83 protein-coding genes, 1 tRNA gene and 1 riboswitch are annotated in these 54,026 nt (G+C 38.4%); of the genes, 7 read left to right on the plus strand and 77 right to left on the minus strand.

From position 1 onward, the window contains the following. Positions 1-126: 126 nt before the first annotated feature. The 29 genes from V4T18_RS11925 to V4T18_RS12060 all read right to left on the minus strand — a co-directional run bounded on the left by V4T18_RS11925 (position 127) and on the right by V4T18_RS12060 (position 16,900). A complete protein-coding gene (locus tag V4T18_RS11925) occupies positions 127-336 on the minus strand; it encodes a DUF4177 domain-containing protein (protein WP_332649642.1) in 210 nt (69 codons plus the stop codon). Between the two features lie 154 nt (positions 337-490). Continuing rightward, positions 491-781, minus strand: coding sequence for a hemoblobin-interacting domain-containing protein (locus V4T18_RS18355; protein WP_442916940.1), 291 nt, complete (start codon positions 779-781; stop codon positions 491-493). Positions 782-976: 195 nt separating this feature from the next. Then, positions 977-1,141: a hypothetical protein gene (locus V4T18_RS11930; protein WP_332649643.1), complete on the minus strand. Its 165-nt coding sequence runs from the start codon at positions 1,139-1,141 to the stop codon at positions 977-979. Next, complete coding sequence (locus V4T18_RS11935) at positions 1,138-1,278, minus strand: hypothetical protein (RefSeq protein ID WP_332649644.1); 141 nt, start codon at positions 1,276-1,278, stop codon at positions 1,138-1,140. The genes V4T18_RS11930 and V4T18_RS11935 overlap by 4 nt, the downstream gene beginning before the upstream one ends. Then, positions 1,271-1,828: a hypothetical protein gene (locus V4T18_RS11940; RefSeq protein ID WP_332649646.1), complete on the minus strand. Its 558-nt coding sequence runs from the start codon at positions 1,826-1,828 to the stop codon at positions 1,271-1,273. The genes V4T18_RS11935 and V4T18_RS11940 overlap by 8 nt, the downstream gene beginning before the upstream one ends. A 2-nt stretch (positions 1,829-1,830) precedes the next feature. After that, positions 1,831-2,211 (minus strand): hypothetical protein, encoded by a 381-nt coding sequence (locus tag V4T18_RS11945; protein WP_332649648.1) that lies wholly within the window; start codon positions 2,209-2,211, stop codon positions 1,831-1,833. 18 nt (positions 2,212-2,229) lie between these two features. Beyond that, the gene (locus V4T18_RS11950) at positions 2,230-2,865 is read right to left on the minus strand and encodes a hypothetical protein (protein ID WP_332649649.1); all 636 of its coding nucleotides are present in this window, start codon (positions 2,863-2,865) and stop codon (positions 2,230-2,232) included. Beyond that, entirely contained in the window at positions 2,858-4,036 is a 1,179-nt protein-coding gene (locus tag V4T18_RS11955; RefSeq protein WP_332649650.1) for a baseplate J/gp47 family protein, read from the minus strand. The genes V4T18_RS11950 and V4T18_RS11955 overlap by 8 nt, the downstream gene beginning before the upstream one ends. Then, positions 4,023-4,382: a hypothetical protein gene (locus V4T18_RS11960; RefSeq protein WP_332649651.1), complete on the minus strand. Its 360-nt coding sequence runs from the start codon at positions 4,380-4,382 to the stop codon at positions 4,023-4,025. The genes V4T18_RS11955 and V4T18_RS11960 overlap by 14 nt, the downstream gene beginning before the upstream one ends. Next, positions 4,379-4,753: a Gp138 family membrane-puncturing spike protein gene (locus V4T18_RS11965; RefSeq protein WP_332649653.1), complete on the minus strand. Its 375-nt coding sequence runs from the start codon at positions 4,751-4,753 to the stop codon at positions 4,379-4,381. The genes V4T18_RS11960 and V4T18_RS11965 overlap by 4 nt, the downstream gene beginning before the upstream one ends. Further along, entirely contained in the window at positions 4,750-5,568 is an 819-nt protein-coding gene (locus V4T18_RS11970) for a phage protein (RefSeq protein WP_332649655.1), read from the minus strand. Before V4T18_RS11970 ends, V4T18_RS11965 begins: the two co-directional genes overlap by 4 nt. Further along, the gene (locus V4T18_RS11975; protein ID WP_332649657.1) at positions 5,561-5,878 is read right to left on the minus strand and encodes a phage baseplate plug family protein; all 318 of its coding nucleotides are present in this window, start codon (positions 5,876-5,878) and stop codon (positions 5,561-5,563) included. Before V4T18_RS11975 ends, V4T18_RS11970 begins: the two co-directional genes overlap by 8 nt. Before the next feature lie 3 nt (positions 5,879-5,881). Continuing rightward, positions 5,882-6,481 (minus strand): LysM peptidoglycan-binding domain-containing protein, encoded by a 600-nt coding sequence (locus V4T18_RS11980; protein ID WP_332649659.1) that lies wholly within the window; start codon positions 6,479-6,481, stop codon positions 5,882-5,884. A 1-nt stretch (position 6,482) separates the two neighbouring features. Beyond that, positions 6,483-8,501, minus strand: coding sequence for a hypothetical protein (locus tag V4T18_RS11985; protein WP_332649661.1), 2,019 nt, complete (start codon positions 8,499-8,501; stop codon positions 6,483-6,485). A gap of 180 nt (positions 8,502-8,681) precedes the next feature. Beyond that, positions 8,682-9,020, minus strand: coding sequence for a hypothetical protein (locus tag V4T18_RS11990; RefSeq protein WP_332649663.1), 339 nt, complete (start codon positions 9,018-9,020; stop codon positions 8,682-8,684). A 40-nt stretch (positions 9,021-9,060) separates the two neighbouring features. Then, entirely contained in the window at positions 9,061-9,465 is a 405-nt protein-coding gene (locus V4T18_RS11995) for a phage structural protein (RefSeq protein ID WP_332649664.1), read from the minus strand. Between the two features lie 13 nt (positions 9,466-9,478). Further along, positions 9,479-10,483, minus strand: a complete 1,005-nt coding sequence (locus V4T18_RS12000) for a DUF3383 family protein (protein WP_332649666.1) — start codon at positions 10,481-10,483, stop codon at positions 9,479-9,481. Continuing rightward, entirely contained in the window at positions 10,484-10,963 is a 480-nt protein-coding gene (locus V4T18_RS12005) for a phage neck terminator protein (RefSeq protein ID WP_332649668.1), read from the minus strand. Further along, the gene (locus tag V4T18_RS12010) at positions 10,956-11,327 is read right to left on the minus strand and encodes a hypothetical protein (RefSeq protein ID WP_332649670.1); all 372 of its coding nucleotides are present in this window, start codon (positions 11,325-11,327) and stop codon (positions 10,956-10,958) included. The genes V4T18_RS12005 and V4T18_RS12010 overlap by 8 nt, the downstream gene beginning before the upstream one ends. Then, positions 11,327-11,812 (minus strand): hypothetical protein, encoded by a 486-nt coding sequence (locus tag V4T18_RS12015; protein ID WP_332649672.1) that lies wholly within the window; start codon positions 11,810-11,812, stop codon positions 11,327-11,329. Before V4T18_RS12015 ends, V4T18_RS12010 begins: the two co-directional genes overlap by 1 nt. Then, positions 11,800-12,147, minus strand: coding sequence for a DUF4054 domain-containing protein (locus V4T18_RS12020; protein ID WP_332649675.1), 348 nt, complete (start codon positions 12,145-12,147; stop codon positions 11,800-11,802). Before V4T18_RS12020 ends, V4T18_RS12015 begins: the two co-directional genes overlap by 13 nt. 15 nt (positions 12,148-12,162) lie before the next feature. Continuing rightward, entirely contained in the window at positions 12,163-12,468 is a 306-nt protein-coding gene (locus V4T18_RS12025) for a hypothetical protein (RefSeq protein WP_332649677.1), read from the minus strand. Between the two features lie 13 nt (positions 12,469-12,481). Continuing rightward, positions 12,482-13,384, minus strand: a complete 903-nt coding sequence (locus tag V4T18_RS12030) for a DUF2184 domain-containing protein (protein ID WP_332649679.1) — start codon at positions 13,382-13,384, stop codon at positions 12,482-12,484. Between the two features lie 18 nt (positions 13,385-13,402). Beyond that, complete coding sequence (locus V4T18_RS12035; RefSeq protein WP_332649681.1) at positions 13,403-13,855, minus strand: structural cement protein Gp24; 453 nt, start codon at positions 13,853-13,855, stop codon at positions 13,403-13,405. A 13-nt stretch (positions 13,856-13,868) separates the two neighbouring features. Continuing rightward, positions 13,869-14,951, minus strand: a complete 1,083-nt coding sequence (locus V4T18_RS12040; RefSeq protein ID WP_332649682.1) for a DUF2213 domain-containing protein — start codon at positions 14,949-14,951, stop codon at positions 13,869-13,871. A gap of 54 nt (positions 14,952-15,005) precedes the next feature. After that, positions 15,006-15,350 (minus strand): hypothetical protein, encoded by a 345-nt coding sequence (locus tag V4T18_RS12045; protein ID WP_332649684.1) that lies wholly within the window; start codon positions 15,348-15,350, stop codon positions 15,006-15,008. Positions 15,351-15,479: 129 nt separating this feature from the next. Beyond that, entirely contained in the window at positions 15,480-15,737 is a 258-nt protein-coding gene (locus V4T18_RS12050) for a hypothetical protein (protein WP_332649686.1), read from the minus strand. A gap of 177 nt (positions 15,738-15,914) precedes the next feature. After that, a complete protein-coding gene (locus V4T18_RS12055) occupies positions 15,915-16,694 on the minus strand; it encodes a BRO family protein (RefSeq protein WP_332649688.1) in 780 nt (259 codons plus the stop codon). Continuing rightward, positions 16,694-16,900 (minus strand): helix-turn-helix domain-containing protein, encoded by a 207-nt coding sequence (locus V4T18_RS12060; RefSeq protein ID WP_332649690.1) that lies wholly within the window; start codon positions 16,898-16,900, stop codon positions 16,694-16,696. Before V4T18_RS12060 ends, V4T18_RS12055 begins: the two co-directional genes overlap by 1 nt. A gap of 165 nt (positions 16,901-17,065) precedes the next feature. On the opposite strand from V4T18_RS12060, the gene V4T18_RS12065 reads away from it, so the two are divergent. Then, the gene (locus V4T18_RS12065; RefSeq protein ID WP_332649691.1) at positions 17,066-17,593 is read left to right on the plus strand and encodes a helix-turn-helix domain-containing protein; all 528 of its coding nucleotides are present in this window, start codon (positions 17,066-17,068) and stop codon (positions 17,591-17,593) included. Between the two features lie 271 nt (positions 17,594-17,864). Here V4T18_RS12065 and V4T18_RS12070 read toward each other — a convergent pair whose 3' ends face one another. The 5 genes from V4T18_RS12070 to V4T18_RS12090 form a co-directional block, all read right to left on the minus strand. Further along, positions 17,865-18,641 carry a phage head morphogenesis protein gene (locus tag V4T18_RS12070; protein WP_332649693.1) on the minus strand — a complete coding sequence of 259 codons (777 nt, stop codon included), beginning with the start codon at positions 18,639-18,641 and terminating at the stop codon, positions 17,865-17,867. Next, positions 18,638-19,966, minus strand: a complete 1,329-nt coding sequence (locus tag V4T18_RS12075; RefSeq protein WP_332649694.1) for a DUF1073 domain-containing protein — start codon at positions 19,964-19,966, stop codon at positions 18,638-18,640. The genes V4T18_RS12070 and V4T18_RS12075 overlap by 4 nt, the downstream gene beginning before the upstream one ends. Positions 19,967-19,975: 9 nt before the next feature. Then, positions 19,976-21,436 (minus strand): phage terminase large subunit, encoded by a 1,461-nt coding sequence (gene terL, locus V4T18_RS12080; RefSeq protein WP_332649696.1) that lies wholly within the window; start codon positions 21,434-21,436, stop codon positions 19,976-19,978. After that, positions 21,414-22,322 carry a terminase small subunit gene (locus V4T18_RS12085; protein ID WP_332649698.1) on the minus strand — a complete coding sequence of 303 codons (909 nt, stop codon included), beginning with the start codon at positions 22,320-22,322 and terminating at the stop codon, positions 21,414-21,416. The genes terL and V4T18_RS12085 overlap by 23 nt, the downstream gene beginning before the upstream one ends. Positions 22,323-22,387: 65 nt before the next feature. Next, positions 22,388-22,606, minus strand: a complete 219-nt coding sequence (locus V4T18_RS12090; protein WP_332649700.1) for a hypothetical protein — start codon at positions 22,604-22,606, stop codon at positions 22,388-22,390. Between the two features lie 443 nt (positions 22,607-23,049). Here V4T18_RS12090 and V4T18_RS12095 point away from each other — a divergent pair, with 443 nt between their 5' ends. Beyond that, positions 23,050-24,504, plus strand: a complete 1,455-nt coding sequence (locus V4T18_RS12095; RefSeq protein ID WP_332649702.1) for a P-loop ATPase, Sll1717 family — start codon at positions 23,050-23,052, stop codon at positions 24,502-24,504. A 159-nt stretch (positions 24,505-24,663) separates the two neighbouring features. Here the strand turns inward: V4T18_RS12095 and V4T18_RS12100 are convergent, their stop codons facing one another. The 23 genes from V4T18_RS12100 to V4T18_RS12210 form a co-directional block, all read right to left on the minus strand. Beyond that, positions 24,664-25,077, minus strand: a complete 414-nt coding sequence (locus V4T18_RS12100; RefSeq protein WP_332649704.1) for a helix-turn-helix transcriptional regulator — start codon at positions 25,075-25,077, stop codon at positions 24,664-24,666. 274 nt (positions 25,078-25,351) lie between these two features. Continuing rightward, a complete protein-coding gene (locus tag V4T18_RS12105) occupies positions 25,352-25,495 on the minus strand; it encodes a hypothetical protein (protein WP_332649706.1) in 144 nt (47 codons plus the stop codon). 37 nt (positions 25,496-25,532) lie between these two features. After that, positions 25,533-26,255: a phosphoadenosine phosphosulfate reductase domain-containing protein gene (locus tag V4T18_RS12110; RefSeq protein WP_332649708.1), complete on the minus strand. Its 723-nt coding sequence runs from the start codon at positions 26,253-26,255 to the stop codon at positions 25,533-25,535. Positions 26,256-26,315: 60 nt separating this feature from the next. Then, positions 26,316-26,639 carry a hypothetical protein gene (locus tag V4T18_RS12115; RefSeq protein WP_332649710.1) on the minus strand — a complete coding sequence of 108 codons (324 nt, stop codon included), beginning with the start codon at positions 26,637-26,639 and terminating at the stop codon, positions 26,316-26,318. A 63-nt stretch (positions 26,640-26,702) separates the two neighbouring features. Beyond that, positions 26,703-27,248 carry a hypothetical protein gene (locus V4T18_RS12120; protein WP_332649712.1) on the minus strand — a complete coding sequence of 182 codons (546 nt, stop codon included), beginning with the start codon at positions 27,246-27,248 and terminating at the stop codon, positions 26,703-26,705. Positions 27,249-27,265: 17 nt separating this feature from the next. Continuing rightward, a complete protein-coding gene (locus V4T18_RS12125) occupies positions 27,266-27,505 on the minus strand; it encodes a hypothetical protein (RefSeq protein ID WP_332649714.1) in 240 nt (79 codons plus the stop codon). A gap of 2 nt (positions 27,506-27,507) precedes the next feature. Continuing rightward, positions 27,508-27,696: a hypothetical protein gene (locus V4T18_RS12130; RefSeq protein ID WP_332649716.1), complete on the minus strand. Its 189-nt coding sequence runs from the start codon at positions 27,694-27,696 to the stop codon at positions 27,508-27,510. A 12-nt stretch (positions 27,697-27,708) separates the two neighbouring features. Continuing rightward, on the minus strand, positions 27,709-28,215 hold the full coding sequence (locus V4T18_RS12135; RefSeq protein WP_332649718.1) for a Holliday junction resolvase RecU: 507 nt from the start codon (positions 28,213-28,215) through the stop codon (positions 27,709-27,711). An 11-nt stretch (positions 28,216-28,226) separates the two neighbouring features. Next, on the minus strand, positions 28,227-28,382 hold the full coding sequence (locus V4T18_RS12140; protein WP_332649720.1) for a hypothetical protein: 156 nt from the start codon (positions 28,380-28,382) through the stop codon (positions 28,227-28,229). A 30-nt stretch (positions 28,383-28,412) separates the two neighbouring features. Continuing rightward, on the minus strand, positions 28,413-28,646 hold the full coding sequence (locus V4T18_RS12145) for a hypothetical protein (RefSeq protein ID WP_332649722.1): 234 nt from the start codon (positions 28,644-28,646) through the stop codon (positions 28,413-28,415). After that, positions 28,636-29,061, minus strand: a complete 426-nt coding sequence (locus V4T18_RS12150) for a YopX family protein (RefSeq protein ID WP_332649724.1) — start codon at positions 29,059-29,061, stop codon at positions 28,636-28,638. Before V4T18_RS12150 ends, V4T18_RS12145 begins: the two co-directional genes overlap by 11 nt. A 31-nt stretch (positions 29,062-29,092) precedes the next feature. After that, positions 29,093-29,926 (minus strand): DnaA ATPase domain-containing protein, encoded by an 834-nt coding sequence (locus V4T18_RS12155; protein ID WP_332649725.1) that lies wholly within the window; start codon positions 29,924-29,926, stop codon positions 29,093-29,095. After that, entirely contained in the window at positions 29,847-30,809 is a 963-nt protein-coding gene (locus V4T18_RS12160) for a DnaD domain protein (protein WP_332649727.1), read from the minus strand. The genes V4T18_RS12155 and V4T18_RS12160 overlap by 80 nt, the downstream gene beginning before the upstream one ends. Positions 30,810-30,843: 34 nt before the next feature. Then, positions 30,844-31,644: a recombination protein RecT gene (gene recT, locus V4T18_RS12165; protein ID WP_332649729.1), complete on the minus strand. Its 801-nt coding sequence runs from the start codon at positions 31,642-31,644 to the stop codon at positions 30,844-30,846. A gap of 2 nt (positions 31,645-31,646) precedes the next feature. After that, positions 31,647-32,576: a YqaJ viral recombinase family nuclease gene (locus V4T18_RS12170; protein ID WP_332649731.1), complete on the minus strand. Its 930-nt coding sequence runs from the start codon at positions 32,574-32,576 to the stop codon at positions 31,647-31,649. Between the two features lie 71 nt (positions 32,577-32,647). Continuing rightward, the gene (locus V4T18_RS12175; protein WP_332649733.1) at positions 32,648-32,812 is read right to left on the minus strand and encodes a hypothetical protein; all 165 of its coding nucleotides are present in this window, start codon (positions 32,810-32,812) and stop codon (positions 32,648-32,650) included. A 142-nt stretch (positions 32,813-32,954) separates the two neighbouring features. Next, positions 32,955-33,104 carry a hypothetical protein gene (locus tag V4T18_RS12180; protein WP_332649734.1) on the minus strand — a complete coding sequence of 50 codons (150 nt, stop codon included), beginning with the start codon at positions 33,102-33,104 and terminating at the stop codon, positions 32,955-32,957. Positions 33,105-33,111: 7 nt separating this feature from the next. Then, the gene (locus V4T18_RS12185) at positions 33,112-33,246 is read right to left on the minus strand and encodes a hypothetical protein (protein WP_332649735.1); all 135 of its coding nucleotides are present in this window, start codon (positions 33,244-33,246) and stop codon (positions 33,112-33,114) included. Then, positions 33,227-33,490: a hypothetical protein gene (locus tag V4T18_RS12190; RefSeq protein WP_332649736.1), complete on the minus strand. Its 264-nt coding sequence runs from the start codon at positions 33,488-33,490 to the stop codon at positions 33,227-33,229. Before V4T18_RS12190 ends, V4T18_RS12185 begins: the two co-directional genes overlap by 20 nt. Before the next feature lie 13 nt (positions 33,491-33,503). Then, positions 33,504-33,788 (minus strand): helix-turn-helix domain-containing protein, encoded by a 285-nt coding sequence (locus tag V4T18_RS12195; protein WP_332649737.1) that lies wholly within the window; start codon positions 33,786-33,788, stop codon positions 33,504-33,506. A 152-nt stretch (positions 33,789-33,940) separates the two neighbouring features. Beyond that, positions 33,941-34,291, minus strand: coding sequence for a hypothetical protein (locus tag V4T18_RS12200; RefSeq protein ID WP_332649739.1), 351 nt, complete (start codon positions 34,289-34,291; stop codon positions 33,941-33,943). Between the two features lie 40 nt (positions 34,292-34,331). Next, positions 34,332-34,577, minus strand: a complete 246-nt coding sequence (locus V4T18_RS12205; RefSeq protein ID WP_332649741.1) for a hypothetical protein — start codon at positions 34,575-34,577, stop codon at positions 34,332-34,334. Then, positions 34,577-35,350 (minus strand): Rha family transcriptional regulator, encoded by a 774-nt coding sequence (locus V4T18_RS12210; protein WP_332649743.1) that lies wholly within the window; start codon positions 35,348-35,350, stop codon positions 34,577-34,579. The genes V4T18_RS12205 and V4T18_RS12210 overlap by 1 nt, the downstream gene beginning before the upstream one ends. A gap of 75 nt (positions 35,351-35,425) precedes the next feature. Between V4T18_RS12210 and V4T18_RS12215 the strand changes: the two genes are divergently transcribed. After that, positions 35,426-35,731: a hypothetical protein gene (locus tag V4T18_RS12215; protein ID WP_332649745.1), complete on the plus strand. Its 306-nt coding sequence runs from the start codon at positions 35,426-35,428 to the stop codon at positions 35,729-35,731. Here the strand turns inward: V4T18_RS12215 and V4T18_RS12220 are convergent. Next, on the minus strand, positions 35,720-35,878 hold the full coding sequence (locus V4T18_RS12220; protein ID WP_332649747.1) for a hypothetical protein: 159 nt from the start codon (positions 35,876-35,878) through the stop codon (positions 35,720-35,722). The two genes, V4T18_RS12215 and V4T18_RS12220, sit on opposite strands and share 12 nt — an antisense overlap. An 11-nt stretch (positions 35,879-35,889) precedes the next feature. Beyond that, positions 35,890-36,111, minus strand: a complete 222-nt coding sequence (locus tag V4T18_RS12225) for a helix-turn-helix transcriptional regulator (RefSeq protein WP_332649749.1) — start codon at positions 36,109-36,111, stop codon at positions 35,890-35,892. A gap of 162 nt (positions 36,112-36,273) precedes the next feature. Here V4T18_RS12225 and V4T18_RS12230 point away from each other — a divergent pair, with 162 nt between their 5' ends. The 3 genes from V4T18_RS12230 to V4T18_RS12240 are packed head-to-tail and all read left to right on the plus strand — an operon-like array spanning position 36,274 to position 38,367. Further along, on the plus strand, positions 36,274-36,690 hold the full coding sequence (locus tag V4T18_RS12230; protein ID WP_332649751.1) for a helix-turn-helix domain-containing protein: 417 nt from the start codon (positions 36,274-36,276) through the stop codon (positions 36,688-36,690). 20 nt (positions 36,691-36,710) lie between these two features. Then, a complete protein-coding gene (locus tag V4T18_RS12235; protein WP_332649753.1) occupies positions 36,711-37,151 on the plus strand; it encodes an ImmA/IrrE family metallo-endopeptidase in 441 nt (146 codons plus the stop codon). A gap of 40 nt (positions 37,152-37,191) precedes the next feature. Next, a complete protein-coding gene (locus V4T18_RS12240; RefSeq protein ID WP_332649754.1) occupies positions 37,192-38,367 on the plus strand; it encodes a tyrosine-type recombinase/integrase in 1,176 nt (391 codons plus the stop codon). A gap of 94 nt (positions 38,368-38,461) precedes the next feature. Here V4T18_RS12240 and V4T18_RS12245 read toward each other — a convergent pair. From V4T18_RS12245 to V4T18_RS12300, 12 genes are all read right to left on the minus strand, one after another. Further along, positions 38,462-38,535 (minus strand) — tRNA-Arg (locus tag V4T18_RS12245). A gap of 259 nt (positions 38,536-38,794) precedes the next feature. Further along, positions 38,795-38,947: a DUF2639 domain-containing protein gene (locus V4T18_RS12250; RefSeq protein ID WP_332649756.1), complete on the minus strand. Its 153-nt coding sequence runs from the start codon at positions 38,945-38,947 to the stop codon at positions 38,795-38,797. Between the two features lie 146 nt (positions 38,948-39,093). Beyond that, complete coding sequence (locus tag V4T18_RS12255; RefSeq protein WP_332649758.1) at positions 39,094-39,597, minus strand: metallophosphoesterase; 504 nt, start codon at positions 39,595-39,597, stop codon at positions 39,094-39,096. Between the two features lie 14 nt (positions 39,598-39,611). Next, entirely contained in the window at positions 39,612-40,205 is a 594-nt protein-coding gene (locus V4T18_RS12260) for an XTP/dITP diphosphatase (RefSeq protein ID WP_332649764.1), read from the minus strand. Then, complete coding sequence (gene rph, locus V4T18_RS12265) at positions 40,206-40,961, minus strand: ribonuclease PH (protein ID WP_332649766.1); 756 nt, start codon at positions 40,959-40,961, stop codon at positions 40,206-40,208. Positions 40,962-41,089: 128 nt separating this feature from the next. Further along, positions 41,090-41,884, minus strand: a complete 795-nt coding sequence (racE, locus tag V4T18_RS12270; RefSeq protein WP_332649767.1) for a glutamate racemase — start codon at positions 41,882-41,884, stop codon at positions 41,090-41,092. Positions 41,885-41,900: 16 nt separating this feature from the next. After that, the gene (locus V4T18_RS12275; RefSeq protein WP_332649769.1) at positions 41,901-42,344 is read right to left on the minus strand and encodes a MarR family winged helix-turn-helix transcriptional regulator; all 444 of its coding nucleotides are present in this window, start codon (positions 42,342-42,344) and stop codon (positions 41,901-41,903) included. A 74-nt stretch (positions 42,345-42,418) separates the two neighbouring features. Then, positions 42,419-42,640: a helix-turn-helix domain-containing protein gene (locus V4T18_RS12280; protein ID WP_332649771.1), complete on the minus strand. Its 222-nt coding sequence runs from the start codon at positions 42,638-42,640 to the stop codon at positions 42,419-42,421. 70 nt (positions 42,641-42,710) lie between these two features. Beyond that, positions 42,711-43,157 (minus strand): acyl-CoA thioesterase, encoded by a 447-nt coding sequence (locus V4T18_RS12285; RefSeq protein WP_332649773.1) that lies wholly within the window; start codon positions 43,155-43,157, stop codon positions 42,711-42,713. 708 nt (positions 43,158-43,865) lie between these two features. Beyond that, on the minus strand, positions 43,866-44,639 hold the full coding sequence (sdhB, locus tag V4T18_RS12290) for a succinate dehydrogenase iron-sulfur subunit (protein WP_332649775.1): 774 nt from the start codon (positions 44,637-44,639) through the stop codon (positions 43,866-43,868). 14 nt (positions 44,640-44,653) lie between these two features. Continuing rightward, positions 44,654-46,399: a succinate dehydrogenase flavoprotein subunit gene (gene sdhA, locus V4T18_RS12295; protein WP_332649776.1), complete on the minus strand. Its 1,746-nt coding sequence runs from the start codon at positions 46,397-46,399 to the stop codon at positions 44,654-44,656. Positions 46,400-46,488: 89 nt separating this feature from the next. Continuing rightward, complete coding sequence (locus tag V4T18_RS12300; RefSeq protein ID WP_332649778.1) at positions 46,489-47,106, minus strand: succinate dehydrogenase cytochrome b558 subunit; 618 nt, start codon at positions 47,104-47,106, stop codon at positions 46,489-46,491. Positions 47,107-47,377: 271 nt separating this feature from the next. On the opposite strand from V4T18_RS12300, the gene V4T18_RS12305 reads away from it, so the two are divergent. After that, positions 47,378-47,800, plus strand: a complete 423-nt coding sequence (locus V4T18_RS12305; RefSeq protein WP_332649780.1) for a YslB family protein — start codon at positions 47,378-47,380, stop codon at positions 47,798-47,800. A 175-nt stretch (positions 47,801-47,975) separates the two neighbouring features. Here V4T18_RS12305 and V4T18_RS12310 read toward each other — a convergent pair whose 3' ends face one another. The 6 genes from V4T18_RS12310 to V4T18_RS12335 form a co-directional block, all read right to left on the minus strand. Further along, positions 47,976-48,455 (minus strand): ACT domain-containing protein, encoded by a 480-nt coding sequence (locus tag V4T18_RS12310; protein ID WP_332649782.1) that lies wholly within the window; start codon positions 48,453-48,455, stop codon positions 47,976-47,978. Positions 48,456-48,535: 80 nt separating this feature from the next. Continuing rightward, a riboswitch (Lysine riboswitch) is annotated at positions 48,536-48,714 on the minus strand. Between the two features lie 32 nt (positions 48,715-48,746). Continuing rightward, complete coding sequence (gene uvrC / locus V4T18_RS12315) at positions 48,747-50,537, minus strand: excinuclease ABC subunit UvrC (RefSeq protein WP_332649784.1); 1,791 nt, start codon at positions 50,535-50,537, stop codon at positions 48,747-48,749. 106 nt (positions 50,538-50,643) lie between these two features. Continuing rightward, entirely contained in the window at positions 50,644-50,958 is a 315-nt protein-coding gene (gene trxA / locus V4T18_RS12320; protein ID WP_332649786.1) for a thioredoxin, read from the minus strand. 476 nt (positions 50,959-51,434) lie between these two features. Beyond that, the gene (locus V4T18_RS12325; protein WP_332649787.1) at positions 51,435-52,412 is read right to left on the minus strand and encodes an electron transfer flavoprotein subunit alpha/FixB family protein; all 978 of its coding nucleotides are present in this window, start codon (positions 52,410-52,412) and stop codon (positions 51,435-51,437) included. 32 nt (positions 52,413-52,444) lie between these two features. Next, entirely contained in the window at positions 52,445-53,218 is a 774-nt protein-coding gene (locus V4T18_RS12330; protein ID WP_332649788.1) for an electron transfer flavoprotein subunit beta/FixA family protein, read from the minus strand. 24 nt (positions 53,219-53,242) lie between these two features. Further along, a complete protein-coding gene (locus V4T18_RS12335) occupies positions 53,243-54,016 on the minus strand; it encodes an enoyl-CoA hydratase (protein WP_332649790.1) in 774 nt (257 codons plus the stop codon). Positions 54,017-54,026: the final 10 nt, after the last annotated feature.

Here is a 54,026-nt window from a genome sequence, read left to right on the forward strand (position 1 = left end):
ACTGATAAATGCTACTTTGTTTTCCATGCCCTCGCTCCTTTTCTGCCCATAAAAAATAGCACTGCTCGGCACAGTGCATTGCTTAAACATTATGAAATAAATAAACCCTTTTTAAAGAAAACTAAATTACCTTATCGGTCTTTTTAATATCAAATTCATACTTTCTACTTCATTTTTAATTCCATCATAATATTCATTCTTTTTAAAAAGTATAGGTATTGCTGATACCAGTTCCCATCCTTCTAATCCGTATTTATTTAGTTTAGATTCCACCCCACTTTCAAGATCAGACCAAAACCCAGAACTTACATTAATTACTTTGTATTCCCAATTCATAGAACCACTTCCTTTCAATTTTATTTTTAACAAAAGGAAGGGAATGCATACTAAAATAATAGCTCTAGCATATGCGACACTTACTCAACAAAATCAAACGATTGTGCAAAAGAAAAGAACGCCCAAATGGTCGCTCTCTTTAAAGTTATTCTTTTCACTGCACTGTTACTGTCACACTTGTGTCCGCGTATCCTGTTGCTTTTATTGTAAATGTTAATAAACCTTTGGGACCGTGAACTACTAAGTAAGGAGCAAGCTTAATGTTCTCATAATTGATTTGAGCTGTAGAAATCCAATCCCGGGGAACAAAATCATTAGTGGGTGATGAAACTATAACGTTTGTAATAGCTGTTCTCCACTGTGGATCGTCCGTGAAACTGAATTCAACAGGACTTCCATATGCGACAATTCCACTATTGATACTTTTACCTATTTCTAAATATATAGCATTGCTATTCTCGTCTTATCCATCTTTATCTCTCTGTTTTATAACGAGCCTACACCGCACAGGCGACTTTCATCGCATACGGCGTGCCGTCAGCGATAAACCTTCAAAACTTATTTCCCTTTCATGAATTTAACATCAGAAGGTTAAAGTTAAGTTAAATTTTGAAATTTATACAATAAAAATAACGCTAGCTTATGCTGCGTTTGTGTATGTTTCTGTGATTAGTAATGTTAATTCCGTATATTCTTCGTCGTTGAGTTTTCCAAAAGCATAAAACGTATCAATGCGTTTTGTCGCTTCTTGCTCCTGATGGATTTTAGCGGGAATAATTTTTTTCATCAGTAAGTAAGGTGTCATTTCGATTCACCTCCTTGTATTTCGAGTAATTGTGTTTGCCACTGTAATTCTGACAAAATTTGCTCTTCGATTGACGGTCGCTGTTCGGTAGGTTGAATTACTTCTATTAATGCTTCATCTACGTAAATTTCAGGCATATTCAACACCTCCGCTAATATCAATCAAACACGAATTATCGGCTGTATTCGGACATTGTATTTCTATTTCTAATTTATTGAAAAATATAGATGTTGCACCTACGATTTCTTGGCTCATATTCTTATTGTTTTCAGTATTTACAAAAGGGAATTCTGGATATTTGGTTAAAATGGCGCCTAGTTGTTTAGTGTATTTAAACGACGACGTATATATAGGTCCCACAGATGCATTTTGCGCTGTTAGGGTTATGTCAACTATCGTTACACCGTCAATTTTAACACGTATAATTGCTGTACTTGTTGACCCTAATGCCGTCGTTTTTATGTTCATATAATCTATAAATCCAGGGCTATTTATTGCGAAAACTTTCGTAAGAGTGGGTATGTTTTTGCCTGTGTAAGCTCTCGACAGATGGCGATATTGCCCCCAATCAGTACCCGCACTAATAGGAAATTGACTTAAAATATTTGTTGTATCTTGCTTAATTAAAGATTGCTGTTGCTTTAAATCCTCCGACTGCTCATATGTCGGTAAATTAATTTGCGTCATTACTAAATCACCTCACTAATATTAATCGTTAAACATCCTAACTCATTATTCACACCGAAACTAATTTGTTTTTTTACAGCGCCATCCATAAATTGATTGTGTATAGCCATTTCCGCCAAATGTTGAGTAACTGACTCTTCTATTGTTGTCAATTTATTATTCAGAATTCGCCCCTGATTAGCACTTAAGGCATTCACTGCTGATGTACTTGAAAGTAAATCTTCGACCGTTACACCAGCTTTCTGTGCTTCTTTACTTAATTCGTGGAATAGCCAGTTGATATGTTGTGCGCTCGGTTTCATACCAGGCTGCCAACCATTTATTTTTAATTCCTCTGGAGGCTCCACGCCTGGCGCTCTCCAAATTGGTATTTGTACAGACATTTCTTATTCCTCCTTTAGTTAGATTGGTAATTCGATATCTCCTGATGGCGTGTATACTGCTCCAAGATAACCACCGAGCGCATCGTCATTAATATCTCCTAACCCTTTTGTAGTATCTATTGAATTAGATATATCCCCAAATTCAAATGTACCGGTAAGCTCTACTGTACCAACCGATACGCCACCAGCCACAGTACGTTTTACGATACGCACAAAATTTGATGGATCTAGACCAGCCTCGTTCAGTTTTGCAAGCGGTAATTCAATTACTTTTATAGCTGCAGGCTCTGGTTCGTGTTCATCAAACCACTTTTCTTGCAGTCTAATTTCACTTGGTGGCACTGATAATGCAGTAGATAATACTTGGATAATCGTATCAATGGTGCCATCAGATAAATTACGTGCAATTTTTGACTTTAAAAGGATGCGATACACTGGGTCAGTAGCTTTCCCTCGTGGTTGTTTTACGTTTTCCCCTATATGATCAAGTGTACGACCTTCTGCTTTATCAATATCTCGCCAATCCTCTACCGTGTCGATAGTTTGCTTTAATTCGGTTAATTGCTCGCTAAATATTCGCATGAGCTTAGCGAGGTAACCGGTCCATTTAAAATAATGACCAAACTTACTGATAATGTTTTTTAGATCAAACATTAATCGTCACCTCTATGTCAGCAGCGTTTAATTGAGCTACTTCATAGATGGATATGTCGATGTTATTTTCATCGTACAAGAGACCGTCTGTACTCAATGTTAAATTAGCATCCGTTACACCATCCACACCCATAATGTGGGCTAATCCCTTTGCGAAAACGACTTTTTCACCCATTGTTAAACCGGCTACTACACTTCCATCTGTACGAGTACCACCGATGTAGTTTATAAGAGCATTTTTTACATCAGATTCGCCGTTTGCAGTAAATGTTGCATCCGTAGATAGTGTGATTTTAGCGTATATACGTACTACTGACGCTCTCGTAAATCCTATTGGATGTGTATATCCACCAATATCTGTAGCGTTAATTACAGTGGTTCCGTATGCTCTAATACCACCTGCTTTTTTACGTATAATAGCTTGGGCAATTTCGTTATCATCTCCACCTAAAACAAAGCTTTGGAGAGCCTTCCCCGGGGTGCCGTAGATATCTGTTACTAGCGTGTCGTTCTCTACAACAAAGGCTGCTCGTACATCACTAATCTTTAGCAATTCAGCCCTTACAGCTGCTGGAGTACCGCTACCTAATCCCTCTACGGTGATATCTGCGCGCTCACGAGCTTCTTGATCCGTTTCTTTTTCACGGCCACCTGATGTTTTTGATAAGTTAGTAACTGCAGTTATGTCAGCGTTTGGATTTACTATGACATTGATAAGTCCAACACCTACGTTCCCGATTGTGCCTATCTCAGTACAGACAACCTTCGCATAGCCATCACCGTTAATATCGAGGGTGACATCCTCAATTGTTTCGAAGTTAATATTGTTCGCTGTGCCCACAATAAAACCGGCAGGCTCCGTATATTCAGGAGTGCCGGTCAATTTCACTTCGCCAGTAGCGTATTGAGCTAGATTTCTTGTAATACCTGCATATGGTAGTAATTTATCTAGATTAGTACCTTCAGCGGAGTTCCTAAAACCGCTGTGAAAAACAGCTTCAATTGCTTGCCACGCTAACGATAGAAACCATGCCATAATTCGCAATAAGCGCCCTAGCACACCACGTTCGCTAACATTAGCATTTGCACCAAACAATTCTTGCGCTTTAGAAGTCATATCATTGAGTAAATCATCGTATGTTTTGCGCTTAAAACCGTTACGGTCCAACATCCAGCTGCACCCCCTCACGTAAATTAGTACCATCACCGAGCGTTACATCGAAAAGAATTTCTCGTTCACGATTTTTAGTATGAGATATAACATCTACACTATTGATAGTAGCAATACGTTCCTCATTTCCTAACACTCGAAATATTTCGGCTCTTGCTTGAGCATCTGTTGTTTTCCCAAGCAATAAATCATGATCAGTACCACTTAAAAGATTTAAAAACCAATCACCTATGTTAGAGCCTAGGTCAATTTCGATACATTGAGCAACGTCTTTCTCATTTTCGATTAAGGAGAAATCTCCGTTTTCAAATAGTAAATCACGGTCCTTTAACGCTAGATTAATCATTGGAATACCCCCACGATAACAGCATCTACTACACTAAAACGACGACCGCTAGGATTAGTCAATTGACCTTTTTGAGCTTGATCTATAGACGACTGGGAAAAAACAACTTGTACAATATCTCCGCTCTGCAGATACGGAATATACTCTTGTGGAGCACCACCGTTTACTTTGAATCGATGTTTAAGGACTGGGACATTTTCTAATACCTCTCGTTCTTGGTATACACCTTCACTAATCTGTACTTTAATTAGAGGCTTTATTTTAGCAGTCCGAGCACCTTCGTTATAACTCAATACACGAGCTGGCATAGAAGTGTTGATGCTGCTTAAAATTTTATTTTCCATTTCTTTAAAAAATCGAGCGCCACTCATAAAATCGCCTCCACTTCAGTGAAAAAGTCACTGCCATATACTTTTCCGTGGTGTTTCCCTTTACGAACTCGTAACTTAGCTTTAATTCCAACTGCTTCAAGGTTGATGATGCTCGCTGTGTTCATTCGATGTTGTAGCAAAGATTTAATTTTATAACCACGAACAGATACTTTGCCATCCATGCCATCCATCTCTTCCTCGAAATACTCAGGAGAGCCGACAAGGCCTGTTGTTTTATTTAGTATGAAGTTATGGTTATCACCCTCTTTTAAAGAGCGAATATAAATATTACCTCTTGAAATATAAGCAGATACACCGCAATCTTTTGCGATATTTTGAATCTCTTCAATGACATTACCATCAATGCTATAACCTTTTTCATACGTAACATTTTTGGATAGTTTAATAACAGCGATTTTTAAGCCTGCAGCTTTTGCTAAGTCATTTAGTAGTGCATTTGCTTTAATTCCGTTTTTCCATGTTTTTGTAAGCTTCTTTTTAGCATTATAGGGTACCGAGTCCAGTACTTTGATAACAGTAAGTCTATCCGTACCGATTTTAGGCGTTTTCACATTTGTGATACGACCTTTTAATAAAACACCTTTATCACCTTTGTAACCACCGTTAAGCGTCAGTTGCTGCCCTACTTTTAGGTTGTTGATTGTATTTTGAGATAAATTAAAAACCCTAACCTCAGAAAGATTAGGGGTAAGATCATCATCGAATGGTACTTCAAATTCGATATCTAAATTTTCATTTGTAATTTTAACGTTTCCACTGACAATTTCTAAGACACGACCAAAGAGTTTAACCATCGTTATCCACCACCAAAAAGACTGTTTTGTTTAAGTTATCCCATCCAACACGCGTTTCTTTTCCTGATTCGTCAATTGGGATAATCTCTGGTGCCGGGAATCGTTCGTCATATATTTCGCTAAATAATGACTGTCCATATACGATTTTTTCACCATGTACTAATACTTCTCCATCTTTAAATAAATCGACTGTGAAATAATCGCCATGGGCATTGTAATGCACTTCAAACTCAAATAATTCAGCACCCAGTTCCGTCTCGAATCGATAAGGAATAAGGTCCTTCTCTATTTCGATGTACTCTTTATTCATGCATTACACCACCCTTAACTTTACGCCGATTGGTATTTTTGTTGGCTCGTATTTATTCCACTTCTGCAATTGAGCAATGGATGATCCATATTTCTTCGACAATCCCCAATAGGTATCACCTTTTTTTACTGTGTGGTACACTTCGCTCGTTTTTTTATTAGCATTTTGCTTTTGTCCGCTAGATGTTACTCCTTTCACTTGTGGCGAGACTGTAGGTGCCACATAAGAGGGGTTTGCAATATCTAATTCAGTTAATGTGCAACTAAAATCGTAGCCGTTCATCATATCAACAGATGCTTTCAATTGCAAACCATGCATTAACATATTCTTGTATATACGTCTGCCCTCATAGGTGTTTAATTTGCCAGTCTTTTCCCACTTATAAAATTCGTTTACCACTGCTTCTAGATGTGACGGTGTTGGTCTTATTAGCTTTCCGGTTAGCTTCACTACTTTGGGTTGTCGTTCTACATGATCAGTAACATTAATGCCCTTTTCGACTTTGTGAGAGGGGATATCAACATCTAAATCTACATTTTCATTTTGAACTAAAACAGCATATCCATTGATAAATGATTTACCGATGAAATCTAATGTAGTCATACTATCCCCCCAATATAATGTCTAAATCAGCAAAGTATTCGTCTAACGCATCTTTGAGATTTTGAGCAGTTTCTTCGTTTGTATTGCCACCTTGCACCTGAATAACCACTGGGGCATGTATTGAAGTGTTGTTTCCACCGCCACCATCAAGGACTTTTACAGATCCGCCTCCGCCACCATTTTGACCACCGCTAGATAAATCAATTTCTGGATAACGTCCGTCACCTTTTAAAATCCCTGCGCTACGCAATGCATCTGCTTCATCCGCTTGTATTACTGCCTCATCTTTGTGTAGTAGGGCTGGCATATCATCATAAGGGACACGACCGAGACCTGTATCGAGAGCCATTCGTTGTGGTCCCATACCGGGGGTTTTTGGCGCTGTTGGTTGAGCTGTTCCACCTTTTTCGAAACTTCCCCAATCAACTTTTGCAACAAGTGGTATAGATACACCTGGAATTTTATTTAAAGTTTTTATCAAGCCATTAATTGTTCCAATTACTGCATTCACACTAGTCGCCGCTGAACGTTGGATAGCTCCCCATACGTTTTCCCAAATAGATTTCGTTGAATCCCAATTCTTTGCTAAATCAATAGCTGCATTTATCAAGAAACCAAGCGGCCCTAATGCTATAGTGATTATACTAGGAAGTCCCCCTATTGCTCCTAAAACATCTTTTGTTTTAGCAACAACAACGTCCCAATTTTTATAGAGTAAAACACCGATTGCTATAATACCTGCAATTGCCGCTACAGCTATACCAATTGGTGATGTTAAGAACGCTACCGCCGCACCAAATGCTGTTGTTGCAAATGTCATTGCTCCAGTAACGGCAGTGTAAATCGGACCTGTTCCTATCGCAAATAAGACTGCTGCATTATAAATGGCCATAGCTCCAGTAATTGCGTAATAAGCAGTAACTCCACCTAAAATTCCAGCTATTAGCCAGTCAAACGTATCAATGAAGTTCATTATCGCATCATATCCAGTGACAAAGCCATCTGCTATAGCAAAAGCACCATCAATCATTGGTGTAGGGTCAAACGCTACAATTTTTTCAGTAAGCCACTTAATACCTGTAGTTACGTGAGGTAAAAATTCTTTCCCTGACGCCGCTTGGAAATCCACCCAAGCCTGCTTTAAATTACCTATTATGTTCTCGAAACCATCAGCTTCACGAGCTGCTTGACCTAAAGCCTTTGATGTTTTGTTACCATCTTCGACCATTTTAAGTAATGTTTCTTGCTTTTGAGCTTCACTTAACTTTTTGAATTCTTTACCGAATAAATCCACAGCAGCCGCATTTCTTGTGAATTCTGTAGCCGATATACCTAGAGCAGCATCATTTTCGTAGCTACCTTTTAAAAAAGATTGAAGGTTTTCTGTTACATCTTCTATAGAACGATCGTAGAATGCTGCACTATCCGCAGCCGCCATAGTAGCTCGTTCTGAAATTGATAAAGCCTCTTTGGTATCTAAACCGGTAGTCATAGCGAAAGCTGCTATCTTTACAAAACTACCTTTTAAGCGACCCTCAGCAATTGATGTTTCTTTAGCAATCGAACTAAGAGCCCCACTTGCATCAGATTCTACACCCTTAAAAACTTGCTCGAATTGCGAATCTAGGGCTTGTGCGCTTGCTGCTGCCTCAATTGCACCAACAGCAAAATCTTTAATTGTATCTACAGCGATATAACCGCCAATAGCAACACCAACAGCCACAACCGTGCTCTTTAACCAATTCATGGCACCGCCTGCTTTTTTGGTTTCTTTTTCAAGATCATTGAGGCTATTATCATCTAAATCTTCAACTGCTTTATCAGCTTTTTTAATATCTTTGTTTAAATCATCAAAATCCCCAGAAAGAGATTTTGTCTCTTTTTCAATTTTTTTGAATGGATCAATACCATCTAAATCCTCAAAAGCTTCTTTAACATTATCCATCATTGCATCCAGTTCTTTTAAAGGGTCGTCGTCAATTTCCATACCGACTTCTACGAATAAGTCTCGTAAACTCATGAATTCGCCCCCTTCGACTGATTGATTTTATCAATTTGAATATCAATGGCCTTATTTAATTGAGCAAGCTCATGTTGTGTCATTTTACAAACTTCTGTATACGAGGCGACCTTTTCGACAATCGGTCGCCAAAATCCCCAGTTCTTTTCAACATTCCTGCGATAAATATAATCGGATTCCTTAGCGAAAAATAAATTTCGTTGCGTGTTTTAAAACATCCGTAAACACTTTCATCGAATCGTACTTTTCAAAGTGCGCCATGTTAACTTTTTGCGGAATATCATCTTCTACTACGAAAATTACATGTTCAAATAACTCTTTGTAAAAGTCCTCTGCTACACGATTTCCGTTTTCATCACGTGAATTGTCTTGAATTTGTACTGCTTTTTCAATACCTGGATGTTGGAATAAGAAAGTGTCCCCACCGAATTCTTTTTTTTCTTGTTTACCTTTAATTGACATACGTCTCCGTACCTCCTGCTTATGTTTTAAATGATTAGTTACATGATTTTTTTTCATAAAATAAAAGAGTGAGCAGTAGCCCACTCACTCCTTTCTGTTATTTTGTTTGATAATCAAATACTTTGATTGTGTATACTCGATTAGAAATCGATTTACCAAATTCCGCATCAGCTGGCTTTGTAACCATCGCACGGGATCCGCCTTTTACTTCTTTGACCTCGTTAACACTATTTACCCACGCTGATACCATCTCACGATTATTCGCTAATTTATCTAAATACGATACCGACGGCGATGTTTGAGACAAAGTGACCTCGATAGTACCTAACGAATCGCCATTGATAGCGATAGCAACGTCACCTTGAGCACCACTTGATGCTTCAAAGTTATCGTTGTCTTTAGAACATTTAACGAATGAACCATCTGGAAAACCGGTTAAAATAACACCACCGATTACCGTTGTTACTTTACGGGCATCGTAAGTTGCGATATGTCCTGACATACTCTATACCTCCTTAGTAATTAACTACACCTTTAATTGGGGCTACTTTGTGTATTGCTCCTGCTAATTCGAAATCAAAACTAAGCCCTCTATAAACTCGACTAGCACGTTCTGCAGCTGTTACCTCACTTCTAGATAATGCATTGACTGTATATAAGAATTGCCCATTATCAGAACGAGCGATAATTCCTTGACGACCTGCAAGCTCCAATGTATCCGTTAATGCTGTAGTTAACAAAGCGATATCAGAGTCCTCAAAAGCAATTTTTGCTGAATTATTTAACACTGCATCTATTGCATTTTTTGCATTTACCTTAATAAAGTCGATACCGTGTATCACATCGATAAACTCACCAGAAGCTACTACACCTTCGCGAGTTTTCGGTTTGCCGGAAGTGTTAATATAAATATTAGCATTGGCATTTGTATAAGCTAATGCTTGCGTAGTATTATTCATAGGTGTTACACCAACAAGGCTTTTAAATTTCCATGTGATTTCACCAACTGTACGACTACCACACGCTCCAATAAGTGCTGCATTCGCGTATTCCTCGCTGAGTTCAGGTGTTATTCCGAACAGAATAGTCCTTTCATATGCTAGTTCTTTCAAAGCTTCGGCCTCAACAGTGCTAGTCACCAAATGAGCAGCCATTTTAAAATCTTTACCTTCTACTATTTCGGATATTTTTTTCTTTTCAGCAATTTCACCAGCATCAAGAATGACAAAATACCAATCATTATCAAATACATCACGTAATACTACGTCTGATGTTTTTTCGACACTGTATGTCGCTACAGCAATTTTCGATGGACGATATTGCCCTTGATTTTCTAAAACTAGGGCAATTTTATATGCGCTGTGGTTATCGCCGTATGCTAATTTCACACTAGCTGCATCAGTGAATTCTGTATAGGTGCCTGCTTCCGTATGAGACACTAAAATTAATGGTGTACCAAGCCCAGTTAAAGAACCGGGTTTATTTACGTCAATGACTACTTGTACATCTTCGAATGCCATCTAATTTTCCCCTCCTAAAATTACTTGATCTATTGTGTCAACTCCGTAAGATTCAGACCACGTTGTACGTATTTTCACATCGAAACCGATACGTCTTTCATAATCAACGGTTAAAAAAACATCACGATTTTCTGGAGGCATGACATCAACGATTGTGATACCTGATACCATCAATCCCTCATAGCCTCGTCCTTCAAAATATAGTTGGGCTTTTAATGCTGTGTCCTCTGCTTCCTCAATAACTTGTGCATTTACAGTAATTGAGTAAACTAATTCGATATCTTGTGTGATGGTTTTAACACCCACGTTATCAATACTGCTTCTGGTAGTACCTAATTTAATAGGTCCTGATATTTTTTTAATTGTTACGAACGGATATTCAGGTTTATCACCCATACCTTCAGCTTGAATAACCTCGATACCTAAATGATTCGATAATTTTTCTTGTAACGGATTCCAAATATCGTCGTATTTAAGCATCTTTGGTCACTCCTTCCCATCGCATCAGATAAACATTTACATCCGTATAATCAGTGAAGTCCTTGAAAGCTTGTATAGTGTAAATCTCGCCCTTATATTTCGCCTTAGTTCCAATATCGATATGTTCGGTTGTAAGTAGCTTTTTTTCTTTCAGTGTGTATACACCACTTTCGACAAATCGTAACTCTTCACCGATACTTTTAGAACCAGCAACAATAGGCAAAATAATGCCTATCATTTCAACTTCTCTTTGAGGTGGTTGTACCCATTTACCTTTTATATAGCTCCCTTTAGTTGCTACGAGAGCGATAAAAGGAACCCCATTCTGTGAAATTACATCAGCAAAAAGCATTTTCTTAGGCATTACACACTCACCACCCTGTAGGTTATTCGTTGTCGGAGTCCGGTAGTTGCTATTAATGGGTTACTTGATTTTTTAGCAGCAATAGTTGACGGCGCATTTGGTGGGTCCTTTAAATCCCTGATTTTAGCTCGTATATCTTTAACCATTCTTTCCCCCAACAATCCCAAAACTGATTCGGCGTCGGAGTCAGAGATAATCGCTTTCTTAATTTGTCGTTTGAAAAATTCATACCATTCATTTTCTTTTTCATCAAAGGTAGAACGTATAAAGGACCGCTCCGGAATGTTAATTGTCGCTTTTTTGGTATTGATAACCATTCCAAATTCGTGTACCGATGCAATCATTGCATAATCAGGATCTTTGCCGTCTCCAAACACACCGACTTCTAAACGATATTTCTTTAAATCTTTTAAAAGTCTTGTGAGTTTTGGAATATTATTGTTATCTCTAACTCTAATTCGAATCCTAGCCATCATATCACCCACAAATTAATGCCCTTTTTAGGGCTCTTCGCTTCTTCTAGCAAGCGTGTATACTCTTGACCGAACTTAGTAGCATTAATACCTAAATTTTTGCTAGGGTCGCTATATTGACGCTCAATAACGTCTACTTTTTCACGGATAACAGCTTGGTCTTCTGAGATACTTAATGTTGTTAAATGAGCAGCTAAATAGCGCGTTAATTTTTCGTGATAGTTTTCAGGAACATTAGAAGAGGACACTTCCAAAGAAGCATCCTCAATGTACATTGTTAATCGCTCATCAGTGATACTTGTAAAGTCATCACTTAACATGCGAACTCGTTCAATTGTTGTAAGCATAACGCTCACTCCTTATTATTGAGCTTTTAGCTCATCAATACGTTTGTCGATAGCATCGAGAACTGTTTTGCGTGATTCTTCCGCTTTTAAATTTTCGAGCATATCAACATCAAATGCATCATTAATCATAGCAATTGTTTCTTCAGCATTTGGCTTCTTTTTCGTTTTTTCGTAAACAAATTCACCTTTTTCATCTAAATGCTGCATTAATGGGTGGGAAAGGAATTGCTCGAATTCCTTCTCCTCCACATCATTTGTACCTGGTACAAGTGTCAAACCGTTTGCTGTATACGAGTGATTCCCTTTATTTTGCACTAACATATAATATTCCTCCTTAAATTCCGTCCGCACGGCAAATAGCCATTGGATAACGAATGATTAATCCAGTAGTACGTTCCTCGAAAGGCACTTTCGTATTCGGGAATGCATATTCTTGCGGATGTCGCGTAACGTCCATCGGAATACCAAGTTCCACTACAGATGGCGAAGAATCGAGGACAACGAAGCATTCAGAAGCTGCCAACCCTTTTTTAGCAAGATCATTTACAGTTTCAATACGTTTGAACCAATTTTGAGATTTAATATACTCCAGTACAGACTGCTGCGTGAATTCATTAAATGTTTTTTCTAGCTCCTCGTATGAATCTGGTGTTAATAACAGCGTATCAGCTTCATGACCATTTAATTTATTGATCATATTTTTAGCTTTACGGATGTCAGCGACGATTTCTTTACCCGTTTTGTCCTTCCACTTTGTAGAAGAACCAGCTTCGTTATTCGGAGTAGCATACACTTGAATGCCTACTGCATCTGTTAAGCCTTTAATTCCGTGCTCTTTATCACCTGAAAGGGCAATCTGATTCTCCTTTTCAGCAATCGCTTTACGCACTGTATCAGCTTTCGTCACATCGATGGGACGACCTGCCATTTGTGCCTCACGTACTTCTTGTACAGAAATATTAAAAGCGGCAGCGATGGAATAAATTTTCACCGTTTCTTCTGTTAAATCCGCATCCACTAAAGGAACATCCGTTGCACCAGGAGCTAAGATTTTAGCAGCACCTGAACGTGTCATAACATCATAACTGTACGTTTTTGCTCCTGCTGGAATATCTGTTTTCAACGAGAAAATAGAGCGCGCTTTCAATTCAGAAGCATGTGGCTCATAAATTCGTTTATCGATAGCATTTAAGTCTTGTGGACGGATTAATGCGTCCCCTCGGTATTGTGTTGGCATATAAGTTTCCTCCCTTTACTAAGGTAAATTAATTTCGATTTCAACTAATTGATTAGCAGCAGCATTAGATTTAAACACCGCATTTTTTACATCGATTACCGATGCACCTGAAGCAACAAATTTCTGCGTTGATGGGTCCACTTTAACAGCTTGGCCATTAATGACATCGCCACCTGCAACAACAAAAATACGACCACGTTTTACAATGGCAGCAGGCTCCCCTACTGGGTAGTTTTGGTCGTCTTTTTTCTCTACGTAATCGTGAACATTCTGCGCTAATGCGATACCGATAACAGTACCACTAGTTGCAATAGGTTTAATTGCAGTACCCGTTGCATTTAACTGAACGGCCGCACCGAAAGGCACCGTTGCTTCTACTGCGTATGTGTCAGCCGTGTAATCTTGATAACTTGATAATTGCCCGGCTTTACCTGCAGGGCTCATGTAATCTGGATAATTTGTGATAGGCATATGATTGTCCTCCTTATGAACGCATGTTTAAGCGTTTATTTTTCATTTCTTGTAATGCTGTGTCTCCAGCTGCATCACCAGTAAACGCAGCGTTATGACCCGTGCTAGAAAAACCAGTTGCTTGCACTTGCTCTACTGTTGCATCAAAAAAGGCGTTGATATAATCGTCTGATTTACCATCGCCTTTAAAGTCCTGTTTAGTTGTAGCAATTACAGCTTCCTTCACTTCACGATCTGTTTTACCTGCAAAGTCGAACGAATCACCTAACAGTTGTTTAGAAGCGTCAATTAACTGTACACGTGCCTCAACGTGTTTATCTAATTCATCGGCTGATACTTGCTTTGCCTTTTCATCTTCGAGATCTTTTTCGGTCTTTTGTAATTTTGCTTCAAGTGCATCGTAGCGACCTTGTAAAGCATCAACCTGTGCTGTTTTTGCATCTGCAGCAACTACCTGAGCTTGTAACTTCTCGATGTGAGCTTTCACAACTGAATCTACTTCATAATCTTTTCCGTCAATTTTATATATTGGCATTGTATGCCCTCCTTTATTTATATCATCATTTACTTGCCATGCGTCTGAATCTGCACGAATAGCAACTTCAGGACCTGCGCGCCCTCTTTCAACAATGGCAATATGATTAATTTCAATATTACGTTGCACATACTCGTAATTTTGCCCATCGTATGTGCCAGTTTCAGCAACTACATCCGACATGAAACCAATACTGATTTCGTTCTTTCCATCGTAAATTTTCTGAATGAGCTCTTTATCTGTTATGGTAAGCGATACATAGAGCTTTAAATCCTCAACGCGTGAATCGGTATGACTCATACCCTTCGCATACGATTGATAGTTATCAAGCGTTACCGGCTCATTCGGATGCTCATCTGTAATTGGTTTAGAACGAGCCGAACGTAATGTACGATCACTGAAAATTTCTTCCGGAAGTTTAGCCTCCATTTGAACAGTTCCATCTTGTCGTTGATACGGAAAGACACCAGGTCGGGTAATCGGCACATTAACCGTTAAATACCCTTCTGGTGTTTCGCTGTAGTCTTTGATATAAGATGTGTCATAGCGTTGTAGTTTCAAGTTTTCACCCCCTCTCAAAATAAAAAACACCCTCAGATAAAAGGGTGTTCGAGTTTATTTAACTTTTTTGAATACCTCTAATGCTATTTCATCGCTTGTTTCAATTAAGAATGCGCCATTAGAGGGCCAATCTTTCAACAACTCATTTTCTTTTTTTGCATCTTCTAATGCATCTACTGATTCAAATTCGTAGATTTTAACAACATTACTCTCGTTGTAAAACATCACGCCATCTTTCGCATTAAGCATTTGGAACATTGGCTTTTCTGATGTATCAATTGTTATTCCTTCTTTTTCAAAAGCTTCTACTATAGATTCCATTGATACTTTTGATTCGGCAGAATCCCCACAAGCTACTAAAAGTACGGCAGCAAATAATAGTACTAATATTTTTTTCATTTTATCGCCTCCTAATACTAATATACACAATTTGTAGATGTTTCCATATATTATATATAATTTTTAATATAAAAAAGTTTTATCATTATTGTTATTTAGGTATTTGTATGGTGAAAATGAAAAACACTCTCATGCGAGAGTGTTTACTAATACTAATTTTCTTTTTTCGATTTGATTCAAAAGCATGATATGCATTGTTTTTGTTAAAGGACTTCTCTCTTTCGAAAATAGTCCGTATTCTTTTATATCCAATAGCCAATGATCGCTAATTTCTTCTAACGTATTACGCCACCAGTGTCCAATGTCTTTCGTAGTTGGTGGAGTTACTTCGATTGCATGTGAAAATTTTGTTAATAATTCTAATAATGCTATATCTTTTGGATTCATTTTTTATCCTCCTTAAAATTCAGAGGACATCCACGTTTATAATTAACCTTTTTAGGTTAACATGTTATTATTAATATGTTATTATTAAAACGTTATATTAAGTTTCGAGTGGATGTCACTCAGTTTTCTGTCATGTTTTAAGCTGCAACTTAAGACATGATTTTTTTATGTTTTAATTTAACTTGCTGCTCCATTTAATATTTCCTCGATTTTCTTTTTTCCTTTTTCGAAATAACGGAATGACTCAACTTGTTTACTGCTATACTTAGCCTTGTCTAATGCGAAATAACCATATTCTGATGTTTTAAGGTTGTGTTTATTTGCAATAGAGCCAACCTTTTGTGCAGAGATACCTAACTCCTCACCAATATCCGTTGCAGTATATGTCTTCTCTACCTCAGGACGATGCTCGATTGCTTTCTCTGTTAATACTTCTAAAGCATTTATGTTTAGTAATTCAACCGCTACAGGTGAAAGTGTTTTATTTTTTTGCATGTCCAAAATTAACTTAGCTTGACGTGTACGACTATTATTAAGCATTGCTTCTGCACGCATTTTTTTGATCTCTAGTTCTGCATCTAATGTTTGTGGTTGAACAAGAATAGTCTCTCCTTTACGCAGCGCTTTTAGAGTTTTGCGGACAAATGCTCGGAATACTTTTGCTTTAGGTTGAGATGATAACATTGTTACTTCGTATATACCATCTTCCGAAAAGATACGTCTTTCCCTCTTTACTTGCCGTTTACCTTCAACCACTGACAGTTTGTGGGTAGTTGAAAACTCACTATCTTTTAAATATTCATTACGAGAAACAATTTGTTCTACACCGTTTTTGTCTGCGTATTCTAAGGCTTGGGCTAGTTGGTCAATTGTCATAAACACATCGCCATTTTCATTCTGCCAAAAATCGCACATAACCGAATTAAATTGTTGTTGTGTTGCTAATGCTAGATTCATTAAACTGCCTCCTTTTCAATTTCGAATAAATCACCAACTTTGCATTCTAGAAAAAAACATAAAGCTTCTAGCGTTTGAAATTGAACACCTTTTGCTGTTTCATGATACAAGGAGCTGATTGTATTTCTAGATAAACCTGTTAACTCAGCCACTTGAGAAATATTCAACTTCCTTTTCGCTAAAATAATCCGTAAATTATTCCGCACAATACACCCTCCTTTTTTATATAAATTCAAACATTTTGTCCAATAAGCTGAACAAAATGATAAATTTAATATAAACTACCATTCTTTAACTGTCAACTATAAAATACTAAAAAACTTTAAAATTTGTTCAGACTACACTACAATAGTCTATATGAGGTGATAAAAATGATTAAATGTAATCTAGCCGTATTACTTGCTGAACGTAACATCAAAATTAGTGAGCTTTCAAAAAGAACTGGAATTTCTAGGACTACCTTAACCGCTTTAGCCCAAAACCAAAGTAAAGGAATTCAATTCGATACTTTCGACACGCTTTGCAATTATCTTAAAGTCCGACCGAATGATCTATTTATCCAAGAATCTTTAGAGTATGATTTTGAAGTTTTAGGAATTGAATCAAATACTGACTTAAATATAAACGATTATTTAGTAACAGTTAGTGCTGAAATTCAACATAACAATCATTTGATAGATATAACATTCCCGTGTTCTTTAAGTTTTTGGACTGAATATGAAGAAGTTAGAACGATTAATATTAAACCAAGCTATCCAGGCGTAGTTCAAAATTTATTAGATTCTATCCCAATAACTTTTAAAGTAAGTATAGAGCAGGAATTGTTAGATGCTATCAAAGCTTTTATTATAGTTGAACTTAATTTAGATGAAAGTATTCTAGAAATCACCATCTCTTAATTATCAGGCTGGCGACAAATTGTCGCCGGCTTTTTTTATCCTTCAAATATTTAATATCTGTATCTTACTAAAGAAAAACAATGTAACACTAGGAAAAAATTTACCCACTCCAGCTCCTGTAAAGAAGTCTATATATTAAATAACCTCCTAAATTAGTAATTGAATTTTCATTAGCCTCATACTATCATGCGTTTCATCTAAAAGTAGAAGGTAAAATTACAAAACGAAAAAATCTTTTTTAACTTAATTTTTCTTAATACAACAAAGTATGTTAATCATCGTCAAACACTGGCATGGCAACACACCGACAACGATAATCTTCTCCTGGTAGTACCTGACGTCCATTCACTATCGGTGGGTCATCATAATAAAATTCTTTCCCATCAAGCTCCCTATGCTCGTCACGTACACGCTCATCACCAGAAGTATCCCAAGTGAACTTATTAATACCTAATCGTTGATGGCGTTCTGCAGTCATCTGCCCTAAAATACTGCCAGCTTGGTCAACTGCAAGAAATTGAGCACGACTCTTACTAATGTTTGTTTGCTCTATGATGGCATCACGAATAACTTTCGATGACGAACCTTTCTCGATATGTTCACGAACTATGTTTTCAATGCGTTCATACACTTCATCTTCAAGATTTTTAATGTAGCTGACATTATTCGATACATGCCCATTTACAAAGCCTTTGAGCCACGGTTCACTAGCTACTAATTCAATACCTTGCACACGTGCTTGTTGCACGAAATTGTGTCTGTTAGTGCGATTAACCGCCTCTACGAAATCACCTGCAGCTCGCTCTACTCGTTTTTCACTAAAAATACCGGTAACTCGATTTTTTAGATCTTTAAACATTCTCTTTAATTCATCATATAGACCGTCGATGCGATAATTCTCGCTGTCAGCATGCAATTCTTTAGCGATATGCTTATCAAATAGCTTTAGTGCCTCTTTGGTCACTTGGTCGATTAACTTCGTTAGAGCACGCTCGTATGACGTTACAGCAGTATTAGGAAATTTCGTTTTTGGTGTACGTTTCCTCATTTTGAACGCCAACCTTTGTAAACACCATCAGCAAGCTCTTTTAAATGAGCTTCATCACCACTAAATCTCAATGTTTCTTCTAACCCGAATTGACCAAAACGTTTCTCTCGAATTTCATCCTCAGTCAAGATGTTATTCACTAGATAAATTTGGTCTGTCTCTGCAACGAGCTTGCGAATTTCAGCATCTGTTTTAGCATCAACGTTCCAAAGAGGGTTGAACTTGATTTCCCATTCGAGTGATTCAGGGTCAACACGACCACCTAGTTCTTTATCACACATCAACAATATACGGATAAGTTTTTCAATTAACGGCTTTAGATCATTTTCCTGGTCAGCAGCTATACGAGCGTAATAGTTCATTACATCGTATTGAGCGCCTGCAATCGTGCCACTTTCTTGCCCTTTAATAACCGTTTTCGGCATACGAGCAGCACCAGCTAACAAGTCCCAAACGAAATCAAGTAAGTAGTTGATACCACCAACCGACGTGCTTTGCTTTGTTAAATCCTCATCGTGCGCAATCATCGCAAGAGCTTCAGTACGGAACATAAAGTCCATAATCATAGACAACTCTTTTTTATCCTGTGTCGATAAATTTTCAATGTCCTTCGACTTGTAGACTTTAAATGTGAAATCATGAAGCATTTGTCCAACTGACCAAACAGACGTGTCAAAAACCGTTAGAATGTCGTACAGTGGCTCTAATAAAGAACGACCTTGCGCCTCTCCTTCAAACCGTCTTGTCTGATAATGAAGCAAGCGTGACGTGTGTACGTCTGATTCTGAAATGTTTGTTACACCGTGAGCAGATGCACGATTAATTCGAAGTTGCTCTAGTTGACCATATTGTACGTCGAATACATCCTCGTTAATTAAGAACTCATTAACCTTTTGAGAACTGAATGCATGCAGATAATCTAACGAATACAACTTATCTAATTTCAACTCGTCTTTTAAATTGAATTTTGTTGCTTGTGTAACGCCCAACGAAATAAAACCATCGCCACGCAAACGCTCATAAGTAATCATTTCTTTAAATGCTTTTTTTGCGTTTAGATCAGCAAGTTTACTCATAATGTCGCGCGCTATTTGTTCATCTTCCATGCGCAAAGTAAACCAATTCCGAGTCATATCCTCCGCTGGAATATCGATGATATTTTGAACGATGCGACTATCACCATACAAATTGGTAATCTCATCGTGTGACAATTTACGACCAATGCCAGCAACTTGTCTTGTGAGCTTGTCCTTTTGATTCGCCTTACCGTTGCCTTGCATAAAGTCCTCGCGCATTTCTTTTGCTTGTTCCAATGATGAGCCCATACGTTTCACCTACCTCCCTAATAGATTTTTATAGCGGTCAATCGGATTAGACTTACTTGTATATAGTTGATTCAATGCTTGTGTCGTCATATCCACTAGGTCGTCGTGTGCAGCGTTCGGGAATGCTACTAGTTCCTCTACAATATCCTCCGACCAACTGCATATATTCGGATGTGGCAAATAGACGTTGCCAGCTTCAAATAATGGCGAAACAGCATTTGCTCGCGCCTCTTTACCACCATCTGGCTCAACTGGAACGATACCGCTAATTTCATCTTTCAGCATATCTATAACAGCTGATCCATTCGCTTTATCCTCAATGTACTTACTTCTTGCTTGCGGCCATTTATCTGACATAGATCGTATTGCTTTTACAGTGTCAACAAAGCCCATGCGTTTATGATGCAAATCGAGTAAGAAGAAATTTGCACCTTTACGCCCCCAAACACCACCTGCTACAAAGTCGCTTGCTGTGGAATCTTTAAACGTACAATCCCACGATTGAGCAAGCTTGTCATAATTAGTAGGTAAAACCGCTACATCATCACTTAAACCCCACTCATTCTTTTGCTCGTTTGTACGGACGTAATAACGTATCCATTCACACTTGAATACGTTACCGCCTGCAGGTGTCGGTCTTTGTTGGTATAAAGAAGCCCATGTACGCGAACCAACCTCTGCTTTTTTTGCCTCTGCCCACGTTGCGTTGTAGCCTAACTCTGGGCAGAGTGCTTCGCCAATTGCACGGTCTAGTAAATCGTCTTCATCTTCTGCAATAGCTGGTAAACGTAAGCGAATCCATTTACGTGGGCTACGAGCAAGCAAACGACCAATAAGGTCATCTTCATGCCAACGCGTCATGATAACGATTAATGAAGCACCATCATGTAAACGAGTGGAAAGTGTAGCCTCCCATTCATCCCAAATGTTATCTCGTATAGTTTGAGAGCTTGCTTCTTTCATGTTTTTGATTGGGTCGTCAATAATCATGAGGTCAGCACCCTGTCCAGTAATGGAACCACCAATACCAGTAGCGATCATGCCACCTCGTCTATCTTGTACGCCCCAATCCTTCATAGCTGCATTAGATCCGGATAACTCTAGCCCAAACAGATTAGAGAACTCATTAAATTTGTTACGATTTAAACGCCCGAATTTAGTTGCGAGTCCATCAGAATAAGCAGCTGCTATTACACGTTTATCAGGATTTTTAGCCAAATAAAAAGACGGGAACGATTCTGTTACCGTCATTGATTTACCATGTCGTGGTGGCATCTCAATCAGAACGGATAACTGTTCTCCATCTGCTATACGTTGTAAAACGTTACATATTAATTCTGTATGTCGGTAATGTGTGTAATGGCCGTGATGCGCAAATTCTACGTAGTCACGATAAAATTGACGAGCGAGTTCTCGTTGCGCTTCATAAGCTAGTGCGTCTAGTTGTTCATCGCTTATTTCTTGCAGCAAGTGCCCTCAACTCCTCTGTAGTTAACTTGCTTAAATCAACACCGCTAGCTTGCGCAATATTAAGTCCTTTTGTTTCTGACTTAATTTTTGTAATTTCGGCTTTTGTCTTTTCTTCTTGTAACTTTTTACGCGTTTTCTCATCCAACATATCGAAATGCCTTGTAAGAAATTCAAGAGCTCTCATCTTATCAGCAAACCTAACAGATAACCCATCGCGACCTTGCTTAACCTCTGTAATAAGCGTACCGTCAACGTCTATAGATTCATTGAAACGAACGTAATCTTGGTCGACCATTACCGGCTTGTCGTCTTTATCGTAAACTGGTCCGAATGCTCCGATTAATTGAACTCGCTCTCGACCAAATGTGAGGTAGTCTGTAATATCTGCAAACGCTATTTGAATGTACTTATCCAGCACATCCATAGCATCAATGAAGATGCCTTTTCGTTGCTCGCCTTTAAGTCGGTTTATTTCAGTAGCTACCTTAGCATTTCTTAGCAATCGACTTCCTTCTACATGAGCGCTATCTTTTGCATAACCTGCCTTAATAGCTGCCATCGTTTGATTGTAAGTTTTGATGTAATACATACAAAAAAGCCGTTGCCTATCGGTTAATCCATCCTCACCTTCTGCATCAAAGATGATAACTTCTTCCGATTCAACGACCTCTTTTTTTCTAGTTGCATCTTTTTTTATGGTTGCAACCTTCTCGCTTTTGGTTGCATCCTTTTTAGTTCCATCACGAACCCAAGGATTGCCGCTTTTTGTATCTCTACTCTTTTGGCTTTTAATAGTACCTAATGGTATCTCATACTTTTCTGCGAGCTTTGCTAAAGTAATTTTTGTTGTTTCGTATTCCTTTTGAATTTCATCCCAGTTAGCCATTTCTCATAACACCACCTCCAAGAAACAAAATAAAAAGCCACGCTCGAAAGAACGTGACCACAAAATCATTTTTTATAATTGAGCATTTTATCGACAAGGATTTGGATATCAATATCACTCAAACCACTACCACTCAATATTTTTTCGCTATACGGCTCTAAAATCCTGCTGATTTGCTCCTCGTTCAACCCAGTTAATTCCATGGTTTTCTTAAGTGTTTTATGCAAAGCTGGACCACCAGGCGATAATTTTATGGCATCTAATAACGTTATATCTGTTCTCATTAATGATCACCTCCCAATCCATCATACCTTGAACTGGAAAGTAAGTCCTTAACATCTTTCTGCTCTCAAAACCACACCAAACTCCGCCCCTAGCCTTATAACTACTCCATGGCTGTTCGATGCAGTTTTCAAAATAGAAAAACCACCTACGTGATATAGGTGGTCTGAAATGTGTAGGTTTGTAGCAAATTAAGCCTTTCAATATTTTTTAGGACGAAGTCTTAAAGGCACCAGGGATTTAAAGCCGCTCCGTCCTACCTCATATTCTATAATTTCAACTAAATATCACCTAATGTTGAAAGTATGGCAATTTTGGAAAATATGAACTATATCTATATCATTATAATTATTTCTATATGATAAATAAAAAAATTATATTATAATGGTAATATTGTCGTTAACTGTATAACATTTTATATCTTGTATTAATTGGAGGTATTAAATTGAGATTAGAAGAATATGAGTTCGGTTTTGCAGACGCAGAAAAGGAATTTAGTAGAGTGCCTGAAATATTTGAGCGAGCGTTTTATGATTTCAGAGGCACAGTTGATAAACTAATGAAATCTTATTATTTTTTATTAATAGGCAGAAAAGGAGTAGGTAAATCAGCTGTCAGTGCGAGAATTCAATCCATATCTAATCACGATTCGAATTTTCATGCTTTTCCCGTACAATTAAATGACTTTGAATTTGCTACTTTTGCAAAAACTAGTATTGATAAAGAACTAGTTGGCACTCAAAAGTATAAAGATTCATGGGATTTAATTTTACTTTTAACAGCTGTAAAAATTGTCAATAGAGAAATGAATTTGAATGGAAATAAAGAATTAAAAAAATTATTAGCTAGCTTAGATGATTTGGGATTTGCTAGTCATACAGACTATAAAAACGATGTTACACGGCTTTCTAAATTAAAAGTTGGAGCTAATATGGCTATATTTGACTTAGTATTTGAAAAGGAATTTGGAAGCAAACCTGATTCTTTTTTAGAACGAGTTTCTACATTAAAAGAAAAGATTATTGACGTACTTAACATATTCGATTACAGAAATAATCAAATCACTTTATTAATTGATGGTGTAGATGATATTCTCAGAATTAAGAAAAACCAACTAGAAATATTGATGAGCTTAATTAGAAGTGTCGATTATCTAAACGATAAATTCCACTCTAAAAAAATTCCTATTAAAGTTATCTTGTTTATTCGTGAAGATATAGTAAATAAAGTCACCGACCCAGATTTAAATAAAATCAAGAGAGATGGTGCTATCTTACTTAATTGGAACTCCAAGATAGATGACTTAAAATCAGTAGTTAATTTACGGTTTGAATATTCTGGGCTTTCAAAAGAAGATGCTATTAATCAGTGGGATGTTATTTTCCCTAAAAAAATCCGAAATAGAGATTCATGGCAATATATTCTGGATCACACTTTATATAAACCAAGGGATATACTTCAATTACTAAAATGTGCTCAAAGTATATATCCAGAAAAGCAAAAACTTAGTTATTCAGAAATCAGGAATGTTTTGAAGGATTACTCTAAAAATTATTTCATTGAGGAAATGAAAAATGAAATAACCGGCTTCATTGATGATTCTTACATCAATTGCCTACCTCCTATTTTCCAAAAAATAGGCGAAAGGAGTTTTTCTTTACATGAATTCTCTAGATATGTAGAAGAACAAATATCTAAACCAGAAAATGATAAGGATGCTAGATATTTATTACTTTTATTATTTGAAGCTGGTTATGTAGGTCAGTTAATATCTAACACTAGGAATTCTGGAAAATCGGTAATGTTTAAATACTGGAATGAAAATTCACAAATTGATTATTCAAATCATTTTATTATACATAAAGGTCTGTATAACGGTTTGGGAATTAGAGGAATTTAAAAAGGTTCCCTGGCAAGTGCCAATCAGGAACCTCAAAGCTTAGATGCAAAAGCACCTATAAATATGTATATCTTTAATTTAACATATTTATTCAATATTTAAAAGTTTTTTATTTATGGAATCCGTTTTTTTAGCGGATTCCATTTATATTTTACTTTATTATTCCATCATTTGATTTTTTATGACCTGACAGATATTTTGGATATGTGTATGGCTTAACCCCATTCTTTGAGCTATCCATCGTTTTGATTTACCATCCAACATCCAGTTAAGCACCTGAATCTCCCTATCCCCAGTGACTTTTTCGATTACTTTTTGAACTTGCAATAACTTTTTCTCATATTCTGCAATACGTTTAATATTCTTTGATCGTCTAATGGCTTCTTGCATAATTGGATCACCTACACCACCTGCTGCTTTTGGGAGCGTAGCCTCTATACCATACTGAGCGGTCTTTGCCCCAACCACCATCTCTGCTCGCATCTCCTTGATTGCATTGACCATCCAGTGGTAGTCCGTAATTATTCCATCGAGTTTGTCTTGCGTTAATAATGTTGTTTGCCCTTTGCCCATTGTACGCCCTCCTGCTATAATCATAGTGTCACCTAAATTAAAGCAAGAGCATCGTCGTAGCAATTAGCTACGGCATTTTTATTTACCATTCACAGAACATACGTGCTATAATAAACACGTATAATTTTGCTGACCTGAGCGTGGATGCCAGGTCTTTTTTTATGCCTAAGTAAATATGTCACCGATGGACAAAATGAAATCCACGAAATCTCGAAATCTACTTTTCTTTTTCCTGCGTTTCATTCGCATGGTTGCTCCTTTGACGGAATACTTATTAAGCTTTTGCTTTAATAATCACCGTAACTTCTGAATCCGGATATACATTTTTAACTCGATCAACAAAACCTTGAAAATTGATTGTTGCTTGAGTCATATTTTTTGTATCAATAACTTTTTCAGCTACTTTTCTTTTTGCCATTTCACTTACTCCTTTCTTTTGACGTTATGCTGAGTAATTAATTACAAACAGTCGTATATGCTAATTCATATAAAATCCCACATTCACCCATTACTTCATCTTCTAAGCGACCACGTTCTGGGTCTAGTTCATCTAAAAAGATACCTTTTATACAACTAGCACCAATATCACGCTCTAGTGCTGCCATTTCTTTAAAACGCTCCGGGAAATGCTTTCGAATCATATTCCAGTATCCCATGCCACCTTTAACGCAACCAACGCAATTATTATTACGAAAACCTAGCTCATACATTAAAGGTCTTTTGATTCCTAGTTTCTCTAACAATCCATGAACTTCATCTTTTGTTAACATCGCATCAATTAGAGGGAATACATGATCGTGCTCTGGATAAGTGTTTACCAAACGTTCCGCTCGATTACGCTCTTCACTGTCATAACCCCAAACGTAACGTAGTAAATCATCTTGCGTTTGTTCCCAGCGCTGGCGTACTTTTCGTTTTAACTCGCTGGTACATGGCGCACCAGATGGACCATTGATATAGCGTCGTTGTTTCATAATATCAATAGCGCTATGCATTTTTTCATTTCTTAACAATGTGAATTTACGTCCAATTACTTTCTCACAATCTTTCATAAATCTATAAGTATCTTCATGCTGCTCTTTCACGTCCAAGTAATAAATTTCGTCAATTTCATCCTTCATCAGATAAATCGATATGAAACTACTTACTCCACCGCTAAACCATGCAACTGTTTTCATTTACTCACCTTCCTTTACTAAACAAAATGTTTCTAGTGCTCATTATTTTTGACGTTTTGTTTAGTATTCTGTTGATGCTATGATAAACGGCTCGTCTGTCGGAGTTGATAACATAACTTTTAGCCAATCGTTTAGTGTGACATTAAACGAATCTTCATCTTGCGGAATAATGTCACCAAGGATTTTTATAACACGGTCATATTCACTCTCTGTTAGTTCTCCCACTGAAATTACTATTTCTTTATCTAGTGATACCTCGCCTTCGAAATACTCCTCGACTTCTTCTCTTGGAACGAATTGCTCGTACCATTTTTTCGCTTCTTCTTCATTTTTAGCGGCTACTAAATCACAATCATTCATTTCAAACACTTTGTATTTTTCCATCTCAATCTCTCCTTTTTTACTCTGCATTTTTTCTTACGAGCATTGACGGATTGATGATTAATTTTAAGATTCTACTGGTGATAAATCTTTTTGAATCGCTTCGGTTAGCCTTGGAAGTAAGTTATCTCTTAATGCTTTATCATCTGGAGAATAATCCAAGCATCGATATTCATATGCATCATCAATTTCAGTACCGTAATACCAAGGATCAAACATGCCATCGTCGTAATCGTTATAACAAGACCAAACATGGTCATATTCAGAACGCGCAAAATCTTCGTCTATCGAGCCATCACGACGGGCCTCTAATATATACTTCACGATGTTTTTTAAAGTTGCTTCTGCATCTAATTCTTGTGTTTTACCGCACCCTAAATGCAATTTATTTAAAATATAACCATAAGAGTTTCGGTCAAAAAACTTCCTAAAGTCATCCATACCATGATGCGTCCAACGGAATGAATAATTACCATAATCAGTTACACAACTGAATAAACCTGTTGAATCTAACAAAAATATCCCCCAACCTTCACCGTCAATTGAAGGAATTTCATACCTCCAATATTGGATTTTTTCACTCATAAATATCTCCTTCCTGCTACTCAACATTTTGATTCTTGTACCGACTAAGCACTCTTCTTCCTAAGCACCGCCCAGCAATTCTTATAAACACTGCTCTCTGAAAACACCGATTTATGACCTAGCCCATTATGCCGTCTATCAAAATGCTTTTTCTCCTGCTCATTACTACCCTGGCGTATTACCTCAAAGCCCCTAGCTGTTAAATCAGCAATTGCAATATTTAACTCGGATTCATTCTTTCTGTTGATCTTCACTTCACCATTCCACTCTCTGCCCCATCTCATGATTACCCCACCTTTTGTTTTATTGTGGCATCTAGCACACTACCAATCTCAATGAACTCATCTCGTACTGGACACTTTAAACAAGCATCTGAATAGTTGTATTGCTGACGATAAGGACACTTGCGACAACGGTTATTAAACAGCAGCGTTTGTCTGTCTAAAGCCTCAATGCGTGTATAAGTTAGCTCCATTCGACCGTCACCTCATATCGCCTCTAAATAATGCAGCGTGTACCCGTCTTTCGATTTCACTTCTTGCCCCATCTTTTCAAATTCGTCATAAGCGATAGATTTACGACCACCACTTTCAGCTCGTTCCATAGCCCATTTAAGCGTTGCAAATGGAAGGTAGTAGTATTTGTCGTATTTGCTAAAATAAACGATTAGGAAAGCGACTGCGCCTTTTTCTGCCCATGATTTCAATAAGTTATATTGGTGCTTCTCTAAATTAGCTAAAGGAAAATTCGTTCCAGAAATTTGTTTTGCATCAAAAATCAATGCAGTGCCTTTATAAATGCCACAGTAGTCAACCCATGTTGCCTTTTCTTTACGGCCTTTAATAGTTCGCCCGAAATCTTCTATAATCTGCACTGGTGTTGGGATTTTATTAACCTCTGCTACCCCTGCATTGCGATATTTATTATTTGCCATGTCGATAATGCGCTCCAGGTGCATCCCTCGATTGGCGTATGATCTGTTTTTGTATGTCACTGCTGCCCCTCCTAACTAACCCTTGCCTGACGCTCTCGTTCCCTATGTTCTAAATACAAATTACGCCATCCTTCTGCTTTAGCTTCTGCAAGCTCATCATCCGTAAAGTGCCCAACCCTACGGACCATTTGCTGATCAACTTGCTTGTACAACGTGACTACTCTCATTTGGTATCACCTCGTCAATCGTCACTTGTTTTACGATGCTTTTACATATTTCGAATTAACTGCCGTGTACTCAATTTCGAACTGTAGCCCTTCCGTGAGCTTCGTTCTGTTGTTGATTGCATCAGCCATTTCGTCACCGTCAAAGCATATCGTTCTGAAAGTACGCTTTCCGTCCACTAGCCAATAAATGCGGCAATATTCAAATGTCCTAAACCCAACATGCGTTACTCCGTTTCCTGCTACATGCATATCTTTAAATGGCATTTTGTTCACCTGCCAATAGCTCTGGATTTTCGTAAATGTTGCCGATGATTTTATAACTCTGTCTAATCGACTTATCGAAATCGATGTATTGCTTGCCGTAATCTTTTGTGTAAGCTAAAAATCTATAACGCATTTCTTTTTCGTCATAAACAACCACTGCGTTTGCCTTGAAATGTTCTCGACCTTGTTTCCACCCGAAATAAACACTACTTTTCAACGGCACAATATCACCTTCATATAATTCAATGTCACCGTTTACTTTTAGGCCTGTGTATTGCATATAAACCACGCCATCTTCTTGCTCTTCGTTCGTTATGCATGTATACATAGCGTGTGTTTCTTGGTCCATATCAATCAGTTGCTCATGCGATAATAATTCATTTTCGAACCATGCTCGAAACTTAATCTCCCTCATATTGCCCTCCAATCAAGGGGCGTGGTGCCCCTTATGCTAATCGATAATTTAAAGACAAATCCTTTTCAACCGTCATAAAATACTGTTTACACATCATGTAGATTCTGGTGCCGAGCCCTTCATCAAGTGCAATCATTTCGTTAAAATCTAACTCGCTGCTGATAAAGATTGGCTTGTTATTCATCTGGCGGTAGTTAATCACTGCAAACAATTGTTTAAGCTCCCACTCACTAGCCTGCGGAACACGAATTCTTTTTCCATCACGATCCGGCTTACTAGCAGGCTTAAATAAGTCATCGATATATAAAATCTCAACTTCCTTCATGCGTATTAGCTTGGCTTCTAATTTCTCGAAGTCGTTGCGCAAATCGTTAAAGCCCTCAACATAAGGGAAATAAAGCACACTCTCTAACTTTTTTTGCATCATGTTATTGGATAACGCTGTTAGTAAATGCGTTTTGCCACAACCAGGCTGTCCGAGTAGCGCAATGCTATTTTGTTCAGTCCCTTTGATATCGCTGTATTCTTGAAAGTACTTCGTTGCAATATCCTTCATAGCTTTTGCTACAGGACGGTTCGTAATCTCATAGTTTGAGAATGTTTTATTTTTAAACTCGTCCGTAATTTCACTAACTTTTAAGAGATTGTTCGCTCGCTTTTGTAGCTGGCAATCACAATCGACCCAAACTTCGTACTCTTTGCCTTTGGTGCAGCAGTCCTCTTCATCGACTTTCTTAACAATTAGGCCACCAACATCCTTGCATTTCGGACACTCATATTCACGTTCATTCAAGGCTTGACCGTTTTGTAATGACTGTTGGTACTGTGTTTTGAGTCGCTCCATTACCTTTGCTATTGGATCCATTTGCTTGGCCACCTTTCGTTAAGAAGTCTTGATGCGTGTTAATAGCATGTTCTGTAGACCAGCGTCGTAATATGCCATCGATGTAGTTAATAAACGGCTTTCCACGGTCCAATGCTATTTTCATAGCTTCAATGATTAAATCAGCATCTAAGTGTAGTTCCAGTAATTTGTTAATATCCTGGGCATCCCGATAATTTAATGAACGGAAATGCTCCTCGAAGAAAGTTTTGATTTTGATAAAAGATTCATCTATGTGAGAAGGGAGAGGAGGAGCTTCTTTCTCTTCTTCTTTTTCTTTATCTTCTTCTTTATCTTCTTCTTTATCTTCTTCTTTATCTTCCCCCCTTGACGTCGACGTATCGTATAACGTATCGTGAGAACCTTGATTTAATGGGGTTTCTTCATTTTTAGCTTTGTTAGCAGGATTTCCTTCTAACGAGTCGTTGCACGTATCGTCACACGTAACGTAATACGATTCGAAAACTGATTTTATCGACTCGTTCGGAACACCTTCTGCCACGTATTCAATCAATGAAATATCCTTCACTTCTGGTAACTCTGACCTCACACAATCCAACATCGGCTTACCACCACGAGTAAGGTTGTATTTGCCCCAATTTTTGATGGCAATTTCACGAGTTTCTGGATTGTATCTAATTAAATTATGATGTTCTGAAAACCGTTGCATCAGTGCATTTACACTTTCCATCGAGTAGCCAAGTTCGAATGCTATTTGCTTTTTTGTGATGCTGTAAATGCCGATTTGTGTTGTCCGTTCATTTGTTAATAAGTAGAGGAAAAAGTATTTATCTTCGCCCGTCATTTCCTCAATTACATGCGGATCATTCCAAAATGATGTGTGAACTAAACGAAATTTAGCCATTGCCCTTGCCCTCCTAGTTATGAATCAAAGGGGATTACTCCCCCTCTGTTACCTCAAATTCTGGTGCCTCAATGAAAAACTCTGTATCTGGAGTAATATCCTTCATTTCACGTTTTGGAGCTGTACCTTCATCGTGCGCCACTTGTTGTTGCATTTCGACACTTATCGGTAGGTACTTCCACATGTGACGTACAACGGTTTTCTTTGCCATTTCTTCGTAGTCTGTAGCCCACGGAGAATAGTTTGAATTAGCAGCTTTTGAGCGACCTTTACGCTTCTCGATTTCCGCTTTCGACATAAACTCAAACTGATAGCCTCCATCTTTGAAATGCGCTACCGCATAAGCCCCCACAAATTGACCCTTTTCAGCCTCCATAGACGGCTTGTGTTGGAGTTTTGGTTTTAACCCTAATTCGTATTCGAACTCATCCTTTTCGTACACCGCATGGGCGTAAATTGACTGAATGTGACCACTTCGACGAGCAAGATCAATCATGCCCTTATAACCGATAATGAATTGAACTTCTGTAATACCTTTTTTATTATTTTTGAAAGGAAGTAAGTAACAGTGACCCATCAAACCAGGTTCCAAACCTAATTGTGCCGCTTGCATTACTGCTCCTAACAAACTCGAAACATCTGCATCTTTAAGTGCTGGAGTTGTGCGAATAGTTGTCATTGCTAAGCGCATTAAACGGTCAACATCCATGTGTTTAGGTAAAGCTTGAGCCATAGCCGGAGCCATTTGTTTTAAATAATCATCAATAGTTTTAGGTTTCTGCTGTGCAGCTGGTGCCTGTTGCATTTGAGCCTTTAAATCGTTTGTAGTTGCCATAATTAATTAGCCTCCTTAATCGATAAACGACGTGATAATGATTCATTACAATATTTCTTATATACTTCTGGCTGTTCTGCCTTTAATCGCTTGCTGTCAATGCGATTAGATGTGATTGTTTTATAAATGACTTTGAAACGATTGGAATGACCTTCCGCTGCATCTTCCAGTGTTAATTTCAGTTGATTTTCATACTCTTTACGTTGAGACTCTAGTTGCTTTTCCTCAGCTTTTAACGATTCAATCGCTTCAATAACTGTGTTCATCTGCTCGTCCAACATAATGGCCGAACCGTCATCTTGTGGGTACATCTTTGCTAAAAACTCACTAGCTGATGAACTGCCATCGATTGCAGGTGGTACGTTAGCAAGTACGTGATTTTCCCAGAAGTCTTTTTCTCGCTCGATCATTAACTGGATAAACTCATCGTCTCGCTCAACTTCTTTCCAAACGAAGTTGTTACCGCCAATTAATACCGCAATATAAGCCTTTTCAAAGCCAGTAACCGCTAGGTAATGTTGCAACTGACAGATGTATGCAGCTGGTACCTCGTCACCTTCCCAGGCATCTTTGTTGTATGTGGAAGTAGTTTTGCATTCAAGAAGCGCCTTTTCACCCACAATTCGACGGTCAAGGTTAGCTGTCATAAACGGATAATCAGTGTGGCGTAACATGCGATTAACACGCTGCACTTTCTTCCCAGTACGCTTTGCAAACTCTTGAGCAACTACATCTTCTAAGACATTGCCCCAGTAAATAAATTCATTATCGATTTCTTCAGCAAAATCAGATGTTTTATCGATATATAATTGAAACGCTGATTTCCAACGGTTAAAACCAAGGATTGCCGATGCATCCGAACCACCAATACCGCTTTTACGTAACTGTAGCCATTCGATACGGCTCATTTCTTTAGTAGAAACTGCTTCCATTTCAATGCCCTCCTATGTTAAAATCAGTAAAAATATTTGATTTTAGAGACCACTTTGCAGAGTGGTCTTTTTTATGCGATTTTTTTCACCAGATCGTTATCGAACAACCAACGAACTAAACAATCTGTACTGCAAAATGTTAAATCCTCATACTCAACAACTTGTTCATCTTCTCCACAATATTCACAAGGTTTCACTTCTGGAGTACAACCATCTGCATAACCTGTGTGTATCATGTTCTCGATAACTGCATGCATTCTATTCACCTACTTTCTGATGGCATCCCATCAAGCAGCCAACGATTCGTTGCTAGGAGGGATTTTCAATGGCAGAGAAAATCCGATTCGTAAATTCGTAGACTGCTTGACGAGAGCGAATTTACATTCGCACTGTCTTTTGATATAATGCTATTAACTGAGTTTGACCTAGCTGTTTAATCGTTGGCGCGATTAAGCAGTTTTTTGTTTTCTCCAATGTAATGCCACTAATTCTTCTTTTAGCGATAATCGTTTTTTCTTCCAAAACCACATTGCATTCACCCCACTGAAATTAATACGAACGATAATATTGCTACCATCACTAGATACGGACCAACTAACCAGCAGTAATCAGATAATGATGGTTCTTGTCCTTCCTCAAACACCAACGCTTTATCCAGTAACTTTTTCAAAACGTTTAACAGCCTCCTCTAATCCTTGCTTGCTCATTTGATTAATAATCCGATTAAAATTAATACGATCTTGTAAATGGCGTTTACGTAATGCGAGTGTTTTACTTAACTTTTGTATACGCATACCGCAATCTGCAGCTTTTCTTAAATCGCCGACTTTGTTATAAACAGCTACTTCTTTAAATGCATCCTCTAACATCGATGTTAGATTGGCTATTTCAGCTTCGAGTTGTTTTGTGTTCATCGTGTTCCCCCTCTTATGCAGCAAATGGCATGATTAATGCTGGCACTAACGTCATAACTTGAGCAGCCTGTGCACATACGTCAGCTCCAAACATGATTAGTGCTGCTTGTGCCTCGCTATTAGTTACTCGAACCCAGCTCATAAATGTCTCAAGGTCGATTACCTTGCGACCGCACTCATACTTGCTCACATGTGACTGCGTGATGTTTAGCTCATGTGCCATTTCTTCCTGCGTGAGATTTGCACCCTCACGAAATTTCTTTAACACCTTTGAAAAATTCACGGATAAAGCTCCCATGACCCTCACCCCCTCCCTGATAGTCGAAAATGGACTATAGTCGATTATGGATTACTAACTAGTATTAAAATTGGATATTATAAGTTCATAAGCAAGTTAACTTGTTTATTGAGCAATTGCCCTTGCTCTTATAAGGTCGATTGCCCTCGACCTTATGCCCTTAACAACCGAAGGCTTTCCTGGTGCGTAACGTATATGCCCAATCGTTCATTCATGTACATGGCATTTTCGTCTTTCCATTTAAGTACTTGATCTCTTGGATAACGAGCTGTAACTGCATGACACTTAGGAAAGCCGTTCATACGTACTATTTTCTCAACAGTTGGTAATTCAACTTGAAATATTTGTGCAACATGTTCTTTTCTTAAAACTGGAGGCAAGGAGTGTTCAAATTTCATACTTTCTCTACAATCCTCCACACCTTGCTTATAAGCTTGTTGAAACATATCAATTAACTCCGCTTTAAGTAACTCCGCTTTTAATTCCTCGATGCTTAGATTCATGGATTTTCCTCCAATCTAAGGCGCTTGCCCAGCGCCTTCCTCATATATTTGAAATGTTGTCACTACGTTTTAGTTCATTGCTTGCATATTGTAGTACCTGAATAAGTTCATCGATTTCTTCGTAATCTAGGGAAAGCGTTACACCTATTTTTTCTTCGAAATTATTTTCAGACGTTTCGTGCACCTCATTTAATTCGACTAAAGCAAATGCATTATCTTTATTGATATTTACTGCAATACCGAAAGAATCAGTTAGTAACTCTTGTTTTCGAAGCAACTCTTTCATTAAGCACCCAACCCTTCTGCGTTAACTTTGTGTGCAATAGCCATTTCCTTAACAATGGCTAAGTAGATTTCTGTTAGACGAGTATCAGCTTCAATGACAGTGATTTTATTAAAGTTTCGGATTTTACTCGGGGAGCAGATACCTCTCGCTTGAGCCTCTTTTTTAAGGTTCTCTAAGCGGACATTCAAACGGCATTTACCTCGACTTTCTAATAACTCGTAACTCTCATTTCGCACTTTTCGGAACTGATCTCCTCCGCCTCTTGCGATTGCGATACGATTCAAAATAGCGCTAACCTTGTCCTTCCAACCTTCGATGTTTAGGGATACCACATCTGTAATGTTATCTTGTTGCTGCTCCAGTTTCGCTTGACGTTCCTCAACTGCGTTCAAACGGCGCTCTTGTTCAACACCCTGCTGGGCCATCATCGCAATAATTTCAGCTTGCGTAGGTTGTGGCATAGTGAAATTCGCTTTCTGCTGCTCTTCCATCTCGTTAAAGCGCTCAACATACTTAAACGCGAACTGTGTACCTTTTTCGCCTGTCATACGGGTAGCGTATAACTCGCAACCTTTTTTCGTAAGTAAGTAGCAAGGTTTAGCGCGATTAAGATTGTCTTGATAAGTATCTTCTATGAAGTAGTTGCCCACACTTTTGTGGTCATCTCCTAGATGTTCAAGGATTGTTTTAATATCACGTAATACTTGGTCGTGTCTGCGCCCGACCATTTCGGCTACTTCCGTACTCGGGATATTTCTTGTTAATTGATTCATGATAAAACCTCCTGATTTTTATTAAAGGACTACCTCGTTTACTGTCGAATATCGACAGTGAGAGGAGGTGTAGTTATGAAAACGAAAGTTACATTTAATGGATTTGATGATTTAATAGAGAAATTAAAATCAGCGTCACCAGGAAAAACAAAATTAACTGATTTACTAAACGATGATTTTATGAAAGAAAACACTAGATTCGATTCTTTAGACGCTTTTGCAGAAGCATCACCGTTTAATTGGGATAACCAAGAAGCTTTTGAATCTATTCCAGAAGATGAGTTAGATAATTTCGTAAACGAAAATACTGATTTTTCTTCATGGAAAGAGATGGCTACAGAAGCTGCTAAGTTAATCGTTATTAAAAACTTAGGGTTGTGATTCAGTCGTGATTTCTAATTTCTTTTGATTGATTTCATCAATTGTTAATTCCAATTGTTCCAAAAGGTTTGAGGCTTTTTGGAACAATTGAATTAACTCCTGAGAATTATGAATTCTAACATTAACGTTTATATCTTCTAATCCCACTTTTACACCTCCTATGCTAGTTGTTTTTGTTCCTTAAAAGAACATTCATCTTCAAAAAAAATCGTCCAATCGAAATCCAGAGCATTGGCTATCTTTTTTGCTACTTCTACAGTAGGTGTCTTTAACCCTAGTTCGATTTTAGTGTAATAACTACGAGAAATTTCCGCAGCGTCAGCTACTTCGGATTGAGTTTTCACTCTATTACTGCGTATTTCCTTAAGCCAATTTCTCATATTAACCCCCTTTCGTTCCTTAAAGGAACATTTCGTACTTTCATAATAAGTCACTTTAAGGAACATGTCAACATATAACTTATACTTTTAGGAACATTTTTTATTTATCTCTTTAAGTTCCCGTTAGGAACACTTAGAATGGCTATTATAGGAGGAATGAAAATGAATAATTTTGCAAAGAGATTGAAAAATTGTAGAGAAAACTTAAAAAAATCAAATCCTCAATACACACAATCTTTTGTAGCTGAAAAAATTGGAGTGGCTCGTACTACGTATACTGCGTATGAAAACGGCACTAAAACTCCTCCGCCAGAAACATTATCTATAATAGCTAACTATTTCGATGTATCAGTCGATTACCTTTTAGGTAGAGACAAAGAAGAGAAGGACATTGCTAAACGAATGCAACAATTACGCAATGATCTCCAAAATGCTGAAGGACTTGCTTTTGATGGAGAACCTATGTCTGATGAAGCTCGGGAATCTTTATTAGAGGCAATGGAATTTGGCGTTCGACTCGCAAAGAAAAATAACAAAAAGTTTATTCCGAAAAAATATAGAGAGAATAATGAAGAATAATACGATTTGAGGGGATTCGGATGGGATGGATCAAGCAAAAAGTCGAGGGTTTATACAAAAAATATAAAACTCGAAACCCATTTACGTTAGCGAAGTTGTTAAATATCCAAATCTTCTATTGGGACTTGCCAGAAGAAATTAGAGGATTTTATCAATATGAGAAGCGTAACAGATTTATTTTTATCAATAGTAATTTAAGTTTAGAAGAGCAACTTGTTGTGTGTGCTCACGAACTTGGCCATGCTTTATTTCATAAAAACGTAAATACAACATTTATGAGCAAAAATACTTTTTTATCAGTAAGTAAAATCGAGCGTGAAGCCAATCGCTTTGCTGCTGAACTATTAATACCTGACGAAGATTTTAATGAACATAACAACATTTACGACATTGCCTCTTTACGAGGTGTGCCAGTCGAATTAGTGAGATTGAAACACCAATGTAAAGAGGGTTTATTTTAACTAAAAATGGAACATATATTCTATTTTAGGAGTGACTTACATGGGTTATGTAAAGAAGTTAGAAAAAAATAAGTTTAAATTGATTGCTGACTTAGGTTATCGCGGTAAACGTCGTATACGTAAAACGCGTATTGTAGAAGCGAAGAACGAAAAAGAAGCGAACAGATTGCTCATCTTATTCGAAGAAGAGATGAAACAAAATAAGGATGTGTATTTTAGTGACGTAGATTCTATAACGCTAAATGATTTGTATCCTCGATGGCGAGATAATTATGCCAAACAACATTACAGTGCTAGATCATTTAATGATAACTGCACCCACTTACAAAAACGTATCCTCCCTATTTTCGGTGATATGAAATTGAAAGATATAAAAAAAGTAGATGTAGTATTCTTTGTCGGGGATTTACAGAAAAGCAAACGTAGATTAGATGGTCTTGAAGGTGAGCTAGCCCCTTCTACTATCCATAATATATACAAAGCGTTTTCCAGTATTATGAGGGTTGCTGTTGAGTGGGAACTAATAGAAGAAAGTCCATGCAAAAACATTAAGCTACCTAAATTGAAATACGAAGAAGGAACAGCATATAACGAGGATCAAGTGAGATTATTGTTCAAGAGGTTAAACTCACGGGAAAATGCTGAAAAAAGATTATTAGTTGAACTTGCTTTAGTGAGTGCAGCTCGACAAGGTGAGCTAGTAGCAATTGAAGAAAAGCATTTAAACACTGAAAATAACACACTGTTAATCGAACAGGCACTTGTAAACTTAACTGGTGAAGGTATTGCTGTTAAAGAAACTAAAGGAAAACGTAAACGTGTTGTTACTATCCCTCAAAATATCATGAATGATTTAGTTACATTAGCTGCAGTAAAAAAATATCAACTTAATACGGCTGGCGAAGAACGAGAATGGAAGGAACACAATTTTCTTTTTTCAAATGAATTAGGTAAACCTTATCGTCCAGATACAATAAGCCAATGGTGGGATCGTTTTATGAAACGTAATCCTGATTTACCTAGAATTCGATTTCATGATCTAAGGCATACCTCAGCTACCCTATTAATTCATGCTGGTGAACACCCGAAAGTAATTCAAGCACGTTTGGGTCACTCAAATATTACAACAACAATGAATACCTATGGGCACCTTCTGCAAGAAACCGACCAAAGAGCAAGTACACACTTTGATAAGTTTTTTGGAGAAAAAGAATGATTTGGGCACTCACTGGGCAACTATTAGGAATTTAAGTGAATATGAATAAATATAAAAAGCCTTACAACCGTTGTGGCTGTAAGGCTTAAGTTGACGTCCCAGGAGGGATTCGAACCCCCGACCGACGGCTTAGAAGGCCGTTGCTCTATCCTGCTGAGCTACTGAGACAAGTATGTTTTCCTAATAGAACTCTTAGGAAGACAATATTTATTATATGTTCTTAAAATCAAAAAGTCAACATTAATTTTACTGTGTAGGGAAGGATTGCCTAGCTTCTTCTTGAAAGTATTTTATTATAAAATCTCTATTTTATTTTGCGTTTTCAAACTCGCCTACTCGATTGAATATACACGAGGTTGTCCTGATTTTGCACTAGAATAGTAACAGAACAGGTTAGACTGTAAAAAATGTCTAACCCGTTTGCACCTTAAGCTAACTCCTCTTTTACAACTAATTGAAAATACAAATTTCGCAGCTCTGATGTTCTGTAAAGTCCTAAGTGATTTCTGAATTGTGGGTGCTTTTTTACACCATTCGCCCGTAATTCCTTTACATACCAGCCTTTCGAGTACTTGTACATTCCTCAGTCCCCTTCTACCCCTTTTTATGAAAACTAAAGCTGTTTTCCGTACCTATCATATGCTGGAGAATTGTCTACATTACGTCTTCATCGAAAATTTTCAGAACAAAAAACTCCCTACACTTTTACTTTGTAGGGAGCACACATTATCGTGAAAATTTTATAGATTCCAGTAATTCATTACGGTCAGTAAAGCATTGCACCTCATAGCCTTCTGCTGTTATTGTCACGACAACATAGCTCTTTTCAGCCCGACCTCTTGGCTTTAATAGGCTACCAGGGTTGATAAATAAAATACCATCCATCATTTCTGCACCTAGTAGATGCGAATGACCGAAGCAACAAATACTAGCTCCAGCTTCCTTCGCTCGATACGTGAGAGATAAAAGGGACGATTTCACATTAAATAAATGCCCATGTGTGACAAAAACCTTTGTAGCCCCGAGCGAGAATTCAAGCTCATTTTGGAAACGATCATCCGTCCGGTCACAGTTTCCACGCACTCGTTCAGTTCCTTGTAGGTAGGGATGATCGTAAGGTAATTCACTATCTCCGCAGTGAACAACCGCATCTACATCCGTATGATATTGACGTACGCGGTTGATAACATCCGCATCTCCATGTGTATCACTCATGACTAATAGCTTCATAACCAGTCCCTCCATTACTTCATTAGTGTAGGTAGTGTGGCAGCAAGCTTACGAATAGCATTCCCCCTGTGGGAAATAGCACCCTTTTCCTCTGGCGTTAGCTCGGCCATTGCACGATTTAAATGTGGTACATAAAAAACAGGGTCATAGCCAAAGCCATTCGTTCCACGCTTTTCATGCAGTATAACACCTTCACATGTGCCAAAAACTGTTGTTGTTGTGATGTTCGGGCCAGCAATTGCTAATGCACAGCAAAAACGAGCAGTACGTTCCGCTTCAGGTACATCCTTTAAATTTTCCAGCACCTTTACTATATTCGCCTCATCATCATGATCTCCTGCATAACGAGCGGAATAAACGCCAGGTTCGCCACCAAGGGCATCAACTGCTAAGCCTGAATCGTCTGCAATAACGATTGTTTGTAAGGCTCTAGCTAATGTTTCAGCCTTTAACACAGCATTTTCTTCAAAGGTTGTTCCTGTTTCCTCAATTTCCATTTCTGGCGCAACTTCAAACATTGTGACAACCTCATAGCCTAGAGGATGAAATAAAGCTTCGAAATCTTTTGCTTTTCCTTTATTTTTCGTAGCAATTACAACCTGCTTCATTTACGCTTCCTCCTTCTTGCCGACTAGATTTGCTAGCTCTCCTAATGCCGCCTTCTGAGCTTGGATGAGCTTCGCGATTCCTTCCTCACCTAACGCTAATAGATCATTTAACTCCTCACGTGAGAATGTTGCTTCCTCGCCTGTTCCTTGTAGCTCAACGAAACGGCCCTCACCTGTCATGACAATATTCATATCTACTGCTGCATCTACATCCTCGATATAGTTTAAATCGAGCACGGCGCCGATTTCTTCAAGCATCCCTACACTCGTTGCAGCTAAATAATCCGTAATCGGAAATGTTGTAAATGGTTTTGTTTCAGCTAGCTTTGCAATCGCCTGTGTCATTGCTACAAAGGCCCCTGTAATTGAAGCTGTTCTTGTCCCGCCATCTGCTTGAATAACATCACAGTCAATCCAAACTGTTTTTTCGCCTAGCGCCTCTAAATCGACAACTGCACGTAAAGCACGTCCGATTAATCGTTGGATTTCCATCGTACGACCGTTCACTTTCCCACGTGAGGATTCACGCTGTGTACGCTGTGCAGTCGCTCTAGGGAGCATTGAATATTCTGCTGTAATCCAGCCCTTTCCTTGTCCTCGCAGGAAGCCTGGAACTTTATCTTCAATCGTTGCTGTGCAAATTACTTTCGTATTCCCTACAGTAATTAGGACAGAACCTTCTGGATGCATTAAATAATTATTTTCAATATGAACTGGACGTAATTCGTTTACAGCTCGGTTATCATGTCTTGTCATAATTGACCTCCTCTTACATTCGCGCACTTATCTTAACATAATTTTTACACGTAAGAAAGACACATCCTTACTAGCTATAGGCTAATCATATAAAAAACTCGACCGATAAAATATCGATCGAGCCCTTGTTAAAATTTAATTCGGTGAATATCGAGCTTTTCTTTTTCTAGCCAACGTTCTGCTATAGAACGGAAAATCGGCACCGACCCCGAGGCAAAAAATTTATGCTGCGGTGGTGTCGAATCCGTTCTTAGCTGATTTGTATAAGCTAAAATCGCTTCTGCATCTCTTGCCGTTTCTTCTGCTGATGAAAGAACATGAACATCTGGCCCAAGAGCTGCTTCAATTTGTTTTTGTAGAATAGGATAATGGGTACATCCTAGGATCGCCGTATCAAAACGCTCCTCCTCTAATGACTTTAAGCCTTTTGAGACTAGATCATAAGAGAACTGTCCTTCATACTCTCCACTTTCAACGAGCGGGACGAAAGTAGGACAAGCGAGCGGAATCACCTTTGCTTTCGTACTTAATGAATGTAATGCCTGCTCATAGGCAGCACTTTTTACAGTTCCTTCAGTTGCTAATACAACGATTTCGTTTCGTTTTGTTTTCTTAATAGCTGCTCTAGCCCCTGCATTAATAACGCCTAATACAGGAAATGGCATGTTCTTCTGCAAACTCTCTAGTGCTACTGCTGTTGCCGTGTTACACGCAATCACAAGCATTTTAACATTCATTTTTTCAAGTGCCTTCGCCATTTGCCACGTAAACGTACGTACTTCCTGCTTCGTACGAGGCCCATATGGACATCTAGCCGTATCACCAATATAATAAATTGTTTCATTTGGCAAAAGCTCCATAATCGCTTTTGCTACTGTTAAGCCACCAACACCTGAATCGATAACACCAATCGGGGCATTCACATATACCGCCTCAATCCTATTTCATTAATAAATGTAGTTTTTGTAAAAGTTTAAGTAATTCTGTTGCTTCGTCCGTTTCGAAATGTTCGACAAGATCTCGTAAATAATTTTGTCGTTTTTCGATAACTTCTTCAATAATCCGTTCGCCTTCTGGTAATAAGTGAATGCGCACTACTCGACGATCTTGCTCATCCCGAATACGCTGAACAAGCTCGTTTTTTTCCATTCGATCAACCAAATCTGTCGTTGTACTAAACGCCAAATACATTTTTGTCGAAAGTTCCCCTATCGTCATATCACCAAACTCGTGTAACCACTGCAACGCGACAAACTGCGGAGGTGTAATCGTATAATTACTCAATATTTCGCGACCCTTTTGTTTAATTAAGTGTGAAATATGTCGTAATTCCTTTTCTAATAAAGCTACAGATTCAAAGCTGTGTTTACTATTGTCTATCATTTAACCCATTCACTCCTCAAAATACATTCATACCTCTATTTTGAAGTGTTTTAATGGAAATAGCAAGCACCCATTCAGTTTAAAGACAATTCTTGCAGTCGTAATAACTCAACTAGCGCCTGTGTTCTACTAGAAACGCCGAGCTTTTGAATCGTGTTGGAAATATGATTACGCACCGTTTTCTCGCTAATTTGTAGCTTCTCCGAGATTTCCTTTGTCGAATAGTCTTCAATTAGCAGCTGAAAAATTTCTCGCTCTCGCTTTGTTAGTAGAAAACGCGACTGCTGGCTACTCATTTAGCAACAACCTCCCATCCTCTTCTATGTAAAGTATGTGAAGAGGTTGTTAGCGGTGAGGGCTTTTTCACTATTTCCCATGCAATAATTGTTTCTCGTCCTCAGTCCAGGCTGCTCCTTTTCCAGAATGGCGATTTATTTGTACAACTGTGCCCCTTCCGGTAAAGACCGGTTCATCTTTTTCATTTTTAGCTAAGTAATGAAGATCGATTGAACTCGTTCCAATACGAGCCGTCCTTACATATATTTCAAGTTTTTCATCAAAAAATACTTGCTTTAAATAATCACATTGTAAATCGGCTACTACTAGTATATTTTGAACTTCTTCCTGCTGCCAATTAGTCATTAGTCCCAATGATTTTAAATATTCGATCCGAGCAAATTCAAAATAAGTAAATGTTACCGTATTATTTAAGTGGCCAAACATATCTGTCTCCGAAAAACGAACCTGCACCCCTACAGAAAATTTAAATTCGCTTACCTTGTTCAACGTATCTTCCATATAACTTGCCTTCATAAACAATTCCCCCTTCGCCCTTTATAAATGAATAGTGATTCATTTATTATAGCAGATAAGAGGTATTATCGCATTATCTGAATCTATTTGAAGTTCATTTTTTTGCTTGCTCATCGTTGTTATTTATGAACCGCACACTGCACTCCGAGCGGACGCTTTCCGCGGGCATGGCTTCAGTCTCCTCGTCGTTCGTACCTCAGTGCCGCTGTCGTCACAGGAAAAACATTGCTATTCCCGCTGGAATCTTTGCACCTGCCGCTTCACTTCTGGTGCAAAAAACATTGCTCTGTAGCGAAAGGCGTAGCCGTCAGCTACACTCGCCGCTCTACGTTACGTGTGCTAAATATTGCAATAATAATACTGGATTAAACCATTTTGATGAATATCGATCTTCATTAATGATCCATTAAAGTATATTGCTCCTGCGGTGGTCGCATCATCATGTCACCATCCTCGTCGCAAAGGGACCGTCTCAAAATGTTTTTTCAGACGGTCCCTTTGTTGATTTAAGTGGAGCCAGCGTGATCAACATCGTGTTGGTCTTTGAAGCAATGGAAATCAGGCTTAAGTTATGATGAATTTCCGTTTTCTAACACTTTACTACAAACACGCTTCAATACTAGGATTTTTTTGATACCCAACACACCTAATATTTTTCATTCAAAAAAAGCCCCGTGCACTTATATGCACGAGACTCATCTTTAAAAATTAAACCATATGGTCAGAACCGAAGAAGTTCTTGAACATTTGAACTGTTGCTGCACGGTTAAGTGAAGCGATAGATGTTGTTAAAGGAATACCTTTTGGACAAGCAGCTACACAGTTTTGTGAGTTACCACAGTTTGCAAGACCACCGTCACCCATAATTGCAGCTAAACGCTCATCTTTGTTCATTGCACCAGTTGGGTGAGTGTTGAATAAACGTACTTGTGATAATGGAGCTGGACCGATGAATGAAGCTTTTTCAGACACGTTTGGACATGCTTCCATACATACACCACAAGTCATACATTTTGATAATTCGTAAGCCCATTGACGTTTGCGCTCTGGCATACGTGGACCTTCACCTAAATCGTAAGTACCATCGATTGGAACCCATGCCTTCACTTTTTTCAGTGCATTAAACATACGGCTACGGTCAACCTGTAAGTCACGTACAACTGGGAAAGTTTTCATTGGCTCTAAGCGAATTGGTTGCGTTAATTTATCTACTAAGGCTGAACATGATTGTTGTGGACGTCCATTGATTACCATTGAACATGCACCACAAACTTCTTCAAGACAGTTCATATCCCAAGTTACAGGTGTTGTCTTTTTACCATCTGCAGTTTCAGGGTATTTTTGAATATGCATTAACGCTGAGATTACGTTCATACCCGGACGGTAAGGAACTTTGAATTTCTCCCAACGTGTAGCACCATTTTCTGTATCTTGACGAAGGATTTCAATATCAACCATTCTTCCTGTGTTTGCAGTTTCCATTGATTATATCCCCCTTAAGATGAGTAGTCACGTTTACGTGGTGGAATTAACGAAACGTCTACTTCTCCATATGTGATAATTGGCTCGCCCGTAGCTGGGTCGAATTTCGCCATCGTTGTTTTTAAGAACTTCTCATCATCACGTTCTGGGAACTCTGGCTTATAGTGAGCACCACGAGATTCGTCACGTAGTAAAGCACCTTTTGTCATAACCTTAGCAAGGTATAACATGTTCTTTAACTGACGCGTGAAGTGGGCACCTTGGTTAGACCATTTTTGTGTATCGTTAATGTCGATATTTTCCCAACGCTCTTGAAGTTCAGTTAATTTTTCGTACGTTTTTTCTAGGCGATCATTATGACGTACTACAGTCATGTTGTCAGTCATCCATTCGCCAAGCTCTTTGTGTAATAAGTATGCGTTTTCAGTTCCATCCATGTTAAGGATAGCTTCCCATTTCTCAGTCTCTTCTTTTACGCGAGCTTCGAAGATTGATTCTGGTAAGTCTTCCGCATGCTTTTTAAGGCCTTTGATGTATTTAACAGCGTTTGGTCCTGCAACCATACCACCGTAAATAGCTGATAATAATGAGTTCGCACCTAGACGGTTAGCACCGTGCTGTGAGTAATCACATTCACCAGCAGCAAATAGACCAGGAATTTCAGTCATTTGATCATAATCAACCCATAATCCACCCATTGAATAGTGAACGGCTGGGAATATTTTCATCGGTAATTTACGTGGGTCATCTCCTACGAATTTTTCGTAGATTTCGATAATACCACCTAGTTTGATGTCTAGCTCATGTGGATCTTTATGAGAAAGATCTAGATATACCATGTTTTCGCCGTTAATACCAAGCTTTTGGTTAACACATACGTCGAAAATCTCACGAGTTGCGATATCACGTGGAACAAGGTTACCGTAAGCAGGGTATTTTTCTTCTAAGAAGTACCAAGGCTTACCGTCTTTATAAGTCCATACTCGTCCACCTTCACCACGAGCAGATTCTGACATTAGACGGTTTTTGTCGTCTCCAGGAATCGCTGTAGGGTGAATTTGAATCATCTCACCATTTGCATACGTTGCACCTTGTTGGTACACGATAGATGCTGCAGAACCAGTGTTGATTACTGAGTTTGTTGTTTTACCGAAGATAATACCAGGACCACCAGTAGCCATGATTACTGCATCACCACGGAACGCGCGGATTTCTTCAGTTTTTAAATCTTGCGCTACGATACCGCGGCAAATGCCCTCGTCATCAAGCACAGCACCCAGGAACTCCCAGTGCTCATATTTTGTTACTAAACCAGCTACTTCGTGTGCACGAACTTGCTCGTCTAGTGCGTATAATAATTGTTGACCAGTTGTTGCACCCGAGAATGCTGTACGGTGCATCAGCGTACCACCGAAACGACGGAAGTCAAGTAGTCCTTCTGGTGTACGGTTAAACATAACTCCCATACGGTCCATTAAGTGAATAATACCAGGGGCTGCATCACACATACCCTTTACTGGTGGTTGGTTTGCTAAGAAGTCGCCACCATAAACTGTATCGTCAAAGTGGATCCATGGAGAATCCCCTTCACCTTTTGTATTTACTGCACCATTAATTCCGCCCTGCGCACAAACAGAGTGTGAACGCTTTACTGGAACTAATGAGAATAATTCAACCGCAGTACCATCTTCAGCTGCTTTAATTGTTGCCATTAAGCCTGCTAAGCCGCCACCAACAACAATTACTTTGCTCTTTGCCATGATTGATTCTCACTCCTCTAACATTGCTTTATCTATCCATTTCGAACACTTAATGTTGCAAGTTTATTCACTAATTAATTGCAACTTGTTTATACTACGAACGCTAAAATTGCTGCTACGCCGACAATCGAAAGCACTACGAAGAATGCCATTGTAATATATGTAGCAATTTTTTGTGATTGTTTTGACTGAGTAATACCCCAGCTTACTAAGAACGACCATAAACCGTTTGCTAAGTGGAATGTTGCAGATAAGATACCTACGATATAGAAAATTAAGAATCCAGGATTATCTACAATTTCAGCCATCATATCAAAGTTAACTTCAGCTCCAAGCGCCTTTTGAACACGCGTTTGGAAAATGTGCCATGCTACGAAGATAACTAGGAAAATCCCAGTCATACGTTGTAGACGGAACATCCAGTTACGGAAAGTACCGAAGCGCTGTGTGTTGTGCGTTGCAGTAAATGCAATGTAGATTCCGTAAAATGCATGGAACATTAATGGTATATAAATAATTACCCATTCCATTAGTAACAATAATGAGTGAGGAACTAATTCCATCATTCCTGTAGCATTATTGTAAGCTTCTTCACCACCAACTGCAGTGAAGTTCAGTGATAAGTGGAACACCAAGAACAAACCTACTGGAATTACACCAAGTAAAGAATGTAAGCGGCGCCATAAAAACTCACGATCTTTCGACAAGATTGTTACCCCCCTTAGTACTTAAAATATGCTTTTCTCTTTGTCAATACTTTGTAACCGTTAGGTGATTGACTGCATATTTCATCATGGTACAATATTATGACATGTCCATTGTACTCTCAAGAAGTACAAGCGTCAAGGCACTGAGGATTATTTAAGGACCACTAAAAACGTACATTTTCGCTGCTTAAAACACGTTTTTTCTAAAACGTGTCATTCCATATGGGAATAAATCTAAAAAATAAGAAAATTCTAGAAAGAGGTTAATAGAATGAATGAAGATAAGATGAAAGCGATTCCAATATTCGGCTATGAAATTATTCGGGATCATGTCCTTTCTTCCATACTGGGTAAACATGAAAATGATGTATTATACTGGGCTGGGAAAGAGCTAGCTCGCAAGTTTCCGTTATTTTCTATAGAAGAAGCAAATTCTTTTTTTGAACAAGCCGGCTGGGGATCCTTATCGTTAGAAAAGGAACAGAAGGATAGTGCAATTTACGTATTAGAGACTGACCAAAATATACTAAAAACAAATCAGCGTTGTTTTAGACTTGAAGCAGGTTTTTTGGCAGAGCAAACTCAAAAACTAAATGGCTTTTTAACAGAATGCTATGATGAAGTGAACGGTAAACAAAACAAAGTTTCATTCACTGTAAAATGGGATTTAAAAGAGAGAATTCTCGCAAAATAAACGTGTAAATCGTAATTAATTAATAAATCACTATCTTCAACAATGTATCGTAATTTTACATTCTAAAACATTCATAGATTCTTACAAAGGATATAGTCGTCTGATTAGTTTTAAACTGACTCAGACGACTTATTTTTTGCCCCGAAGATTTACAATTATGGCCTATACACGGCCACTACACACTTATATTTAATTCATCATATAAAGCGTTTGCAGCTTTCATCATATCCTCTTGAGCAACGACTACCGATATTTGATCGTCCGATCCTGAAGCTGTTTTCACTAGAATCTCTTCCTTTTCAAGACGGGTAAAAATGGAGCTCGTAACATCGGGCATTGAAATAGTTTCTGTCCCTAGTATTGTGATCTTCGCTAAGCCAACTTCAAAATCTGCAAAACTAAAGCCTAGCGATGCTTTAGTTGCCTCTAGCACACGAAGAGCCTCAGGGAATGCTTCCTTGGCGATTGAAAATGAAATCTTAGAATTTTCACCGTCTATATTCTTTTCAACACCACTATCTACATCGATCCCTTGTCTAGTAAGCTCGTTAAAAATTTCTTCTACTAATGCCTCTTTAAAATTATTGTATCCTACCGTAATTTGAATAATATCTGATTCATACTGAACACTTTGCACACTTGATTCCCGTTTCATTTCAACACTCCCCTTTAAGAAAAAAAAGGCAGCTTCTCACACATGTGAAAAGCCGCCTCAAAAACGAATCTAAAATTAGTTGTCGAGATAGCTCTCCAGAATACATCATTCTGACAGTTCTACATTTCTTAAACGTAAAACCAGCAAAGGACAGGAACAAGCTGTCGTTCACTTCGGCGGTTTCCCCTTTCCAATATGGTCATAGGAGTTGTTCCCCCTCACAAATTGTACTCTTGAAGCCCGCGCCTCTATCTAAAAATATTGAATTATTATTGTAAAGATAGCATAATGCTAGTCGTTTTTCAACGTTTCTTTCTGAAAATAGCCATAAATCGAAAGAGCCAGTTTATTTGGGATACCTGCCTCTAGTAATTGTTCGATGGATGCTTCTCTAATTTTCTTCACGGAGCCGAAATGCTTAAGAAGCTGTTGTTTCCGTTTAGGTCCAATACCTTCAATTTCATCAAGTACCGATGTAATCGCATTTGTTTGCTGCTGCTGACGTAAAAAAGTGATGGCAAAACGATGGACCTCATCCTGAATTCGTTGTAACAAATAAAATCCATCACTAGTGCGTTTCATTTCAATCGGTGCGGGAGGATCTCCGAAAAGTAATTGTGATGTTTTATGCTTAGCGTCCTTTGCTAAGCCAGCAATCGGAATATATAAACCAAGCTCATCTTCTATCACTTCACGTGCAACCTCCATTTGGCCTTTACCACCATCGATAATAATTAAATCTGGCAGCGGCAAATTTTCACGGAGCACTCGTGAATAGCGTCTTCTAACCACTTCCTGCATTGCACCATAATCATCGTGCTTGGCTGCCTCTCGAGTTTTATATTTTCTATACTCTTTTTTGGCAGGCTTACCATCTATAAACACGACCATTGCAGAAACCGGATCCGCGCCGTGCATATGGCTATTATCAAAGGCTTCTATACGAAGTGGTACTGCGATATTTAATGCCTCTCCTAACGCTTCACAAGCCCCCACTGTTCTCTCTTCCTGACGCTCGATTAACTGGAATTTTTCATGAATTGCAATCCGGGCATTTTTAATTGCCATTTCAACGAGCTCTTTCTTTGAGCCACGCTTTGGAATCCTTACCTGCACATGAAGTAGCTTTTCCAATAGTGCTTCATCAACGGTTGCTGGAATTAAAACCTCTTTTGGCTTTATATGCTGTGGTGACTCGTAAAAGCGTCCGACAAAGGTTAAAAATTCCTCGTCTGGATCCTGGTAAATTGGGAAAATGGATACATCTCGCTCAATTAGCTTACCTTGGCGGACAAAAAACACTTGTACACACATCCAGCCCTTGTCTACTGCATAGCCAAAAACGTCTCGATTGGATAGGTCTCCCGTTACAATTTTTTGCTTTTGCATGACCGTTTCAATATGGTTAATTTGATCACGGAACTCCTTTGCTCGTTCAAACTCAAGCTTCTCAGCTGCCTCTAGCATTTTTGCCTCTAAATCGTGCTTTACGTCCTCATAGCCGCCGTTTAAAAATTTAACAATGTCTTCTATCATATCGTCGAATATTTCCTTTTCAATATCCTTTACACAGGGCGCTAAGCATTGCCCAAGATGATAGTATAAGCACACTTGGTTCGGGAGCTTCGCACACTTTCGTAATGGATATAGGCGGTCAAGCAGCTTTCTCGTTTCATTCGCTGCAAAAACATTTGGATACGGTCCAAAATATCGTGCCTTATCCTTTTTCACTTTCCGAGTCGTTAATATACGAGGATACTTTTCATTTGTTATTTTAATATACGGATACGTTTTATCGTCAGTTAGCATAACGTTATATTTCGGATCATGCAGCTTGATTAAGTTTAACTCTAATATGAGGGCCTCTAAATTACTAGAAGTTACGATATACTCAAAGTCCTCAATTTCACTAACAAGCCTTGCCGTTTTCCCATTATGACTGCCTGTAAAATAAGAGCGCACACGATTTTTTAAAACTTTCGCCTTCCCAACATAAATAATTGTTCCTTGACGATCCTTCATTAAATAACAGCCGGGCTCATCCGGTAAAATTGATAACTTATTTTTTATAGTGTTGTTCATCCTATCACCTAAAATTTTTGTCCTATAGTGCTATTATATAGTGGTCAAGCGAAAAAATACGAATTAAAAAACCGAGCACACTGACTGTACTCGGTCCCTGTTAAAATTATTTGTTATCGTTAATGAAATCGATTAACGCTTCTTTTGGCATGAAGCCAGCTGTTTTTGCCTTTAGCTCACCATCAACGAATAAAAGTAATGATGGAATAGACATGATTTGATACTCGGCTGCTGTGCCTTGGTTATTATCAACATCAACTTTTACGATTTTTACGTCGTTTCCGATTGCTGCATCCACCTCTTCAAGAACTGGAGCAATCATTTTACATGGTCCGCACCATGCAGCCCAGAAGTCTACAAGAACAACGCCGTTTGCGATTTCTTGTTGGAAGTTTGAATCAGTACCTTGTACAATTGCCATAATAAATAGCCTCCTTAAACTAACATCTGATTGTAGTATAGCATGATAACATTTGGATTGAGTATTATTATGCTCACGGTGTGTTAATTATAAGGAAATGAGGTCTTATTATGAAAAAATTACATTATAATTGGATTAGTGAATGTTGATTTCCTTTACAATTTAATTTGCTCTTTTGTGAAAGGCGTAGCCGCCAGTTACACTCGCCGCTCTACGTTACGTGTACTTTGCCAAAAATAATTCTGAGTAAAACATTTTTCTAAATGTTGATCCTCATTAATTATCCATTCGTGACCAACGTCGTGTAGCTGACGCTTCGCTTTCGCTACACAAAACATCTGTTGTCCTCTGGCACAACGGAAATCAACCCCTTAGTTATAGTGAAATGCTTTTGTTAGTATAGCCGTTGACTGTTGCAAGGCACGAAACTCCTACCCATAAGAAAAACCGCCTCTTATTAGAGACGGTTTTGAATATTATGCATTTACTTTTAACGCTTTGAATTCTTCGATTAGCATTGGAATAACCTCGAATAGGTCGCCAACAATACCGTAATCAGCTACTTTAAAGATGTTTGCTTCTGGATCTTTATTAATCGCTACGATCACTTTAGAGTTTGACATACCAGCTAAATGTTGAATGGCACCTGAAATACCTGCTGCAATATATAGGTCTGGTGTAACAACTTTACCTGTTTGGCCGATTTGTAGTGAGTAATCACAGTATTCTGCATCACATGCACCACGAGAAGCACCTACTGCACCACCTAGTAAATTAGCAAGCTCTTTTAATGGCTCGAAGCCTTCTTCAGACTTCACACCACGACCACCAGCTACAACTACTTTCGCTTCAGAAAGGTCTACACCGTCTGTTGACTTACGTACAACCTCTTTAATAATTGTACGTAAATTTGTGATATCTACTGAGATTGCAGCAACATCACCTGAACGACCCCCGTCCTTTGCAAGAGGAGCAATATTATTCGGACGAATTGTCACAAATACAATACCATCTTTAACTTTTACTTTTTCAAACGCCTTACCAGAATAGATTGGACGAATGAAAATTGCCGAGTCACCAGCACCTTCAATTTCTGTTACATCAGAAATTAAGCCTGATTGTAATTTAGAAGCAATTTTCGGTGATAAATCTTTTCCTAAAGCTGTATGACCGAATACGATTCCTTCTGGGTTTTCACTCTCAACAACAGCCATAAATGCTTGACTAAAGCCATCAGATGTATAGGATTTTAAATGTGGATGCTCCACTGTTACAACGCGGTCTGCACCGTATCCGATTAATTCGCTTGCCACACCTGCAATACCGTCACCAATTAATACACCTACTACCTCGCCACCATCAGCAATTAGTTTACCAGCAGCGATTGCTTCAAATGAAACGTTACGTAGGCTTCCTTCACGAACTTCAGCTAATACTAACACTTTTTTTGACATAGATTAACCCTCCATTACCGTCTTCGTTTGTTTTAGATTACTTTTGCTTCTGAGTGAAGTAGGTTGACTAACTCTTTTACTTGGTCAGCTAACTCACCTTCTAATACACGACCAGCTGCTTTTTGTGGTGGTAAGTAGATTTCAACTGTTTCTACCTTTACCTCAACATCGTCCTCGTCGATATCTAAATCATCAAGCTCTAGCTCTTCTAACGGCTTTTTCTTCGCCTTCATAATTCCTGGTAAAGAAGGGTAGCGTGGTTCGTTTAACCCTTGCTGAGCCGTTACTAGAAGCGGTAATGAAGTTTCAAGCACTTCTGAATCCCCTTCAATATCACGAACGATCTTCACTGTTTCTCCATCGATTTCAAGAGAAGTAATAGTCGTTACGTAGTTAATGCCTAGTAGGTCTGCTAATCGTGGACCAACTTGACCCGATCCACCATCGATTGCAACGTTACCAGCTAGGATTAAATCTGCTTCTTTATCCTTTAAATATTGGGCTAAAATAAATGATGCCGAATATTGGTCTAGTTCATCTAAATCATCTTCTGTATTAATTAATACTGCTTCATCTGCCCCCATAGCTAATGCTGTACGCAATTGCTTTTCAGCATCCTCGCCGCCGATTGTAACTACTGTTACTTTACCGCCATGCGCATCACGTTTTTGAATCGCTTCTTCAATTGCATATTCATCATAAGGGTTGATGATGAATTCAGCACCATCTTCTTGAATTTTTCCATTTGATACAACAATCTTCTCTTCTGTGTCAAACGTACGCTTTACTAATACAAAAATATTCATTTTACTGACCTCCTGAAAGCTGATTTATTTACCTTTAAAGACTGGCTCACGTTTTTCGATAAATGCTCTAATACCTTCTTTTGCATCCTCTGATACGAATACAGATCCGAAGCTTTCCGCCTCTGCCGCCACACCTTCATAGAAGGATGCTGGCTTAGAATATTGCAGCATATGTATGGCTGCTTTTAATGCAACTGGACTTTTCTTTGCCATTTTTTTTGCGATTTCTAATGTTTTAGGTAGGAGCTCTTCATCGTTATAGGCACGATTCGCTAAGCCCCATTGCACGGCTTCCTTACCTGATATAGGATCGCTAGTAAACATCATTTCTGCTGCTTTTGCAACCCCTACATAACGTGGTAAACGTTGTGTACCTGCAAAGCCAGGAATAAGACCTAGCTGAAGCTCTGGTAAACCAAGCTTAGCATTTTCAGTTACAAAGCGCATATGACAGCTCATTGCAAGCTCTAATCCTCCACCGAGTGCAGCACCATGAATAGCTGCAAGTACAGGTTTTGAGAACGTTTCCAAACGTTCAAATACGTCCTGCCCATTTTTAGCTAATCTAGCAAACTCTTCACCTGTAGAAACTTCAGTAAACTCTTTAATATCCGCTCCTGCTGAGAAGAATCGACCTTCACCGTGAAGGACTATTACACGAACAGCTTCATCATGCTCTACGGCATCTAATAGTGCACTTACTTCTGCAATCATCCCTCGTGATAAGGCATTTGCTGGTGGGCGCTGAATTGTAACTACAGCTACACCTTCTTCAACTTTCCAACTAAGAAACTCCATTCTCCCACTC

Source organism: Lysinibacillus sp. 54212 (assembly GCF_036662795.1).
Classification (GTDB): domain Bacteria; phylum Bacillota; class Bacilli; order Bacillales_A; family Planococcaceae; genus Lysinibacillus_B.

Coding starts and splice junctions, on each gene's coding strand:
- V4T18_RS12170 (WP_332649731.1), bottom strand. CDS start 32,576: ATGGAAGCAGTTTCTACTAAAGAAATGAGCCGTATCGAATGGCTACAG.
- V4T18_RS12305 (WP_332649780.1), top strand. CDS start 47,378: ATGAATGAAGATAAGATGAAAGCGATTCCAATATTCGGCTATGAAATT.
- V4T18_RS11980 (WP_332649659.1), bottom strand. CDS start 6,481: ATGACTACATTAGATTTCATCGGTAAATCATTTATCAATGGATATGCT.
- V4T18_RS12190 (WP_332649736.1), bottom strand. CDS start 33,490: ATGAACACAAAACAACTCGAAGCTGAAATAGCCAATCTAACATCGATG.
- V4T18_RS12120 (WP_332649712.1), bottom strand. CDS start 27,248: ATGTTGAGTAGCAGGAAGGAGATATTTATGAGTGAAAAAATCCAATAT.
- V4T18_RS12130 (WP_332649716.1), bottom strand. CDS start 27,696: ATGGAGCTAACTTATACACGCATTGAGGCTTTAGACAGACAAACGCTG.
- V4T18_RS12125 (WP_332649714.1), bottom strand. CDS start 27,505: ATGAGATGGGGCAGAGAGTGGAATGGTGAAGTGAAGATCAACAGAAAG.
- V4T18_RS11930 (WP_332649643.1), bottom strand. CDS start 1,141: ATGACACCTTACTTACTGATGAAAAAAATTATTCCCGCTAAAATCCAT.
- V4T18_RS11975 (WP_332649657.1), bottom strand. CDS start 5,878: ATGAATAAAGAGTACATCGAAATAGAGAAGGACCTTATTCCTTATCGA.
- V4T18_RS12260 (WP_332649764.1), bottom strand. CDS start 40,205: ATGAAGCAGGTTGTAATTGCTACGAAAAATAAAGGAAAAGCAAAAGAT.
- V4T18_RS11995 (WP_332649664.1), bottom strand. CDS start 9,465: ATGTCAGGACATATCGCAACTTACGATGCCCGTAAAGTAACAACGGTA.
- V4T18_RS11955 (WP_332649650.1), bottom strand. CDS start 4,036: ATGTTGGACCGTAACGGTTTTAAGCGCAAAACATACGATGATTTACTC.
- V4T18_RS12055 (WP_332649688.1), bottom strand. CDS start 16,694: ATGAATCTAGCATTAGCAACACAACAACAATTTAATTCGGTTATGTGC.
- V4T18_RS12225 (WP_332649749.1), bottom strand. CDS start 36,111: ATGAGAAATTGGCTTAAGGAAATACGCAGTAATAGAGTGAAAACTCAA.
- V4T18_RS12000 (WP_332649666.1), bottom strand. CDS start 10,483: ATGGCATTCGAAGATGTACAAGTAGTCATTGACGTAAATAAACCCGGT.
- V4T18_RS12105 (WP_332649706.1), bottom strand. CDS start 25,495: ATGGCAAAAAGAAAAGTAGCTGAAAAAGTTATTGATACAAAAAATATG.
- V4T18_RS11985 (WP_332649661.1), bottom strand. CDS start 8,501: ATGAGTTTACGAGACTTATTCGTAGAAGTCGGTATGGAAATTGACGAC.
- V4T18_RS12175 (WP_332649733.1), bottom strand. CDS start 32,812: ATGATACACACAGGTTATGCAGATGGTTGTACTCCAGAAGTGAAACCT.
- V4T18_RS12085 (WP_332649698.1), bottom strand. CDS start 22,322: ATGGCTAACTGGGATGAAATTCAAAAGGAATACGAAACAACAAAAATT.
- V4T18_RS12230 (WP_332649751.1), top strand. CDS start 36,274: ATGAATAATTTTGCAAAGAGATTGAAAAATTGTAGAGAAAACTTAAAA.
- V4T18_RS12200 (WP_332649739.1), bottom strand. CDS start 34,291: ATGAATCTAAGCATCGAGGAATTAAAAGCGGAGTTACTTAAAGCGGAG.
- V4T18_RS11935 (WP_332649644.1), bottom strand. CDS start 1,278: ATGCCTGAAATTTACGTAGATGAAGCATTAATAGAAGTAATTCAACCT.
- V4T18_RS12145 (WP_332649722.1), bottom strand. CDS start 28,646: ATGCCATTTAAAGATATGCATGTAGCAGGAAACGGAGTAACGCATGTT.
- V4T18_RS12115 (WP_332649710.1), bottom strand. CDS start 26,639: ATGGAAAAATACAAAGTGTTTGAAATGAATGATTGTGATTTAGTAGCC.
- V4T18_RS11990 (WP_332649663.1), bottom strand. CDS start 9,020: ATGAAAAAAAATCATGTAACTAATCATTTAAAACATAAGCAGGAGGTA.
- V4T18_RS12325 (WP_332649787.1), bottom strand. CDS start 52,412: ATGTCAAAAAAAGTGTTAGTATTAGCTGAAGTTCGTGAAGGAAGCCTA.
- V4T18_RS12075 (WP_332649694.1), bottom strand. CDS start 19,966: ATGGGCTCATCATTGGAACAAGCAAAAGAAATGCGCGAGGACTTTATG.
- V4T18_RS12250 (WP_332649756.1), bottom strand. CDS start 38,947: ATGTACAAGTACTCGAAAGGCTGGTATGTAAAGGAATTACGGGCGAAT.
- V4T18_RS12045 (WP_332649684.1), bottom strand. CDS start 15,350: ATGAAAAAAATATTAGTACTATTATTTGCTGCCGTACTTTTAGTAGCT.
- V4T18_RS12070 (WP_332649693.1), bottom strand. CDS start 18,641: ATGAGGAAACGTACACCAAAAACGAAATTTCCTAATACTGCTGTAACG.
- recT (WP_332649729.1), bottom strand. CDS start 31,644: ATGGCAACTACAAACGATTTAAAGGCTCAAATGCAACAGGCACCAGCT.
- V4T18_RS11970 (WP_332649655.1), bottom strand. CDS start 5,568: ATGGTTAAACTCTTTGGTCGTGTCTTAGAAATTGTCAGTGGAAACGTT.
- V4T18_RS12280 (WP_332649771.1), bottom strand. CDS start 42,640: ATGAGTAGCCAGCAGTCGCGTTTTCTACTAACAAAGCGAGAGCGAGAA.
- V4T18_RS12150 (WP_332649724.1), bottom strand. CDS start 29,061: ATGAGGGAGATTAAGTTTCGAGCATGGTTCGAAAATGAATTATTATCG.
- V4T18_RS12330 (WP_332649788.1), bottom strand. CDS start 53,218: ATGAATATTTTTGTATTAGTAAAGCGTACGTTTGACACAGAAGAGAAG.
- sdhB (WP_332649775.1), bottom strand. CDS start 44,639: ATGGAAACTGCAAACACAGGAAGAATGGTTGATATTGAAATCCTTCGT.
- V4T18_RS12205 (WP_332649741.1), bottom strand. CDS start 34,577: ATGAAAGAGTTGCTTCGAAAACAAGAGTTACTAACTGATTCTTTCGGT.
- V4T18_RS12010 (WP_332649670.1), bottom strand. CDS start 11,327: ATGCCTAAGAAAATGCTTTTTGCTGATGTAATTTCACAGAATGGGGTT.
- V4T18_RS12100 (WP_332649704.1), bottom strand. CDS start 25,077: ATGGGCAAAGGGCAAACAACATTATTAACGCAAGACAAACTCGATGGA.
- trxA (WP_332649786.1), bottom strand. CDS start 50,958: ATGGCAATTGTACAAGGTACTGATTCAAACTTCCAACAAGAAATCGCA.
- V4T18_RS12160 (WP_332649727.1), bottom strand. CDS start 30,809: ATGGCTAAATTTCGTTTAGTTCACACATCATTTTGGAATGATCCGCAT.
- V4T18_RS12240 (WP_332649754.1), top strand. CDS start 37,192: ATGGGTTATGTAAAGAAGTTAGAAAAAAATAAGTTTAAATTGATTGCT.
- V4T18_RS11960 (WP_332649651.1), bottom strand. CDS start 4,382: ATGATTAATCTAGCGTTAAAGGACCGTGATTTACTATTTGAAAACGGA.
- V4T18_RS12255 (WP_332649758.1), bottom strand. CDS start 39,597: ATGAAGCTATTAGTCATGAGTGATACACATGGAGATGCGGATGTTATC.
- V4T18_RS11925 (WP_332649642.1), bottom strand. CDS start 336: ATGAATTGGGAATACAAAGTAATTAATGTAAGTTCTGGGTTTTGGTCT.
- V4T18_RS12195 (WP_332649737.1), bottom strand. CDS start 33,788: ATGGGAGCTTTATCCGTGAATTTTTCAAAGGTGTTAAAGAAATTTCGT.
- V4T18_RS12025 (WP_332649677.1), bottom strand. CDS start 12,468: ATGTTAGTGCAAAATAAAGGGAATCACTCGTATACAGCAAACGGTTTG.
- V4T18_RS12275 (WP_332649769.1), bottom strand. CDS start 42,344: ATGATAGACAATAGTAAACACAGCTTTGAATCTGTAGCTTTATTAGAA.
- V4T18_RS11945 (WP_332649648.1), bottom strand. CDS start 2,211: ATGTCTGTACAAATACCAATTTGGAGAGCGCCAGGCGTGGAGCCTCCA.
- V4T18_RS12140 (WP_332649720.1), bottom strand. CDS start 28,382: ATGAGAGTAGTCACGTTGTACAAGCAAGTTGATCAGCAAATGGTCCGT.
- V4T18_RS12035 (WP_332649681.1), bottom strand. CDS start 13,855: ATGCCTATCACAAATTATCCAGATTACATGAGCCCTGCAGGTAAAGCC.
- V4T18_RS12050 (WP_332649686.1), bottom strand. CDS start 15,737: ATGAATCCAAAAGATATAGCATTATTAGAATTATTAACAAAATTTTCA.
- V4T18_RS12020 (WP_332649675.1), bottom strand. CDS start 12,147: ATGCTTACAACAATTGAACGAGTTCGCATGTTAAGTGATGACTTTACA.
- V4T18_RS12335 (WP_332649790.1), bottom strand. CDS start 54,016: ATGGAGTTTCTTAGTTGGAAAGTTGAAGAAGGTGTAGCTGTAGTTACA.
- V4T18_RS11965 (WP_332649653.1), bottom strand. CDS start 4,753: ATGAGTGGCGCTCGATTTTTTAAAGAAATGGAAAATAAAATTTTAAGC.
- V4T18_RS11940 (WP_332649646.1), bottom strand. CDS start 1,828: ATGACGCAAATTAATTTACCGACATATGAGCAGTCGGAGGATTTAAAG.
- V4T18_RS12215 (WP_332649745.1), top strand. CDS start 35,426: ATGAAAACGAAAGTTACATTTAATGGATTTGATGATTTAATAGAGAAA.
- sdhA (WP_332649776.1), bottom strand. CDS start 46,399: ATGGCAAAGAGCAAAGTAATTGTTGTTGGTGGCGGCTTAGCAGGCTTA.
- V4T18_RS12030 (WP_332649679.1), bottom strand. CDS start 13,384: ATGCCAACACAATACCGAGGGGACGCATTAATCCGTCCACAAGACTTA.
- V4T18_RS12210 (WP_332649743.1), bottom strand. CDS start 35,350: ATGAATCAATTAACAAGAAATATCCCGAGTACGGAAGTAGCCGAAATG.
- V4T18_RS12110 (WP_332649708.1), bottom strand. CDS start 26,255: ATGAAAACAGTTGCATGGTTTAGCGGTGGAGTAAGTAGTTTCATATCG.
- V4T18_RS12235 (WP_332649753.1), top strand. CDS start 36,711: ATGGGATGGATCAAGCAAAAAGTCGAGGGTTTATACAAAAAATATAAA.
- V4T18_RS12065 (WP_332649691.1), top strand. CDS start 17,066: ATGATTAAATGTAATCTAGCCGTATTACTTGCTGAACGTAACATCAAA.
- V4T18_RS12155 (WP_332649725.1), bottom strand. CDS start 29,926: ATGGATCCAATAGCAAAGGTAATGGAGCGACTCAAAACACAGTACCAA.
- V4T18_RS12090 (WP_332649700.1), bottom strand. CDS start 22,606: ATGAGAACAGATATAACGTTATTAGATGCCATAAAATTATCGCCTGGT.
- V4T18_RS12310 (WP_332649782.1), bottom strand. CDS start 48,455: ATGAAACGGGAATCAAGTGTGCAAAGTGTTCAGTATGAATCAGATATT.
- V4T18_RS11950 (WP_332649649.1), bottom strand. CDS start 2,865: ATGTTTGATCTAAAAAACATTATCAGTAAGTTTGGTCATTATTTTAAA.
- V4T18_RS12285 (WP_332649773.1), bottom strand. CDS start 43,157: ATGAAGGCAAGTTATATGGAAGATACGTTGAACAAGGTAAGCGAATTT.
- uvrC (WP_332649784.1), bottom strand. CDS start 50,537: ATGAACAACACTATAAAAAATAAGTTATCAATTTTACCGGATGAGCCC.
- rph (WP_332649766.1), bottom strand. CDS start 40,961: ATGACAAGACATGATAACCGAGCTGTAAACGAATTACGTCCAGTTCAT.
- V4T18_RS12005 (WP_332649668.1), bottom strand. CDS start 10,963: ATGCTTAAATACGACGATATTTGGAATCCGTTACAAGAAAAATTATCG.